Source organism: Rubricoccus marinus, assembly GCF_002257665.1.
GTDB classification, from domain to species: Bacteria; Bacteroidota; Rhodothermia; order Rhodothermales; family Rubricoccaceae; genus Rubricoccus; species Rubricoccus marinus.
Genome location: NZ_MQWB01000001.1, coordinates 198,177 through 249,150, shown reverse-complemented (window position 1 = coordinate 249,150; position 50,974 = coordinate 198,177). Strand labels below are relative to the sequence as shown.

Annotated in this window: 55 protein-coding genes (1 of these 55 running past the window's edge); 16 read left to right on the top strand and 39 right to left on the bottom strand. The window is 69.3% G+C overall.

Annotated features, from left to right (window positions below; genetic code table 11):
• Positions 1-526: 2TM domain-containing protein (locus tag BSZ36_RS01020; RefSeq protein ID WP_094545304.1), on the bottom strand; the 526-nt coding region annotated here is incomplete at its 3' end.
• A 76-nt stretch (positions 527-602) separates the two neighbouring features.
• Positions 603-1,511, bottom strand: a complete 909-nt coding sequence (locus tag BSZ36_RS19165; protein ID WP_179270952.1) for a diacylglycerol/lipid kinase family protein — start codon at positions 1,509-1,511, stop codon at positions 603-605.
• A 166-nt stretch (positions 1,512-1,677) separates the two neighbouring features.
• Here BSZ36_RS19165 and BSZ36_RS01010 point away from each other — a divergent pair, with 166 nt between their 5' ends.
• Both BSZ36_RS01010 and BSZ36_RS01005 read left to right on the top strand, forming a co-directional pair.
• Positions 1,678-2,862 carry an OmpA family protein gene (locus BSZ36_RS01010; protein ID WP_179270951.1) on the top strand — a complete coding sequence of 395 codons (1,185 nt, stop codon included), beginning with the start codon at positions 1,678-1,680 and terminating at the stop codon, positions 2,860-2,862.
• A gap of 17 nt (positions 2,863-2,879) precedes the next feature.
• On the top strand, positions 2,880-3,656 hold the full coding sequence (locus BSZ36_RS01005; protein ID WP_094545302.1) for a hypothetical protein: 777 nt from the start codon (positions 2,880-2,882) through the stop codon (positions 3,654-3,656).
• Positions 3,657-3,728: 72 nt separating this feature from the next.
• Here the strand turns inward: BSZ36_RS01005 and BSZ36_RS01000 are convergent, their stop codons facing one another.
• The 8 genes from BSZ36_RS01000 to BSZ36_RS00970 all read right to left on the bottom strand — a co-directional run bounded on the left by BSZ36_RS01000 (position 3,729) and on the right by BSZ36_RS00970 (position 10,552).
• Positions 3,729-4,085, bottom strand: a complete 357-nt coding sequence (locus tag BSZ36_RS01000; RefSeq protein ID WP_143536704.1) for a hypothetical protein — start codon at positions 4,083-4,085, stop codon at positions 3,729-3,731.
• Positions 4,086-4,310: 225 nt separating this feature from the next.
• Complete coding sequence (locus BSZ36_RS00995) at positions 4,311-5,639, bottom strand: serine/threonine-protein kinase (protein ID WP_094545300.1); 1,329 nt, start codon at positions 5,637-5,639, stop codon at positions 4,311-4,313.
• Between the two features lie 145 nt (positions 5,640-5,784).
• Positions 5,785-6,036 carry a hypothetical protein gene (locus BSZ36_RS00990; RefSeq protein WP_094545299.1) on the bottom strand — a complete coding sequence of 84 codons (252 nt, stop codon included), beginning with the start codon at positions 6,034-6,036 and terminating at the stop codon, positions 5,785-5,787.
• Positions 6,037-6,157: 121 nt separating this feature from the next.
• Positions 6,158-6,550: a hypothetical protein gene (locus BSZ36_RS00985; protein ID WP_143536703.1), complete on the bottom strand. Its 393-nt coding sequence runs from the start codon at positions 6,548-6,550 to the stop codon at positions 6,158-6,160.
• Between the two features lie 154 nt (positions 6,551-6,704).
• Positions 6,705-7,604: a hypothetical protein gene (locus tag BSZ36_RS18765; RefSeq protein WP_143536702.1), complete on the bottom strand. Its 900-nt coding sequence runs from the start codon at positions 7,602-7,604 to the stop codon at positions 6,705-6,707.
• A gap of 354 nt (positions 7,605-7,958) precedes the next feature.
• Entirely contained in the window at positions 7,959-8,918 is a 960-nt protein-coding gene (locus BSZ36_RS00980; RefSeq protein ID WP_218827508.1) for a PhoH family protein, read from the bottom strand.
• Between the two features lie 27 nt (positions 8,919-8,945).
• A complete protein-coding gene (locus tag BSZ36_RS00975) occupies positions 8,946-9,536 on the bottom strand; it encodes a murein hydrolase activator EnvC family protein (protein WP_094545297.1) in 591 nt (196 codons plus the stop codon).
• Positions 9,537-9,598: 62 nt separating this feature from the next.
• A complete protein-coding gene (locus BSZ36_RS00970; RefSeq protein ID WP_094545296.1) occupies positions 9,599-10,552 on the bottom strand; it encodes an MBL fold metallo-hydrolase in 954 nt (317 codons plus the stop codon).
• 103 nt (positions 10,553-10,655) lie between these two features.
• Here BSZ36_RS00970 and BSZ36_RS00965 point away from each other — a divergent pair, with 103 nt between their 5' ends.
• The 3 genes from BSZ36_RS00965 to BSZ36_RS00955 all read left to right on the top strand — a co-directional run bounded on the left by BSZ36_RS00965 (position 10,656) and on the right by BSZ36_RS00955 (position 13,390).
• On the top strand, positions 10,656-11,381 hold the full coding sequence (locus tag BSZ36_RS00965) for an alpha/beta fold hydrolase (RefSeq protein ID WP_094545295.1): 726 nt from the start codon (positions 10,656-10,658) through the stop codon (positions 11,379-11,381).
• 135 nt (positions 11,382-11,516) lie between these two features.
• On the top strand, positions 11,517-12,410 hold the full coding sequence (gene menB / locus BSZ36_RS00960) for a 1,4-dihydroxy-2-naphthoyl-CoA synthase (RefSeq protein ID WP_094545294.1): 894 nt from the start codon (positions 11,517-11,519) through the stop codon (positions 12,408-12,410).
• 350 nt (positions 12,411-12,760) lie between these two features.
• Positions 12,761-13,390 carry a DNA-3-methyladenine glycosylase family protein gene (locus tag BSZ36_RS00955; RefSeq protein ID WP_094545293.1) on the top strand — a complete coding sequence of 210 codons (630 nt, stop codon included), beginning with the start codon at positions 12,761-12,763 and terminating at the stop codon, positions 13,388-13,390.
• A gap of 438 nt (positions 13,391-13,828) precedes the next feature.
• On the opposite strand, the gene BSZ36_RS00945 is transcribed toward BSZ36_RS00955, so the two are convergent.
• Together BSZ36_RS00945 and mscL are read right to left on the bottom strand one after the other, a co-directional pair.
• Positions 13,829-14,230 carry a hypothetical protein gene (locus tag BSZ36_RS00945; protein ID WP_094545291.1) on the bottom strand — a complete coding sequence of 134 codons (402 nt, stop codon included), beginning with the start codon at positions 14,228-14,230 and terminating at the stop codon, positions 13,829-13,831.
• A 194-nt stretch (positions 14,231-14,424) separates the two neighbouring features.
• Complete coding sequence (mscL, locus tag BSZ36_RS00940; protein WP_218827506.1) at positions 14,425-14,985, bottom strand: large conductance mechanosensitive channel protein MscL; 561 nt, start codon at positions 14,983-14,985, stop codon at positions 14,425-14,427.
• A 114-nt stretch (positions 14,986-15,099) separates the two neighbouring features.
• On the opposite strand from mscL, the gene BSZ36_RS00935 reads away from it, so the two are divergent.
• Entirely contained in the window at positions 15,100-15,519 is a 420-nt protein-coding gene (locus BSZ36_RS00935; protein WP_094545290.1) for an SEL1-like repeat protein, read from the top strand.
• On the opposite strand, the gene nth is transcribed toward BSZ36_RS00935, so the two are convergent.
• Complete coding sequence (gene nth / locus BSZ36_RS00930; RefSeq protein ID WP_094545289.1) at positions 15,507-16,346, bottom strand: endonuclease III; 840 nt, start codon at positions 16,344-16,346, stop codon at positions 15,507-15,509. The two genes, BSZ36_RS00935 and nth, sit on opposite strands and share 13 nt — an antisense overlap.
• A 428-nt stretch (positions 16,347-16,774) precedes the next feature.
• Positions 16,775-19,495 carry a DEAD/DEAH box helicase family protein gene (locus BSZ36_RS00925; protein ID WP_094545288.1) on the bottom strand — a complete coding sequence of 907 codons (2,721 nt, stop codon included), beginning with the start codon at positions 19,493-19,495 and terminating at the stop codon, positions 16,775-16,777.
• Positions 19,496-19,528: 33 nt separating this feature from the next.
• On the opposite strand from BSZ36_RS00925, the gene BSZ36_RS00920 reads away from it, so the two are divergent.
• Together BSZ36_RS00920 and BSZ36_RS00915 are read left to right on the top strand one after the other, a co-directional pair.
• Positions 19,529-20,776 carry an Lnb N-terminal periplasmic domain-containing protein gene (locus BSZ36_RS00920; RefSeq protein WP_094545287.1) on the top strand — a complete coding sequence of 416 codons (1,248 nt, stop codon included), beginning with the start codon at positions 19,529-19,531 and terminating at the stop codon, positions 20,774-20,776.
• Positions 20,777-21,103: 327 nt separating this feature from the next.
• Complete coding sequence (locus BSZ36_RS00915; protein ID WP_094545286.1) at positions 21,104-22,759, top strand: DEAD/DEAH box helicase; 1,656 nt, start codon at positions 21,104-21,106, stop codon at positions 22,757-22,759.
• Positions 22,760-22,985: 226 nt separating this feature from the next.
• On the opposite strand, the gene BSZ36_RS00910 is transcribed toward BSZ36_RS00915, so the two are convergent.
• The 7 genes from BSZ36_RS00910 to BSZ36_RS00880 form a co-directional block, all read right to left on the bottom strand.
• Complete coding sequence (locus BSZ36_RS00910) at positions 22,986-23,624, bottom strand: DUF6498-containing protein (RefSeq protein ID WP_094545285.1); 639 nt, start codon at positions 23,622-23,624, stop codon at positions 22,986-22,988.
• Between the two features lie 63 nt (positions 23,625-23,687).
• Complete coding sequence (locus BSZ36_RS00905; RefSeq protein ID WP_094545284.1) at positions 23,688-24,599, bottom strand: hypothetical protein; 912 nt, start codon at positions 24,597-24,599, stop codon at positions 23,688-23,690.
• A 3-nt stretch (positions 24,600-24,602) separates the two neighbouring features.
• Positions 24,603-25,220 (bottom strand): hypothetical protein, encoded by a 618-nt coding sequence (locus BSZ36_RS00900; protein ID WP_143536701.1) that lies wholly within the window; start codon positions 25,218-25,220, stop codon positions 24,603-24,605.
• Positions 25,217-26,131, bottom strand: a complete 915-nt coding sequence (locus BSZ36_RS00895; RefSeq protein ID WP_094545282.1) for a hypothetical protein — start codon at positions 26,129-26,131, stop codon at positions 25,217-25,219. Before BSZ36_RS00895 ends, BSZ36_RS00900 begins: the two co-directional genes overlap by 4 nt.
• Before the next feature lie 59 nt (positions 26,132-26,190).
• On the bottom strand, positions 26,191-27,573 hold the full coding sequence (locus BSZ36_RS00890; protein ID WP_094545281.1) for a PFL family protein: 1,383 nt from the start codon (positions 27,571-27,573) through the stop codon (positions 26,191-26,193).
• 18 nt (positions 27,574-27,591) lie between these two features.
• Positions 27,592-28,053 (bottom strand): four helix bundle protein, encoded by a 462-nt coding sequence (locus tag BSZ36_RS00885; RefSeq protein ID WP_094545280.1) that lies wholly within the window; start codon positions 28,051-28,053, stop codon positions 27,592-27,594.
• Positions 28,050-28,523, bottom strand: coding sequence for an ACT domain-containing protein (locus BSZ36_RS00880; protein ID WP_143536700.1), 474 nt, complete (start codon positions 28,521-28,523; stop codon positions 28,050-28,052). Before BSZ36_RS00880 ends, BSZ36_RS00885 begins: the two co-directional genes overlap by 4 nt.
• Positions 28,524-28,657: 134 nt before the next feature.
• Between BSZ36_RS00880 and BSZ36_RS00875 the strand changes: the two genes are divergently transcribed.
• Positions 28,658-28,837, top strand: a complete 180-nt coding sequence (locus BSZ36_RS00875; protein WP_094551077.1) for a CPXCG motif-containing cysteine-rich protein — start codon at positions 28,658-28,660, stop codon at positions 28,835-28,837.
• A 101-nt stretch (positions 28,838-28,938) separates the two neighbouring features.
• Positions 28,939-29,595: a PhoU domain-containing protein gene (locus BSZ36_RS00870; RefSeq protein ID WP_094545278.1), complete on the top strand. Its 657-nt coding sequence runs from the start codon at positions 28,939-28,941 to the stop codon at positions 29,593-29,595.
• Positions 29,596-29,735: 140 nt separating this feature from the next.
• On the opposite strand, the gene BSZ36_RS00865 is transcribed toward BSZ36_RS00870, so the two are convergent.
• The 11 genes from BSZ36_RS00865 to BSZ36_RS00815 all read right to left on the bottom strand — a co-directional run bounded on the left by BSZ36_RS00865 (position 29,736) and on the right by BSZ36_RS00815 (position 36,942).
• Positions 29,736-30,362, bottom strand: coding sequence for a TlpA family protein disulfide reductase (locus BSZ36_RS00865; protein WP_179270950.1), 627 nt, complete (start codon positions 30,360-30,362; stop codon positions 29,736-29,738).
• A 61-nt stretch (positions 30,363-30,423) separates the two neighbouring features.
• Complete coding sequence (locus tag BSZ36_RS00860; protein WP_094545276.1) at positions 30,424-31,269, bottom strand: sterol desaturase family protein; 846 nt, start codon at positions 31,267-31,269, stop codon at positions 30,424-30,426.
• Positions 31,269-31,613, bottom strand: coding sequence for a rhodanese-like domain-containing protein (locus BSZ36_RS00855; protein WP_094545275.1), 345 nt, complete (start codon positions 31,611-31,613; stop codon positions 31,269-31,271). The genes BSZ36_RS00860 and BSZ36_RS00855 overlap by 1 nt, the downstream gene beginning before the upstream one ends.
• A gap of 27 nt (positions 31,614-31,640) precedes the next feature.
• Complete coding sequence (locus BSZ36_RS00850; protein WP_094545274.1) at positions 31,641-31,955, bottom strand: thioredoxin family protein; 315 nt, start codon at positions 31,953-31,955, stop codon at positions 31,641-31,643.
• Between the two features lie 126 nt (positions 31,956-32,081).
• Positions 32,082-32,420: a high-potential iron-sulfur protein gene (locus BSZ36_RS00845; RefSeq protein WP_094545273.1), complete on the bottom strand. Its 339-nt coding sequence runs from the start codon at positions 32,418-32,420 to the stop codon at positions 32,082-32,084.
• A gap of 60 nt (positions 32,421-32,480) precedes the next feature.
• Positions 32,481-33,656 (bottom strand): TSUP family transporter, encoded by a 1,176-nt coding sequence (locus BSZ36_RS19160; protein ID WP_179270949.1) that lies wholly within the window; start codon positions 33,654-33,656, stop codon positions 32,481-32,483.
• A 90-nt stretch (positions 33,657-33,746) separates the two neighbouring features.
• Positions 33,747-33,947: a YgaP-like transmembrane domain gene (locus BSZ36_RS00835; RefSeq protein ID WP_094545272.1), complete on the bottom strand. Its 201-nt coding sequence runs from the start codon at positions 33,945-33,947 to the stop codon at positions 33,747-33,749.
• A gap of 76 nt (positions 33,948-34,023) precedes the next feature.
• A complete protein-coding gene (locus BSZ36_RS00830) occupies positions 34,024-34,254 on the bottom strand; it encodes a YgaP-like transmembrane domain (RefSeq protein WP_094545271.1) in 231 nt (76 codons plus the stop codon).
• A gap of 43 nt (positions 34,255-34,297) precedes the next feature.
• The gene (locus tag BSZ36_RS00825; RefSeq protein WP_094545270.1) at positions 34,298-35,746 is read right to left on the bottom strand and encodes an MBL fold metallo-hydrolase; all 1,449 of its coding nucleotides are present in this window, start codon (positions 35,744-35,746) and stop codon (positions 34,298-34,300) included.
• Between the two features lie 51 nt (positions 35,747-35,797).
• A complete protein-coding gene (locus tag BSZ36_RS00820) occupies positions 35,798-36,370 on the bottom strand; it encodes a DUF6691 family protein (RefSeq protein WP_143536699.1) in 573 nt (190 codons plus the stop codon).
• Positions 36,367-36,942 carry a YeeE/YedE family protein gene (locus BSZ36_RS00815; RefSeq protein WP_094545269.1) on the bottom strand — a complete coding sequence of 192 codons (576 nt, stop codon included), beginning with the start codon at positions 36,940-36,942 and terminating at the stop codon, positions 36,367-36,369. The genes BSZ36_RS00820 and BSZ36_RS00815 overlap by 4 nt, the downstream gene beginning before the upstream one ends.
• 196 nt (positions 36,943-37,138) lie before the next feature.
• Here BSZ36_RS00815 and BSZ36_RS00810 point away from each other — a divergent pair, with 196 nt between their 5' ends.
• The gene (locus BSZ36_RS00810) at positions 37,139-37,432 is read left to right on the top strand and encodes an ArsR/SmtB family transcription factor (protein WP_218827504.1); all 294 of its coding nucleotides are present in this window, start codon (positions 37,139-37,141) and stop codon (positions 37,430-37,432) included.
• Between the two features lie 225 nt (positions 37,433-37,657).
• Positions 37,658-38,149, top strand: a complete 492-nt coding sequence (locus tag BSZ36_RS00805; protein WP_094545267.1) for a methylated-DNA--[protein]-cysteine S-methyltransferase — start codon at positions 37,658-37,660, stop codon at positions 38,147-38,149.
• Between the two features lie 127 nt (positions 38,150-38,276).
• Here the strand turns inward: BSZ36_RS00805 and BSZ36_RS00800 are convergent, their stop codons facing one another.
• Entirely contained in the window at positions 38,277-40,163 is a 1,887-nt protein-coding gene (locus BSZ36_RS00800; protein ID WP_094545266.1) for a GspE/PulE family protein, read from the bottom strand.
• 49 nt (positions 40,164-40,212) lie between these two features.
• Entirely contained in the window at positions 40,213-41,571 is a 1,359-nt protein-coding gene (locus BSZ36_RS00795; protein WP_094545265.1) for a type II secretion system F family protein, read from the bottom strand.
• A 309-nt stretch (positions 41,572-41,880) separates the two neighbouring features.
• On the opposite strand from BSZ36_RS00795, the gene BSZ36_RS00790 reads away from it, so the two are divergent.
• Together BSZ36_RS00790 and BSZ36_RS00785 are read left to right on the top strand one after the other, a co-directional pair.
• Entirely contained in the window at positions 41,881-42,108 is a 228-nt protein-coding gene (locus tag BSZ36_RS00790) for a hypothetical protein (protein WP_094545264.1), read from the top strand.
• Between the two features lie 12 nt (positions 42,109-42,120).
• Positions 42,121-42,570, top strand: a complete 450-nt coding sequence (locus BSZ36_RS00785; RefSeq protein ID WP_094545263.1) for an SEL1-like repeat protein — start codon at positions 42,121-42,123, stop codon at positions 42,568-42,570.
• On the opposite strand, the gene BSZ36_RS00780 is transcribed toward BSZ36_RS00785, so the two are convergent.
• The 3 genes from BSZ36_RS00780 to BSZ36_RS00765 form a co-directional block, all read right to left on the bottom strand.
• Positions 42,563-43,465, bottom strand: a complete 903-nt coding sequence (locus BSZ36_RS00780; protein ID WP_094545262.1) for an undecaprenyl-diphosphate phosphatase — start codon at positions 43,463-43,465, stop codon at positions 42,563-42,565. The genes BSZ36_RS00785 and BSZ36_RS00780 overlap by 8 nt on opposite strands.
• 106 nt (positions 43,466-43,571) lie before the next feature.
• Complete coding sequence (locus tag BSZ36_RS00775; RefSeq protein ID WP_094545261.1) at positions 43,572-45,248, bottom strand: NFACT RNA binding domain-containing protein; 1,677 nt, start codon at positions 45,246-45,248, stop codon at positions 43,572-43,574.
• A gap of 516 nt (positions 45,249-45,764) precedes the next feature.
• Positions 45,765-47,126, bottom strand: a complete 1,362-nt coding sequence (locus tag BSZ36_RS00765; RefSeq protein WP_094545259.1) for a hypothetical protein — start codon at positions 47,124-47,126, stop codon at positions 45,765-45,767.
• Between the two features lie 389 nt (positions 47,127-47,515).
• On the opposite strand from BSZ36_RS00765, the gene BSZ36_RS00760 reads away from it, so the two are divergent.
• Complete coding sequence (locus tag BSZ36_RS00760) at positions 47,516-48,451, top strand: DsbA family protein (RefSeq protein ID WP_094545258.1); 936 nt, start codon at positions 47,516-47,518, stop codon at positions 48,449-48,451.
• Between the two features lie 88 nt (positions 48,452-48,539).
• Here BSZ36_RS00760 and BSZ36_RS00755 read toward each other — a convergent pair whose 3' ends face one another.
• On the bottom strand, positions 48,540-48,989 hold the full coding sequence (locus BSZ36_RS00755; RefSeq protein WP_179270948.1) for a hypothetical protein: 450 nt from the start codon (positions 48,987-48,989) through the stop codon (positions 48,540-48,542).
• A gap of 151 nt (positions 48,990-49,140) precedes the next feature.
• Between BSZ36_RS00755 and BSZ36_RS00750 the strand changes: the two genes are divergently transcribed.
• A complete protein-coding gene (locus tag BSZ36_RS00750; RefSeq protein WP_094545257.1) occupies positions 49,141-50,796 on the top strand; it encodes a T9SS type A sorting domain-containing protein in 1,656 nt (551 codons plus the stop codon).
• 46 nt (positions 50,797-50,842) lie between these two features.
• Here the strand turns inward: BSZ36_RS00750 and BSZ36_RS00745 are convergent, their stop codons facing one another.
• Positions 50,843-50,974, bottom strand: partial view of a PAS domain-containing protein gene (locus BSZ36_RS00745; RefSeq protein ID WP_143536697.1) — the 3' end only. 2,127 nt of this gene lie beyond the right edge of the window; the window shows 132 of its 2,259 coding nt (coding positions 2,128-2,259); its start codon lies beyond the right edge, outside the window — the gene reads right to left on this strand; the stop codon is at positions 50,843-50,845.

Here is a 50,974-nt window from a genome sequence, read left to right as displayed (position 1 = left end):
CGTCCTCGGGCGACTCGTCGTCCAAGAGGTCCGCCAGCGGGGGCGTGCCCGCCAGAGGCGCCTCTGGCGCGGGCGGCCGTGGCGCGGCGGAGGCCTCTGGCGTGACGGCGCTCTCGGGAGGATCGCGGCGGATCTCGTCCCAGTCGCGGCTGGTCACGATGGCCTCGAGGTGCTCGATGCGGCGCTGGAGCCGCGCCGTGTCCTGCGGCGCGCCGGCCGGGATCGCGCGCTCGTCCAGGCTTTCGTCCAACAGCTCGCGGAGGCGGGCCTCGCTGGTCTCGGCGGCCATCAGTTCCTGCACGCGGCGCTCCTGCCAGCCGCCAGAGGCTCGGTTTCCGAACACGCCGAACGCCTGGCTCACGATGCCGATGCCCCAGCCCAGCAGCGGCCAGACCGCCCAGAAGTTGCCGGGCGAGGTCAGCAGGTTCAACGCGACGAGGAAGGCGTTGACCAGCACGTAGGACGCGAGGTTGCGGTAGAACGCGGCTTCGCGCTTGGCTTGCTTGCGGGCGGCGGATTCGGTCATGGCCTCTCGGACGGGGTCGGGCGCCAGAGGTTACGCCGCGGGCGTGGGTCCCGCCATCGCCAGAGGCCTCTGGCGCCTACGCCGGGCGGGCCGTGTAGTCCGGCCCCACGACGACGCGGAGCGCGCCGGGCACGACCTCGAACGTGACCGGCTCGCGCGTGTGCGCCTCGCCGTCCACGTTGAACAGCATGCCGGGCTCGGAGGCGACGGTGACGCGGCGCACGCGGCGGTGGATGATCTTGTCGTCTTCGGTGTAGTCCGCCGTCGCGTAGGCCTTGGCCGTCAGCCGCGCGATGTCCAGCGCGCCGCCCTCGCGCACCACGACGATGTCCAGCAAACCGTCCTCGGGGTTGGCGTGCGGCGCCACGGGCGTGCCTCCGCCGATGGTCCGCCCGTTGGCGACGAGCACGTTGAAGGCGCGCACGTCCTCGGGCTCCTCGTCGTCCCAGGCGACGGTCGTGCGGTAGTGCTCCATCTCGGGCAGTGCCTTGAGCGTGCCGATGGTGTACGCCAGAGGTCCCCACGCGGCTTTGAGCTCGGGCGTTACCTCCTCGTCGATCTGGCCCGTAAAGCCGCCGGAGCACGCGTTGACGGCGTAGCACTCGCCCTCGCTCGTGCAGCCGACGTGGATGAGGTCCATCGTGCGCCGCTCGCCAGTGGCCAGCAGGTCGAGTTGGTTGGCCGTGAGCAGGTCCAGCGGCATCGCGAGCGTCCGCGCGAAGTCGTTGCCGGTGCCCATCGGGAGCACGCCAAAGGCCGGCCGGTCCGCGCCAGAGGACCCGACGCGCATGAGCCCGTTGGCGACGGCGTGGACGGTCCCGTCGCCGCCAGCGGCCACGACGACGTCCGCGCCGGCTCGGGCGGCCGTCTCGGCGGCTTCCGCCAGGTCCTCGGCTTCAATAAGTGTGGCGTCCGGGTGGAGCCGGATGGCCTGCCGCGCGATGTCGGCGTCACCGCCAGCGTGAGCGTTGAGGAGGACGTGCATGGGGCGTAGACGGTGCGCGTCTCCGGACGTTCCGTCTCGCTTTGCCTCTGGCGAGGGACACGGGATTGCGACATTCTGCGCGACCAAAGCGCACCACCGCGAGTACGCTGCGCCGGTTGAACCCACCCGCGCCCCGGCACCCCTCCCGCCGCCCCTTCCCCACCGTATGCCGCGCCCCGCCCTCTGGCTTCTGAGCCTGCTCGCCTTTCTCGTGCTGTGTGTGATCTGCGTGTCCCGGCACGCGTCCGCCATTGAGGCCGACGTGGAGGCGCGCACGCGCGCAGTGCTCAGCGCGTCCGAGTACCGGGGCGCCGCCGAACTCGCTTTTTCCGGGCGGGATGTCACCGTCCGCGCCGAGGACCCCGCGCTCGCGGAGCGGGTCGCCGAGCGCGTGCGGGGCATCGAAGGCGTCCGCACCGCGACCGTTGCCGGGCCTCTGGCGCCGCTGCCCGACGTGGCCCTGGACGGGCCGTTCGCGCTGACGCCTCTGGCGAGCGGCGCCCTTGCGCTGCGCGGTGCCGTGCCGGACAGCGCCACGCGGGACCGCCTGATGGGCGCCGCGCAGATGGCCTTCCCGGACCGCCGCATCCGCGATGGGCTCACACTGGACAGCACCGCGCCCGGCGACTGGGCCGGCGACGTGGCCTCCGCGCTCTCGCGCCTCAAAACCGTCCAGAACCCCGGCCTCTCGGTCGATGCCTCGGGCGCTCTCGTCCTCACGGGCACGGTCGATGGAGAGGGCTCGCGCCGCAACGTCGAAAGCCGCGTCACCAGCGTCGTCTCGCCTCGCGCGGTCGACAACCGCCTCGCCCTCGCCGGTACGGCTCCCGCGCCAGAGGCCCAGCCCGACGTGGCCTCTGGCGAGACGCCTGGAGCGGAAACGGACGCGACGCCCGAGCCCGCCGCCGAACGGCCCGCGCCAGAAGCCGCGCCCTCGGGGCAGGTAGAGGTCCAGAACGCGCTCTCTCAGGACGCCGACGCGCAGGCGCTGGAGCGCGTGCTCCGTCAGAGGCTCGGGCGCGGGGCCGTCACCTTCGAGGCCGGGACGGACCGCCTCACGCCGGGCTCGGCCGAGGTCCTCCGCCGCGCCGCCGACGCGCTCAAGGCGCAGCCCGAGATCGCCATCGAGCTCCAGGCCCACACCGACAGCGAGGGGCCGACGCGCCCCAACCAGCGCCTCAGCGAGGCGCGCGCCCGCGCCGCCAAGCGCGTCCTCGTGGACGCCGGCGTCACGCCCGATCAACTCCTGGCGGCGGGCTACGGCGAGTCCACGCCCATCGCCAGCAACAGCACGGAGGCGGGCCGCGCCCAGAACCGCCGCGTCGTCTTCAAGCTTCTCCGCCGCCGCTAACGGCCGCCCTCTACCCCATGACGTACCTGATCGCTGAGATCGTGCTCTGCCTGATCGCCGCCGCGCTGCTCGGGCTCCTCACGGGCTGGCTCCTCTGGGGCCGCTCCGCACCGGCCGACGCGGACTGCTCGGAGGCGGAACGCGAGGTGGAGCGCTCGCACGCCGTGATCCAGTCGCTGGAGGCCGAACTCGCCACGCGCCCCGCCGCGCCAGAGGCCGGGGACCTCCCGCTGATGCAGCGCGAGCCCGTGCTCGACCCCATTCCGCCGCCCGCGCGTGCCGCGACAGGCCCCGACCCCGCGCCTCTGGCGCCAGAGGTCTTCGAGACCGACGAGCCGGTCTCCGACCTCGACCCAGTGCCGTACGCGTTCGAGGGCGAGGAGCCCGACGCGCCGTTGCCCGACGACAGCCCTCTCGACGACGCCCAAGCCGGGGGCACTCCGAACGATGACGCCGGCGCTGCTCTGCCGGACGACTCCGGCGACGGCCCCGCCGAGGCGACGTTCTCCGACGACCTCCCGTTGCCCGCGCCGCTCCCACTGCCGCCAGAGGAGGAGCGCGCCGCCTCCCCGGCCTACGACGACCTCAAGCGCATCTCTGGCATCGGCCCGGCCATCGAGAGCCAGCTCGCCGAGATCGGCATCACGACGTACCGCCAGATCGCGCTCTTTACCGACGAGGACATCGACCGCGTCGGCGCACACATCGACTTTTTCGCCGACCGCATCCGGCGTGAGGGCTGGGTGGTGCAGGCCGCCGCGCTCCACCGCCAGACGTACGGCACCGCGCCGTAAGCGCTGGCCCTCCGCCAGAGGCCTCTGGCGAAGGCAGGGAGTCGGGGCGTGCTGTCGGACTGCAAGCGCGGGTTATACCGCCGCCGACAGAGCGCGCCGCCATAGCAAGCCGCACGCAATCGCAGTGACGAGCAAACCGAGAAGCAGCACGTAGTAGCCAGAGAACAGCGTCTCCGCCCGCATCAACAGCGCTACGCTGACGGTCGCGGTGAGCGCCGCTAGGGCTACGCAGAACCAGAGCAGCCGCCCCTTCGACTGCGACCTCCAAACGAAGAAGGGCGCCGCGACGAGCGCGGCAGAACTCACGCCAGAGGCGAGGAGGACGAGCTTCAGCAACGAGAACTCCCCGGTTCGAATGAACAGGCCGTAGAGGAAGAGGAAAGCGAACGAGTACTTCCGGGGCTGGCCTCCAACGGGGTCCAGAGTCACGGGTAGGAACAGCGACCCTACCAACAGAGCGCTGCCGCACACCAACAGCGCGAGTCTGGGATCGAACCTCTTAATAGCCGAGGGGTGAGGCGGTATAACAGTTTGCGGCTCACCCGCGAAGGGCAACGACCGCTGGCGGTGGTTCAGAGCGCAGGAGACGCCAACGGTCGGACAGCGCGAGGACGCTTACGCCCTTCGTCGGCGTGCAGCCGTGGGTTATGCTGCTCAAACGGCAGCGTCAAATACGGGTCGGATTGCGGGGTCAAGCTTCTCCCTCGGCACTCGGTCTGCTATCTGCGAATAGTAGCCCATCTCCTCTCTCAACATGTCCGCAACGGCTAGGGCCAAGTCGGGAGTACGCACTGAAGTTAGCATCTCGTCGAACATGTCCAGCGCCGCGAAGCGGTGGAGGATCACGGCGGCAGCCAGGAGGGGCTTCAACGCAGCAGCTTTAGTCTGTGGGTCTTTAGCGGAGTTGAAGATGATCCTTGCTTTTCGTCCGACAAGCTCCGCGTGGGCGTAGTTGTAACCACTCACTACATCTGCCAGCGCGTTGGTGTAGGCGTCCAGAACCTCACGAAGCCTGTCAGGGCGTCTGATTGAAACCGCCGAAAGGATAGGGTCAGGCAAAAGCTCAAACTGACTGATCAAGTCATCGGAGTTCGCTCGAAAGCGAAGGACCGCCGCCAGAAGGTCGTCTAGGTTCTCTTCTCGGTACTGACCCTGAGCTGCAAGCGCCGTAGCCTCATCCAGAGCGGCCTGGAAGGCCGCAAGCGGGTTCGTATCCGGATTTCTGGAGTCCTGGTAGTTGTTGATTGCGTCCATCAGCGCCCCGACGGACTGATAGCGCCGATCTGGAAGGTTCTGGATAGAACGATCTACTATGTACGACAAGCCTACTGGGAGACGGCCCGGATCGACGAGTGCGGGGTACTCGCCACTGATAATGTGGTAAAGCGTTTTCCCAAGTTGGAATACATCAGTTCTCTCATCAGAAGAGCGACTCCCGCCCGCTTGCCACTGCTCAGGGGCCATGTAAAGCTGAGTGCCTAATACATCCAGAGTGTGCGTCAGGGTAGTAGTCTCGCGCGGGTCAATTCGGACGAGTCCCATGTCAGATACAACTACGCGTCCGTCTCCCATTCGCATGGCGTTGGCAGGCTTGATGTCGCGGTGCGTCATGCCTGAGTTGTGGAGAGCCTGTATACCTTTGCACACGTCCTGAAATGCTAACAGGGCCTCGTCTTCACTCAACCCGTTGGTCACTTCATCCATCAGGGAGCCAACGGCGAGCGGCATAGTGAAGTAGGGAGGAGCGTGCTCGGTATCCGCATCGATCACGGGCATAACATGCCTGTGGCTAATGCTTTGCATGGCTCTCACTTCACGAGCGAAGCGGCGAAGTAGCTGATCCTCGGTAGCCAGACAGCATTTTAGAGCCAAGTCCACACCAGTTGTGGCGTCGGTAACACGGAATACTGCTCCCATGCCGCCTCTGCCCAACTCCGCTTCGACGTGGTAGCGTTCGCTGATAATGTCTCCAGGATTGAACATCAGGCTCTAGGGTGCGCGAGCAGCATAACAGTTTGCGGTTCAGCCGCGCGGGGCTGACGCCGTGAGGGTGGGACGAGGCAATGTAGACGCCGATGCCCGCACGAATCGAGGACGCTGGCGCCCCGCGTCGGCCTGCAGCCGCGGGTTACACGGCCGGCGGTACGACGGCGACAACCTCCCATCCCTCATCATCCTGAAACTGGCGCCAGCGGCAGCGGACGACTTCGCCAGAGCGGTAAGGCCACTCCTCGTCCTCCGGCCTTTCTGAGACGATCCGAAAGTGATCAGGACCGACTTTGGTCGCCTCGACAGGGCGCCAGCAGTCCGTGCCTTCGTTTAGGAGCGGGAGGTAGATCGTCTCCAAGTTGACGAGGCCGTGTAACAGAAGGCGGCTCACCCGCGAAGGGCAACGACCGCCGGAGGTGGTGCAAAGCGGAGGATACGCCTCTGGCGCCAGCGGCCAAACGAAGCAAACACGGCAGAGCCCCTCGCCGGAGTGCAGCCGCGGGTTATGCCGCTCACAGCATTGAGACGAATGCGAGTGTTAGGCTGACTATCCCGCCGAAGAAAATCGCCAACGCTGTTGCTTCTGCCCAGAACTCTTTGTTTGTCTTGTGGAAATCGCCGTTCGACAAGTAGTCGGAACTCGATGCTGATCGGTAGCCAACTGAGTGAGCCCACATTGCAAACACGCTGACTCCGGCACTAATCAAGAATGCCACCAGAGCGATGGTCAGCCTTGTCTCCGTAAGTGAGGTCGTCTCAGTATCACCGCGATAGAAAGTGGTGATCACGACGATGGCGCCAGTGCTGAGCGTCGTTACCTGCTTGAGCACACCGATCCTCGCTTCAGTCATTTTGCTGAAGATGTCGAATTGGCGTTGATCTGGATCCTTGGTTCTTTCAGGCATCGAGAATTGAAAGCGGCATAACAGCTTGCGGCTCAGCCGCGCGGGGCTGACGCAGGGAGGGTGGGACGAGGCAAAGTAGACTCCGATGCCCACACGAATCGAGGACGCTGGAGCCCCGCGTCGGCCTGCAGCCGCGGGTTATGCGGCACGGAGATCAATCGAGCATGTAGGTACGTCCGTGTTCGTACAACGCCCCCTTGAACTCGAAGCCGAAGAATTCCTTCGTTACAGAATTGATATCGGAGTGGCTGTCGCAGCGAACAGCCCAAAAGTTATAGCCTCGTGAAGCCACGAAAGACAGAAGGGTCTTTATGAGAGGCATATAAATGGCAACGGCAGGCGGATCAGGTAGCAAGGTGGACAGGATCGATATATGCGATGCTCCTGTCTCAGCACTACCGAGGTGGATGGGGGTCCACTCGCCAGCAGTTAGTCGGACTGGCTCCATGTTCCCGCTTGCGTTGCTAGACCGGGGGGTGTACTCGTACCCATTGCGGCGAGAGTCAACGGCGATAGCGAAACCGCGCACAGTACCAACACGATCTGCGATCACCGACTCCATAGCCTCTGTCATGAGATTCCGTATGTGATCATAGGCATATTGCCCCCTTGCTGCTGATGCGCTGTGCTCATTGTCACTCGCGGCATGAAAATGCTTTTGGAACGAGTTGAAGCAATCCCGTTCCCCAATCCAGGCAGTCTCGCACTCTTGAATGGCTCCACCGCATATGAGGTAGAGCGTGTCTACAATAATGCCCTCTTCATACAGGGGGCGGTGTGTTACTATGAAGTCTGACGAGCGATGTTTTTTATGGCCCGCCAGCAAGTGCCTGATTACAGTTTCAGCTTGTTCATGCCTGGAGGCTGCAGAAATTAGATTATGAGTAGCTGCTAGATCGGAGCTGGCATAGGAGACAGACAGGCTAGGTTTGAGAATGACAGTCTTTACTGTTCCCCAGTAAGGGTGAGGGCGTAGAACCGAGGGGGCTGAGAGGCCGGTATCACCGACAACAGTCGCGCGGCCCTTGATTTTCCTCGCGACTATGAGCGTCATAAGGCTAGCGGAATAGTCGCGCTATAGAACCCCCTTCTCGGTGCCAACGCTCCGTCATAGGCTGTAGTGCCGCATAACTAGTACTTCAGCGGCACTGAGTGCCGGATGAAGTCCGGAATCGGGACAAAAGGCGGAAGCTGGGCGGCATGAAGTGGCGGTTTCCGCACTTCATGCGTCAGATCATCCGGGAAGCGTCCAACCTACGCATGCGCAAACTCCTACAGGTTTCCGCCCGCATCGCCTCTGGCGGCACTCCTGCGCACGTGTCCGGCCTCAACGCGTCCACGCGTCGCGGCCCGCTATGCCGCACTCGCGGAGGCCTCTGGCGCGAGAGGTCTCCGCGTCGCCAGAGGCTCAGTCGCCCGCGGCGCGGTCGTAGGCCGCGATGATGTCCTTGACCAGCTTGTGGCGCACCACGTCCTCGCGGTCGAAGTCGATAAACGCGATGCCGTCCACGCCTTCGAGGATCGCGCGGGCCTGCACGAGACCGCTCATGGCGCGGCTGGGGAGGTCCGTCTGCGTCACGTCGCCCGTGACAATCGCGCGGCTGCCGGCGCCGATGCGCGTCAAGAACATCTTCATCTGCGTGGCCGTGGAGTTCTGCGCCTCGTCCAGAATCACGAACGCGGAGTTGAGCGTGCGCCCGCGCATGTACGCCAGAGGCACGATCTCGACGACGTTCTGGTCCATGTAGCCGCGGAGCTTCTCGCGCGGCACCATCTCTTCGAGGGCGTCGTAGAGCGGGCGGAGGTAGGGGTCCACCTTGTCGCGCAAGTCGCCGGGCAGGAAGCCAAGGCTCTCGCCGGCCTCCACCGCCGGGCGGCAGAGCACGATCTTTTTGACCTGGCGGCTCTTGAGCGCGCTCACGGCCAGCGCCACGCTCGTGTACGTCTTGCCCGTTCCCGCCGGGCCGACGGCGAACACGATGTCGTTGCTGCGCGCGGCCTCCACGAGCTGGCCCTGCCCGGGCGTTTTCGCCTTGACGGTTCCGCCCGTGGCCGTGAACAGGATCGCGTCCGCGTTCTTGGGCGGGCGCTCGCCGGCGCTGACGTTGGAGAGGTCCAGGACCGTCGCCACGTCGTTCTCGGTCAGCGTGCCGTTGCGGTTGAGGACCACGGTGAGCTCGCGCACGACGCGCTCGATCTGGTCGAGGTCGGCGGCGGGCCCGCGGAGGTGGAGGCGGGAGCCTCTGGCGACGATGCGCGTGCTGGGGAACGCGCTCTCGATGCGGCGGAGGTACAGGTCGTTGAAGCCGAAGAGCAGCAGCGGCTCGGCGTTCTCGATCTCAAAGGTGCGGTCTACGGTCTCGGCCAACGATCTGGGGGAGGGAGAAGAGGGAGTCTAGCGGCCCTGCGGTGACACCGGGGTGTCCTCTGGCGCCAGAGGCCGCGTGCGCGGGCGGAGCCACAGCATGGGGTCCACGGCGGTGCTGTCCTGGAACACGGCGAAGAACAGCGAGGCGCCGCGGCGCTCGTCCAGCGTGCCGCTGGCGCCGAGCGGCGCGCCCGTCGCCACGCTGTCGCCAGAGGCGACGTCCACGCGCGAGAGGTTGCCGTAGACCGTTGTCCAGCCGTGGTGTTTCAGCATCACGAACGTGCCAAAGGCGGCCATCTGGCCCACGCGCGAGACGCGGCCCGCGAACGTCGCCGTCACGCGGTCCTCTGGCGCCGTCGCGATGTCGATGCCGACGGCGTCGGTGAGCGTGCCCGTGTCGGGGTCGGTGCGGCGCCCGAAAAAGCCGGTCACGACGCCCGTCGCGGGCCACGGCAGGCGCCCGGCGTTCTCGGCGAACGTGGGCGCGAGGTCGAAGGCCTCTGGCGCCGGAGGCGGAGGGCGGACGGGCGCGGGCGGCGGAGGAGGCGCGGCGGGCGGCGTGCCGCCGCAGGCGGCGAGCGCGACGAGCGGCACGAGGAGGAAAAGGCGGCGGGGCATCGGAGACAGGCTACCGCCTCTCAACGCCGGGCGCTTCCTGAACGTGCCTCTGGCGCCAGAGGCTAGCGCTGCATCTCCTCGGCGATGATCTGGACCACCCGCGCCAGCCGCTGCCCGGTGTGGTCCGGGAAGCCGGGGATGGCGTCGATCTCGGCCAGGGATTCCACGCTCTCGCCAGAGGCGAGGCCGCGCTCCACGTACTCGCGGGTGGCGCCTAGGAAGTCGCGCATCACGAGAAGGTCGGCGCGCGTGCCGGTCACGCCGTACTCCTCGTTGCCGTGGCCGAAGATGAAGGTCGTTTCGTCGGAGAACGTGGCGTGGGCCTGCTCCATCACGCTCATCCAGTTGGCGGTATCCGCCCCGGCGCCGAGGTCGATGTACGGCGGGAGCCGGTTGAACACCAGGTCGCCGGTGTGGACCACGTCGGCGTTGACGAAGTGCACCATGCTGTCGCCGCAGGTGTGCGCCTGTCCGAAGTAGTGCAGCATCACGGTCTCGTCGCCCACGTTGGTGCTCCACTCGCGGCTGTAGGTCTCGCGGGCGTAGGCCTGCGAGGCGAGCGACCCGCTCCGGACGGCCGCCGCGCGCTGCAAGCCGGGCACGGCCTCGTGCGCCACGTGGCGCGCCGCCAGAGGCGCGAGGACGCCGTTGCCACTTGTGTGGTCGCCGTGGTGGTGCGTGTTGACGAGCAAGTCGATCACGCTCGCGCGGCCCGGCGTGCGCTCGTCCAGACCGTCATATGCGGTCTTCGCCGACTCGGCGAACTGCGTGTCCACCATCACGAGCGCGTCGTCGGTCGCGAGGTAGCCGATCGTCCCGCCACGCTCGGTGAAGTATCCCACGCCGCGGCGGAGGTCGGTAAACGTGGCGGCGCGGGCCGGATAGTCGGCTTCCAGGCCTCTGGCGCCAGAGGCAGCCGGGACGGGAGAGGCGGCGCGCGCCAGAGGCGCGGCAAAGGGAATGGCGAGGCCGGCGGCGGTGGCGCGGCGGACGAACTGGCGGCGGGAGAGGGCCATGGTCAGAAGGGGGCAGCAAGAGAGAGCCTAACGCGGCCTCTGGCGCCAGGGGTCCGCCGCGGCTCCAGAGGCGCGACCTTTCCGATCCACACCCTTTCGGCCCATGCCCCCCACCGTTCTCGCCCTCCACGGCTTTATGGGCCGCGGCGCCGACTGGGACCCCATCGCGGCGGACCTCGGACCGGCCGCGCACATTCTCGCGCCGGACCTCGCGGGCCACGGCACGCAAGAGGCCGCCTCTGGCGCCACGCTGGACCGCGAGGCAGACCGGCTGGCCGCGATGCTGGACGCGCCGGCCATCCTCGCGGGCTACTCGATGGGCGGGCGCCTCGCGCTGCACCTCGCGCTGAAGCACCCGGACCTCGTCCGCGCGCTCGTGCTCGTCTCCGCCTCGCCCGGCCTCCGCTCGCCAGAGGCCCGCGAAGCCCGTCGCGACGTGGACGCCGAGCGCGCCGCCGAGATCGCGCGCGACTACCCCGCGTTTCTCAACCGCTGGTACCGCCTTCCCCTCTGGGGCGAGTTGGGCGAGGACCTCCGCCAGAGGCTCGTGCTGGACAGGCTGGGCCACAACGCGCCTCTGGCGCTGGCGCGGAGCCTCCGCCACATGGGCACGGGCGAGATGGCGCCGCTCTGGGACGGTCTTTCACGGATCCGCGTCCCGGCTTGGGCCGTCGCAGGCGCTGACGACGCGAAATACGTCGCGCTGGCCGACGAGATGGCGCGCGAGGGGCCCTTCCGGGTCCGCCTCGTGCCCGGCGCCGGCCACGCGCTCCTGGCGCAGGCGCCCCACGCCATCGCCGACGTGCTCCGCGACGCGCTGTTTCCGTGATGCGGGATCCGTGATCCGTGAGGGGTAGTCGATTCCGCCCTCACGCATCTCGAATCACGCATTACTGACCTCTGGCGTTCTGTGAGGTCTCCGACTCGCCAGAGGCTCCGCTTCTTCCACTCCTTTTTTGTCCTCATGGCCGACAAGCACCACTTCACCCACCGCCCGTCCATCTCCGGCCCGTTCACCTGGGAAAGCGCGGGGGACTTCGAGGACATCGTCTACGAAAAGGGCACGCCCGAGACCGACACGGCTGGCATCGCGCGGATCACAATCAACCGGCCCGAGGTGCGCAACGCGTTCCGGCCCACGACGGTGACGGAGATGATCCGCGCGATTGACGACGCGCGGGACGACCCGAGTGTGGGCTGCGTGGTGCTCACCGGCGCCGGCGATAAGGCGTTCTGCTCCGGTGGCGACCAGCGCATCCGCGGCGAGCACGGCTACGTGGAGATGGAGGGCGACGCCCCCACAGGCATGCAGCGCCTCAACGTGCTGGACTTCCAGACCCGCATCCGCACGATCCCGAAGCCGGTCATCGCGGCCGTCAACGGCTGGGCGGTCGGCGGCGGGCACGTGCTCCATGTCGTCTGCGACCTCACCATCGCGAGCGACAACGCGCGCTTTATGCAGACCGGCCCCAAGGTCGGCTCCTTCGACGCGGGCTACGGGACGACGCACCTCGCGCGGATCGTGGGCCAGAAAAAGGCTCGTGAGATCTGGTTCCTGGCGCGCGACTACTCGGCGCAAGAGGCCATCGATATGGGCCTCGTCAACACGGTCGTGCCTCTGGCGGAGCTGGAGCGCGAGTACGTGCAGTGGAGCCGGGAGATCTTGCAGAACTCCAACATCGCGATCCGCATGCTCAAGGCCGCCGCCAACGCCGACGAGGACGGAGGCGCGGGGCTGCAGCAGCTCGCGGGCTACGCCACGATGCTTTTCTACATGACCGAAGAAGGTCAGGAAGGCAAAAAGGCCTACGCCGAGAAGCGCAAGCCCAACTTCGACGCCGACGGCTACCGGCCATAGCGGGCCAGTAGGGAGTGGCCAGTGGCGAGTGGGTGGCTCGCCTCTGGCGCCAGAGGCTTGGGCATCGCGGTAGCACGGGGCTACCCCCTGCTTTGCTCTCCGCTGGTCGCAAAGCTGTCCCCCTGAATCAGGGGGGCAGTTCAGATCCAGCCTCTGGCGAGACCCGAGCCAACGCGGTCCCAGATACGTGCTCGGTGTCAACGGTCCCTCTCTCCGAGGGGGACAGAAAAACCGCCGTCGCAGGCGTGTTTTTCAGGGGGTGCTCCCAGGATGCCGCTCTGCCACCCAAGGCCTCTGGCGCCAGAGGCCGGGCGACGACGCGTATCGTCGGGTCCGCTTCTCTACCGCTCATGCTCGCTCCCCTCCCCTACGACCTCGCCGAAGCCGAGGCGCACCTGAGCGCCGCTGACCCGCGCATGGGCGCGCTGATCCAGGAGATCGGGCCTGGGGCGCCGGGCTTCGGCGTGCGCGAGATGGAGACGGTCCCGGCGCTCGTGCGCGCCATCACGGGCCAGCAGGTCTCGACAGCCGCTGCGCGCACCATCCACGGACGCGTGGTGGCGCTCCTGGGCGAGGTCACGCCCCAGGCTCTGCTCGCGCAGGATGCGGAGGCGCTGCGGGGCGCGGGCCTCTCGCGCGCGAAAACGGCGGCGGTGCAGGACCTGGCGGCAAAGGCCCTGGAGGGCACGGTCCTCTCGCGCGAGGCGTTTGCCGCGCTCCCGGACAAGGAGGTGATCGCGCGGCTCGTCGCCGTGCGGGGCATCGGCGTGTGGACGGCGCGGATGTTCCTCCTGTTCACGCTCGGCCGGCCCGACGTGTGGGCACCTGGCGACCTCGGACTGCGCGAAGGCTTGCGCGTGATGACCGGCGCCGAGGAGCGCCCCACACCCAAGCAGTTCGAGGCCGCGGGCGAGCCCTTCCGCCCCTGGCGCAGCGTGGCGAGTTGGTACCTCTGGCGCGCGACGGAGCTGGGGCGCTAGGCGCCAGAGGCCTCTGGCGTGGCGTGCTGTCGGCCTGCAGCGCTTGGTTCTACCGCACGGGACTACCAGCCTTGCAGGCTGAGACTTCCGCACTGCTTACCAGCCGAAGATGAAGGCCGCAAACAGTAGTGCAGCAGTCGCGGTGAACACCGCTTTCGCGACCTTGGCTCTCTTGCTTTGGCTTTGCTCCAAGAACCCAGGACTCTCCAGGTTGGATCTTTCCACTAGGATCACCACACCACATACGACCGCCACGACGGGAGCGACTAGAACTAGCGCCTTGACTAGCATGACGGGCGTGCGGTAGAACAGATGGCCGCTTAGCCGCCGGGGCTGACGGCACAGCGAGTGGACGAGCGAAAGTAGGCACCGACGGTCGGACGAGCCAAGAACGCCCGTGCCCCCGGTCGGCCTACAGCGGCGGGTTCTACCGCACGGCTAGCACTCACCGGCGCACCGGAATCGTGCGCCGGTCACCAGTCCGTCTTGATCGGCTCCAAAATCGAGGTAGTACCTCCGTGGGATGGACTCCCGACCGGGGTAGTCCTCGCCGAGTGGGATTGTAAAGCCGGTCTGAGTTAGATCGGCCTCGCCAAGAAGGGCTTCGACCTGGGGCCGCGTCCAGCCGCGAAAGTCGTGGGTCCGAAGAAGGTCGTCCACCATGAAGTGACGAGAGTGCTCGTAGTCCATGTGCCACCTTCCCCTGTCGAACGGCATGGCGTTTCCGCGAGCGTACGGGGACGCGGCCCCCTCCGCTGCGAACTCGTAGTAGAGCCAGCTTGCCAGGAATGGCGAGAACCCAACAGCAGCGAGCGCCGCAGCGAGTTGCAGCTTGCCCATTCGTTCGGGAGTGCGGTAGAACAAGTAATGGGCGGCGCGAGGCGTGATAAAAGCGGAGCCACCGCGCGGGATTACACGCCCAGGCTACGAGGCACCCTCTTGCGTGTCAACGTCGTTCGCAATATGCCCTTGGGTGTATACCGCCCCCGGGCCGGTATCCACAGGCCCCTCCGCCTCTGGCGCCAGAGGCCACATCATGCGCCAGAGGCTGGGAGAGCTGTGTCCTCTGGCGGGCGGCCGGGCGTGAGCGCGGCGTCGGGCTGGAGCGGGCCGCCGTCGGTGCCCAGGAACGAGGTGCAGTGCGAGCACCGGCTGGCCTTGAACGGGACGGCCTCGCGGCAGTAGGCGCACTTCTTCGTCTCCGGCGTGCTCTCGTCCTCGGTCTCGCCGAACTCGTCCTGCACCGCGCGGCTGGCGCGCATCACGAGCCGAACGATGACGAACACCGCGAGGGCGACGATGAGGAACGTGAGCACGTTGGTGAGGAACGCCCCGTAGTTCAGCGTCACCGCCCCGGCCTCTTGCGCGGCCTGGATGGTGTCGTACGGCCCCGGCGCGCCCTCGCCTTCCTGGAGCAGCCAGTAGTAGTCCGAGAAGTCCGTCGTCCCGAGCAGGATGCCAAGCGGCGGCATCAACAGGTCGTCCACGAGGGACTGCGCGACGGTGGTGAACGCGGCGCCGACGGTGAAGCCGATGGCGAGGTCGATGAGGTTGCCACGGAGGGCGAACGACTTGAAGTCGGAGAGCAGAGACACGGGCGGAAACGGCGGTGGGCGCGGAAGATCGCGCCGGAGGCTTCTGGCGCCAGAGGCTATAGCTCCGCTCGGGCGGTGCCGATATCCCCCGCGTCCCTCCTGCCCCACCCCGCTATGCGCCTCGCGTTCTGCCTCTTCTTGCTCGTGGCCAGCGGCTGCGAGACCCAACGCGACTGGACGCAGGAGGACTGGATCTCCCACTGGGAGCAGCAAGCCGAGCGCGGGGACCGGGACGCGAAGTTCCGGCTCGCGTTCGAGCGCTTCGTCGATGGAGACACCGCCGGGGTCGCCGACGAGTTCGAGGCCCTCGCCCGCGAGGACAACCTGGACGCCATCGGGATGCTCGCCTACATGTACCGCGACGGCGACGGCGTGGAGCAGGACTACGAGCGCTCCGCCTACTGGCTCGAACGCGCGGCCCGCCTCGGCAGCGAGCGGCACGCGCGCGACCTCGCGGCCTATCGCGCGCGCTCTGCGCCAGGGGCCTCTGGCGTGAACGAGGCCCGCACGGCGCCAGAGGCTCAGACGCGGTAGTCGCGGACTTTCTTAGTCGTGCGGCCGGTCTTGGCGTCGAAGAGGTTCATTGAGCCCGTCGACGGCTCGCAGAGCTGCTCCACGCCGTAGCGGTCGGTCTTCGTGGCGGGCTCGTCGAAGTAACGGCCGGTGGTCTTGGACCAGTAGCGGCCCTTTTTCGCGTCCAGGCCCGGGACGTCATCCGGGAGTGCCTGGAGCTTCGCGTAGTAGTCGCAGAGGTCCGTCAGGGGGCAGCGGTCGCACTTCGGCGCGCGCGCCTCGCAGGTGTACCGGCCGTGGAGGATGAACAGGTGGTGCGCCTCGCCCCACTCCTCGCGCGGGAGCACGCGGCGGAGCCCCTTCTCCACCGCCAGAGGCGTCGGCTGGTCCTTGACGAGGCCAATCCGGTTGGCAACGCGGAAGACGTGCGTGTCCACCGCGATGGCGGCCTCCCCAAAGGCCACCTGCACCACGACGTTGGCCGTTTTGCGCCCCACGCCCGCGAGCTTGACGAGCTCGGCGTGCTCGCGCGGGACCTCGCCGCCGTACTCGTCGCGCAGCATGCGGGCGGTCTTGGCGAGCGCCTTCGCCTTGTTGTTGGGGTACGAGACCGACGCGATAAACGGGAAGATGTCCTCCGCCTCGGCCTCCGCCATGGCCCGGGCCGTGGGGTACGCCTCGAACAGCGCGGGCGTGACCATGTTCACGCGCTTATCCGTGCACTGCGCCGAGAGGATGACGGCGATCAGGAGCTGGAACTCGCTCCCGAAGTCGAGCTCGGTCTCGGGCTGCGGGATGTACTGGGAGAGGCGGTCGAGGACGAGGCGGGCTTTCTCTTTCCGGGTCACGGGCGGTACGGGGTACGGGGTACGGGGTACGGGGTACGGGAAGATCGCGGTTGTGCGAGCCTCTGGCGGTCGGCGTCTGGGTACTGGGTACTGGGTACTGGGTACTGGGTACTGGGTACTGGGTAAAGCTGTCCCGCGCCCGCCTCTGGCGCCAGAGGATTCTTGGAACCCACGGGCGAGGTCCCCTCTCCCCTCGGGAGAGGGACAGGGTGAGGGGCATTTGTACCGCGCCAGAGGCGAGGCCCGGAGGCATCCTGAAAGGGGGGCGTATGCGATACGCCCCTACTACGGGAGGCCGAGGCGCCAGAGACGGGGCGGACCAGCGCGTGCCGAACAGGGCCTCTGGCGGAACAAAACGGCCGGCGCCCCTCCTCATCCCTCATCCCTCATCCCTCATCCCTCATCCCTCATCCCTCATCCCTCATCCCTCATCCCCACCGGCGCACGCGTTCGATCTCGCCCAGACCCCATGCACCGCGCGCCCGCGCCGCCGCCAGAGGCCGCCGCCCGGCCGGGGTGCGCGTAAACACGAGTGAGGCCGGGCCGACGCGCTCCGTCCACGCGGCCAGAAACGTCTCAGCGAGCGCTTTCTTCCGCCCGAGCACGTCCGGGACCGGCACGAACGCGCCGCCGCAATCCAGCAGGTAGCGCGGCGAGCCGGCCTCGCCGATGGTGTCCGCGAGCGCCGCGGCGAAGACCTCGCCAGAGGCCACGTCGGCGCCGTCCAGCCGCACGTCGAGCGCGTCGCCCACGCGCTCCACCACAACCTCCGCGCCTCTGGCGTCCACGAGGCCCGTCGTTTGGAGCGCGCTCAGGACGGCCTCGCCGACGGCTTCCAGGCGAAGGCCATTCTCGCCCACGGCCTCGCGGTGCCTCTGGCGCCCGACGCGCTCCACGACGGCGAGAACGGCGGCCACGCCGCCCAGCCCGAGGCTGCCGGCCCAGAGCGCCATCGCGAGAACGGGCGCGATGCCGAGACCGCCGGCGCCCGCCGCGGCGAGGGCTCCGGCGCCAGCGGCCCAGCCCGTCGGGTAGCGATGCGTCCAGGGCCTCTGGCGGATCTGGATGCGCGGCGAGACGGGAGGCCTCTGGCGCGGAACGCGGAGCGCGGGCCGGAGGCGCCGCCCGTCGGCCTCGTCTCCCACGGCGTCGCGCCAGAGGCGCCGCACGCGGCCGAGCGAGACGGCGGCCTCGTAAGTGCGCGCGTTGGTTTGCCGCACATCGCCAGAGGCGAACGGCGGCGATGGGAGGCCCAGGCGCGCGAGGCCCGTTTCGAGGCGTGGCGGGTCGGCATCGCGCGGGCCGGCAAAGGCGGCGAAGCGGCGCCGGAGCGTCGCGAGATCCGGGCCGCCGTCCTCGGCGCCGGGCTCCACGCACGCGAGGTGCCAGACGGTGCTGACCTTGTCCGGCTGGGCGGGATCGGTGCGGAGCACGCGCCCGCGCATCTGGCCCGTCTGCACAAACGTGGCCGCGTAGGACGCAGCCACGAGCACGTTGGCTTGGGGCGAGTCCCACCCCTCGCCCAGCAGCGCGACGGTCCCGACGAGCACACGGACCTCACCGCGGGCGAACAGCCGCGTCATCGGCCCGACGAGGCCCGTTCCAGCGCCGTCGAGCGTGACGCGGAGCGTCTCGCGGTCCGTCGCCTGAGGCTCGGCGCTCAGGCGGTCACCTAGGTGGCCTCTCGCGCCAGAGGCTTCCAGTTCGCGCCGCAGCGCGGGAAGCACGAAGGCCGGGATGGCGGCGAACTGCCCGGTCAGCGCCGCGACGGTCGCCGCGGGTGCGTCCAGTTCGCGAAGGCGCGAGAACAGCGGCGCGACGCCCAGGCGCGGCTGCGCGGCGTAGCCTGACGCCCACGCCTCCTCGTGGATGCGGTCGGCCAGGACAACGGCGCGCAGCTCGTTCTCACGGTGCGCTGCCTCGAACGCCACGATCTCCGCCACGGCCTCCATCTTCGACGCGCTCCGCCCCAGCGCCTTCTGCACGGCCGGCGGCCGGTGCAGGAGCACGCGCGAGCCCACCCTCGCGCCCATGCGGCGGAGCTCGGCGCCCAACTCGCGCACCGACTTCGGGCCCAGCGCCGCGTCGAACACCGCGGCCTGTGGCCCGAGGACGCCCTCCAGAATGCGGCTCAGCACGCTCATGCGCAGCGGCGGGATGTCCTCTGGCGCGAGGTCCAGGACCGCCGCTGGCGCGGCTACATCGCGCCCGGTCTCGCGCAAGAGGCCCAGCGCGGCCACGAACCATTCCGGCCCGTCGTCCGCGATGGCGTCGGCGTGGGCCTCTGGCGCCGCGATCCACGGATGCTCCGCGAGCGCGTCGATAAACGGGCCTCTGGCGAACGCGTCCGCGAACTCCGCGGCCTCCTCGTGGAACACGTCGAGCGCAGCTTGCTCCGCCGCCAGAGGCGTCGAGAGGTGCACGGCGTCGAGGTGCGGGCAGAGGTGGCCGGCGCGGACGAGTTCGGGCGTCGTGATCTCGGCGTCGGGCGCGCCGCAGAAGGAGCGGTAGCGGCCCCACTCCGCCGCGGGCACGTCGTACGGTGGCGTCGCCGTCAGCGCGACGACGTGGACGCCCGGCAGCGCCTCGCGGACCTCGTCCAGCGTGCGCCACCACGCGTTGCGCAGGTGGTGCGCCTCGTCCACGACGAGCGTGCCGATCCCCGCCGCGCGCAGCGCCGCTGCCAGAGGCTCGGGGCTGGACGTGTGCGCGACGTGGAGCGCCTGGTACGTCGTGACCGTCAGGGCCTCTGGCGCCAGAAGGTCCGTCGAGAGGCGAACCTCGCCAGAGGCCGATCCCTCCCGTAGGGACACACCGCTGGTGTGTCCGCGCGGTGCCGCGCCAAAGGCCCCCACGCCAGAGGCCGCGGCCTCCTCGGCCACTGCCCGCTCGCCACTCCCCCCTCCCCCGTAGTGCTCGCGGAAGCGGTCCAGCCACTGCTCGCGCAGCGCGAGCGTCGGCGCGAGGACTAGCGCCGGGCGCCCCATCCGGACCACGGCCTCCAGCCCGACCAGCGTTTTGCCCGAGCCCGGCGGCGCGACGACGTGCACGCGCTCGTCTTCCAAGTGCGCGTCCAACTCCGCCAGCACCCGCGCTTGGTACGGGCGCCAGCGGCCAGAGAAGCGGGCAGAAGCGAACGGATCGGTCACGGCGAGCCGAAGCTAGGCCGGGTAGCTTCCCCTATGCGATTCGCCCGCCTCCTGCTCCTCCTCGTGCTGGCCGCCTCTGGCGCCGCCGCCCAGCCCGGCCGCAACCTCGACGCGCTGCTCGCGCCAGAGGCCGACCCCACCCCGGCGCTCTCCGATAGCGCCCGCGTCTCGCTGCTCACGATGCTGCCCGGCGAGGAGGTCTACAGCGCCTGGGGCCACAGCGCGTTCCGCATCCAGGACCCGGCCACAGGCCTCGACAAGACGTACAACTACGGCACGTTCGACTTCAACCAGCCCGGCTTCGTCGTCCGCTTCCTGCGCGGCCACCTGGACTACATCCTCGACACGGCTCCGTTCGAGAACGAGGTGTACAAGTACCAGCTTTTCGAGCGCCCGATGATCGAGCAGGTGCTGGACGTCTCGCCGCAGACCGTCCGCGACCTCTACGCCGCGCTGGAGGAGAACGCGAAGCCCGAGAACCGCGCCTACCGCTACGACTTCGTGCGTGACAACTGCTCGACGCGGCTCGTGGACATGCTGGACCTCGCGCTCGCGGCCTCTGGCGAGGCCTCCTCTGGCGTCGCGCTCGCGCCGCCGGCGCCCGGCCCGGATGGCGAGCCGCGCACGTTCCGCGACATGCTGAACGCCTACACCGAGGCGAGCCCGTGGCTTCACCTCGGCACCAACCTCGGCATCGGCGTCCCGGCCGACGAGGTCCCCACGCCGCGAGAGGCCACGTTCCTCCCGCTCGACCTCATGCGCGCCTTCGACGACGCGACCGTGGACGGGCGCCCGCTCGTGGCCGCGCGCGATACGGTCTTCTGGGTCCCGCCGCCGCCAGAGGCCTCGTTCCCCTGGCCTCTGGCGCTCGCCTGGGCGCTGCTCGCGATCGCGCTCGGCGCGACGCTCTGGATGCGCCGCCACCTCCGCTCGGACCGCCTCCGCCGCTGGGGCGCCCGCGCCGATGGCGTGCTGTTCGCCCTCGCGGGGCTGGCCGGCGTGGTCCTGCTGCTGATGTGGTTCGCGAGCGACCACAGCGTGACCGAGGCCAACCTCGAACTCCTCTGGCTCTGGCCCACGCACCTCCTCGCCGCGTTCGGCCTCGCGCGGCTGGGGCTTTCTGGCCTCTGGCGCGGCTACGCCGCCCTCGCCGCCGTCGCCACGCTCGCGGTCGTGCTGCTGTGGTGGCTCTGGCCGGAGCCGATGCACGCGGCGGGCATCCCCCTCGCGTTGCTGCTGGCGTTCCGCGCGGGCGTCCGCGCCTTCCGCCCGGACCTGTAGCCGCAGGCGCCAGCGGCCCTGCCTTCATGGGGCCGTTTCGGTCGCTCGCCCGGCTACAGGGCACACTCCCCCGGATCTTCGACGGCTCGTCACCGCGCCCTCGCGCGAGGCCGGGCGCGCGTTCGTTTCTTGGTCTCGTTCGGGATTTGATGTGGGCATGAGCCCGCCGGAAACGCTCAGCCCAGGTTTCGTCCAGTAACGCGGACGCGGTTTGACAGAGGCACAGGAGCGTGGACCCGCCGCTAAACCGGCCTGATCTCGCTTTCTGTATCTCGCCAGAGGCCCCATGGCCGCTGGCGTCACCCTCTATGCCCACAGGGCACCGCTATGACGTTTTCTGATCTCGACCTCCGCCCTGAACTCGCGGAGACCGTCGCCGCCCTCGGGTACGAGTCCCCCTCCCCCATCCAGGAGGATTTGATTCCCATCCTGCTGACGGGCCGCGACGCCATCGGCCAGGCCCGCACCGGAACGGGCAAGACGGCCGCCTTCTCGCTCCCGCTGCTCCAGAAGCTGGCGGAAAGCGACGTGCGCGGCACGGTCCGCGCCCTGGTCCTCTGCCCCACTCGCGAGTTGGCCGTTCAGGTCTCCACCGCGATGTTCAACTACGGCAAGAACCTGAACATGCGCACGCTGCCGATCTATGGCGGCCAGGCGTACCACAAGCAGACGCGCCGCTTGGAGCAAGGCGTCGACATCGTCGTTGCCACACCCGGACGCCTGGTGGACCTCTTGGACCGCCGCGCGATCGACCTCTCGGGCGTCGAGTTCGTCGTGCTGGACGAGGCCGACGAGATGCTCTCGATGGGCTTCGCGGACGACCTTGAAACGATCCTCGGCTCGACGCCTTCGTCGCGCCAGACGGCTCTCCTCTCTGCGACGCTCCCGGGCCGCATCCGCCAGATCGCGGGCACCTACCTCAACAACCCGGAGACCATCACCACGACCGGCGGCGACAAGACCGCGCAGGACGTGGAGCAGCGCGGCTACGTCGTTCACTGGCGCGACAAGCTCCAGGCGATGATCCGCCTCCTGGAAACGGAGGACGTGACGAGCGCCCTCGCGTTTGTCAAGACGCGCGCCAACACGACGCAGCTCGCGACCGAGCTGACCCGTGCCGGCTGGGCCGCCGAGCCCATCTCGGGCGAGCTCTCACAGGCGCAGCGCACAGACGTGCTGCACCGCTTCCGCAACGGCCAGGTCAAGATCCTCGTCGGCACGGACGTGGCCGCCAGAGGCCTGGACGTGGACCACGTCTCGCACGTGTTCAACGTGGACCTGCCCATCGACATTGAGGCGTACGTCCACCGCGTGGGCCGCACGGGCCGCGCCGGACGCTCCGGCACGGCGCTTTCGTTCGTCACCCCGGGCGAGCGCGGCCTCATCGAGCGGATCCAGCGCTTTATCAAGCGCGAGATCCCCGCGACGCCGCTGCCGAGCATCGCCGAGGTGGAGGAGAAGCGCGCCGAGCGCCTCGCCGCCCGCGTCCAGGAGCAGATCGAGAACGCGACCGACGCCGACCGCGCGCTCGTGACGCGCCTCGTCGCCGAGGGCCACGACCCGATGACGGTCGCCGCCGCCGCCTTCGCCATCGCGCGTGAGGACCGGGGCGAGACGCCACTCGTCGAGATCGGCGGCCAGCGTCACCGCAGCCCGCGCCGCGACAACTTCTCGAACGGCAACAACCGCCCCTCGCACCACGGGAACGGCCACGGGGGCAACACCCGCGGAGCCGGCCACGGCGGCAACGAGCCCGGCATGGTCCGCGTCGCGCTGGCTGCCGGCCGCATGAACGGCGTCGAGCCGCGCCACGTGGTCAGCACCGTCGCCCGCACGGCGGACATCCCCGGCCGCGCGCTTGGCAAGATCCTGATCACCGACCGGACGACGTTCGTGGACGTGCCGCAGGAACTCGCCGGGCAGGTTCTCGGCCAAGGCGAGTACCGCTTCGGCAAGCGCATGGCGCGCGTCGAGAAGGCCTAGCCCCTCTCGCCAGAGGCCTCTGGCGCTCTGACAGATTCCGCCCGCTCTGGCCTCGCGCCGGGGCGGGCGTTTTCGTGCGCTTCGGGTGTGCCGCGCGTCGTGTGCCGCAGGCCTCTTCGCGTGCCGCAGGCCTCTTCGCGTGCCGCAGGCCTCTTCGCGTGCTGCAGGCCTCTTCGCGTGCTGCAGGCCTCTGGCGCCAGAGGCCGGGGGCGCCTCCCCTCGTGGGCTACGCGTCGGCCTCCGTTTTCGCGAGGCGCATCTGGTGGCCCTTGAGGTGGATGCCGAGGTCCAAGGCGGTCTTGAGCACGATGAACAGCGCGAGCGCCCAGACCGCGCCGCCAGCGGCCACGAGCAAGAAGCCGCCGCCCAGGATGGCGACGTGAAGCACGACGACGCGGCCGTAGGGCTTCGTCATCTCGGCCGGCCCGGACGTGCTCCGGCTCTCGCCGCCCACGAGGTAGTTCATCACGAACGAGGCGCCGTGGCTGACGACGAGCGGCACGAGCCCCTCGATCGGCACGCCGCTGAGCGCTGCCATCCCCGCGCCTTCCAACTCGCGCCCGCCGCCAAAAAGCGCGTAGACAAAGACGCCGTGGACGAACCAGAAGAAGCCGTAGTGGACGCAGAAGAACGCGGCCAGGAACGTCCGCCCTGTGACGGTCGCCCAGTGGTGGATCTCACCGGCGGTGATAATCCGCAGCACCCCGAACACGCCGATCACGGCGTTCTCCGCCCAGTAGAGCCACATGATGCCGAACAGGTCCCACCCGAACCAGATCACGCCCGCCAGAGGCACGAGATTGGCGAGGACGAGTCCCACGGCGGAAGACGTGGACGGGGCGCGGAAAAACGTCGGGGTGGGCATGGCGCGAGACTACCATCCAGGCAGCTTCTGGCGGCTCCCGAGATCACGGGGCCTCTGGCGCTCCTACGGCGTCCACACGAGCGAGTCCGTGACCGCTCGGAAGCGGGGGCCCCACTCCTCCCAGGCCTCGGCGCCGACCATGGCCTGGATGATGAGGTAGCCGTTTTCCACCGTGGGCACGAGCACGAGCACAACCATGACGGGCTCCCCTGAGTCCGCGTCGACGGCTTGCGCGATGGCTTCGACGCCCGGCATCCCGCCGACCTCCAGCTCTCGCGTCTCGACCGGGCCGATGTCGCGCACGGTTGGCGTCTGCCGGAGCCGCTGGACCGCGGCGCCTGCGATGTCGTCGCCAAGTGGGGCGGCGCCCAGCGCGGCAATGTAGAACGGCGCGCCCGCCGGCTGCGCCTCACCGTAGCCCTGCGCGAGGAGCAGCGACGCGCCGATCCTCTTGCGGACCGGGAGCGCCTCTGGCGCGTCCAGCCGGAACGGCAGCCCCTCGAAGAGATCCTCGGGCGCCGCTCCGATCGTCAGCGAGAGCACTGCGCGCTCGATCTCCTGCTGTGCCTCGCCAGAGGCCCCCTGGGGGAGCGCCGCCGTCACCATGACCACGCCGAGTGAGTCCCCCGTGGCCAGGATCCACTTGTCGAACGTCTCGCCGTAGGCCTGCTGCTGCCCGGTGACGAGAACAGAGGTGACGCCTCCAATGCCCACCTCGCGGCGCGCGGCTGCGGTGATGTTCTGCGTCGCGAGGGCCTCTGGCGTGAACGCGGCCATGATCTCCTCTAGCGGCGCCTCGGGGATCTCGACGACCATGATGGACGCGCCCAGGCTGCCGCTCTCGAAGCCGGCGAAGCGCTCGGACGGCGCGAACCCCTCGGGCGGCGTGAGGCTCGCGCGCGTGCCGGGCACGGCGACGGGTTGCGCTACAGCCGCCGCTCCGAGGAACGAGAGTAAAAAGGCGATCGGTCGCATGAATCAGGCGGAGGTCGGGCTCTCAAGATCGCCAGAGGCCTCTGGCGCGAGGGCGCGTTCGAGAAGCGTCACGAAGCGGTCAGGCGCGTCGTCCACGGTGTAGACGCTGCGCGTGCGCAACGGGCCGAGATCGAGGGCGCCTCTGGCGTGGACGACGCGCGCGGCGTTGCGCGAGGTCACCGGTGAGCGGAGGCTCCGAACCTCTGTGATGGAGCGCCGCGGGATGCGCACCCGTTGGCGGTGGACTCGATTGACGGTCAGCCACTCGGCATCTACCGTCACGGTCTCGATCACCTCCGGCGAGACGCGCCGCCGCATCAGCCACACGCCGAGTGCCATCACCGCCAGAGGCGCGCCCACGTTCAGCACGTCTTCTCCCGATGCCAGCGGCACCATCCCGCGCCGCCACGCGTCGAGCCGGAAGTAGACGAACGCCGCGAGGGAGAGAACCGCGAGGCCGCTCGCGTACAGGCCCAGGTGGTTCCAGAACGGGTTCCAATCCTCCACCTCGATCACGAGCGGCACCTCTTGCGCGACCCGAAACGAACGCCGTGGCGCCGTCAGCCACGCCGCCCGAGGCCTCTGGCGGTTGGCCGACGGGGGCGACGGTGTAAGGCTCATGCCTCTGGCGCCAGAGACTGTCCGCTTGCGGGGGCGGCCGGAGGTGGTCCGCTCTGCTCAGGGAGCGGAGGGGGCGGAGGCCGGAACCGTAGCTCCGGCGGGAGCACGTCGGTGAGGACGGTCTGGCGCCGGCCGGAGAATCCGTCCACAACGTTGACGATGGCGACCGGCGCTCGGAGCGCCTGCTGCAGATGGGCTGCGAGGAGGTGGACCTCCTGGAGGAACACCGTATCCGTCTCTATCTCAGGAATCAGCAGCATCGACACTCGCGCGCTGTCTTGGGTACGGGAAACCTGCGCGGCCTCTCCATCTGGGAAGTAGCCGAACTGACGGAGCGCGGTGCCGACGTAGCGCGCATCGGCCTCGGTCGCGTCGCCAGAGGCATAAACGGTCCCGCCGCCTACGCGCTCGTGCGGTGTCCCCTCGAATACGGGCATCGCCAAGGAAACGATCGCTCCGAGTGCCACAAGCACAGCGAATCCCCAAACAACCATCCCTGCACCTGCCCACCCAGAGCCCTTGCGTCCGCCAGCCGCGAAGTGGACATCCATGCGCTCGCTCTGGGTCTTCTCGGCGACGGCCACCGTGATCACTGCCCAGAGCCCGCTCAACAGGCCGCGATAGGCCCAGTGGCCTGTCACAGCCTCGGGAAGTTGGAGGATCAGCGCGAGCAGGAGCGCCGTCGCCACAATCCCGCCGGCCACAGCATACGTCGCCTCGCGAGCGTGGCCGAAGCGCCTCGCGTTGTAGGCCAGCGCGAACCCTCCCGCCAGAGGCCCTCCGAGGAATGCGATCCAGCCCAGCGCTGTGATCGTGAACACGCGCGGCCCGGTCGGTTCTGGCGCGGCCGGTTCCGAGGCCTCTGGCGCGGTCGGAGCGGCTGGCGTCTCGGCGGGGTCTTGCTGCGGCACGTCTATAGATGGCAGGGTCGAGAAGGGCGTGCCCGCGCGGATGCCTCTGGCGCCAGAGGCTAGTTGGTCAGGCTGCGGATGGGCGCGGGGATGCGGCCGCCGCGGCGCGCGAAGACGGCGCTGGAGAGCTGCGAGACGGGCATGATGGGCGCGCGGCCGAGGAGCCCGCCGTAGTCCGCCCACTCGCCCACGCCCTTGCCGTGGACCGGCAGGATGCGGACGGCGGTCGTCTTGTCGTTGACCATGCCGATGGCGAACTCGTCGAAGAGGATGCCCGCGATGGTCTCGGCGGGCGTGTCGCCGGGGATCGCCACCATGTCCAGGCCGACCGAGCAGATCGCGCTCATGGCTTCGAGCTTTTCGAGCGTGAGGTAGCCCTTCTCGGCCGCCGCGATCATCGCCTGGTCCTCGCTCACCGGCATAAACGCGCCGCTCAAGCCTCCGACGTGGCGCGCGGCCATCAGCCCGCCGCGCTTGACGGCTTCGTTCAGCATGGCGAGCGCGGCCGTCGTGCCCGGCGCGCCGGCGTACTCCAGACCCATCGCGACCAGGATGTCACCCACCGAATCGCGCTCGGCGGGCGTCGGCGCAAGCGAGATGTCGACCACGCCGAACGGGACGGTCTCGCCAGAGGCCTCGCTCAGCTTCTCGGCCACGCGGCGGCCGATGAGTTCGCCGGCGCGCGTGATCTTGAACGCGGTCCGCTTGATGGCGTCCGTGACCGCGCCGAAGTCGGCGGTATCGCCGAGCGCTTTCACGGCGCGCAGAACCACGCCCGGCCCGCTGATCCCGACGTTGATGACGTGGCCGGGCTCGCTCACGCCGTGGAAGGCACCCGCTACAAAGGGGTTGTCGCCCACGGCGTTGCAAAAGGCCACGAACTTGGCGCAGCCGATGGAATCGCGCTCGCCGGTAAGGCGGGCGGTCTTTTTGATCATGCGCGCCACGTCCAGGACCGCGTCGGCGTTGATGCCGGCCTGGGTGCTCCCGCACGCGACGGACGAGCACACGCGGTTGGTTGTCGCGAGCGCCTCGGGCAGCGCCTCGATGAGCGCGCGGTCGCCCGGCGTGAAGCCTTTTTCGACGAGCGCCGAGAACCCCGCGAGGTAGTCCACGCCGACCTCCTCCGCGGCCTTGTCCAGCGTTTTCGCGAGCCGCACGAAGTCCTGGGGCGAGAACCCGTCCGCCGCGATCGCCGCGGGCGTGATGGAGCACCGCTTGTTGGCGATGCTCACACCGTACAACTCCTCGATCTCGCGAGCCGCCGCCACGTGGTGCTTCGCGGTCTGCGTGATGCGGTCGTAGATGTTCTGCCGCGTGCTCTCGGGGTCGCGAGAGGCGCACCCGCGGAGGCTGATCCCCAGCGTGACGGTCCGGATGTCAAAGGCGTCGGCCTCCGTCATGCGGACGGTTTCGAGGATCTCAGGGAGGGAGAGGGGCACGGTGTGCGGGGACTGGGGTTAAGGGGACTGGGGACTGGCAGAAAGCGAACGGACCATCGCCTGGAGTTGGCGGCTGAGCGCTTGGGTCTGGTTCCGTAGATCCGCGTACGCCTCTTGCGCCAGAAAACCGAACCGGTGTGAGAGGAGGAGTTGCGTCTCCACCTCGTAGAGCGAGCCTCTGGCGACGATCACGAACCGGCGGTAGTCCGCCCGTGATCCTCTTCCCCAGCCCTCGGCGATGTTGGACGGGATGGAAACAGCGGCGCGCCGGAGTTGAGACGTGAGCCCGAAGCGCTCGTCCTCAGGGAAGGTGCGAGTTGCGGCGTATACCGCCTCCGCGAGCGCGACACCTCCACTCCACACGCGCAAATCCTCGTAGCTCCGTACAGCGCCGGAGGCACTGGGCTCGGCAACGACGCCAGAGGCGAGGTCCGCCCCCCAGTCCCCGTTCCCGAGTCCCCAGTCCCCGTCGTCACTCACGGCCTGTGCATCGCCTGGAACAGCTCCTCGTGCTGGGCGAGGACGCGGGCGCCGAGGGCCTCGCCGCGGGCCTGGAGCCTCTGGCGGACCGTGCCGAACTCGACGGTGCCGGCGGGGAGGTCGGCGAAGAGGACGATGGTGAAGTACCCCTGGAGCACCTTTTGCGACACGTCCAGGATGTTGACGCCCATGTCGGCCAGCTCAGTGCTGACGGCGGCGAGCACGCCCGGCGTGTCGCGGCCGTAGGCCGTGACCACGAAGCGCGTAACGTCGGGCGCGGGCCCGTCGTCGAAGCTCGCGGCGACGCTTCGCACCGAGGTGGCGCTGGCGCCAGAGGCCGCGCGCGGCGGGGAGTCCTTTCGCTCCGCCTGCAACACGGCGCGCGCGATGTGCTCCACGCGCTCGGGGGTGGCGGCGTCGCCGAGGGCGGCGGCGATGCGGTCGATAAGGGCGCGGACGTCTTGAGGCACGAGCGGAGCGGGAGAGGCGGCCAGAAGCTACGGGCGATGCGAGAGCCCCGCGCGCGCCTCTGGCGCCCTACGCGAACGCGAGCGCGAGGTGGGGGTTGGCGTCCCTCCCACCTCCCCTCCCGCCCGTGTACGAGATCGAACACGACTTCTCCTGCCCCTACTGCCTCGCGCCCATCTCGATGCTGCTGGACCCCAGCATCGCCTCTCAGACCTACGTCGAGGACTGCGAGGTGTGCTGCTCGCCCATCGAAATCCGGTACCAGATTGAGGACGACGCCGTCGTCGCGTTCAGCGCGGAGCGGCTTGTGGAGTAGCGCCGAACCCTTCGCGTGCGCTTCGCCAGAGGCGATTCTGGTCTTCTCGGAACGAGCCCGTAACAATTCGGTAACATTGGAAACACAGACCCAAACCTCCTATGTGGCTCATCGACGCCTTCCGCAGCACTCCCTCTCCCCTCGTCCAGCAGGGCACCGCCACGATTGGCGAGATGCTCTCGACAAGCGCGGAGATGTTCGACGCCTCCACGGCGTGCCTGCTCGACAACGAGCCGCTCACGCAGGACCTCAGCGCGATGGACGACATCGTGAATGACGGGGAAAAGACGGTCCGCCGGACCGTTCTGGAGCATCTCGCGGTGGCACCGCAGGATGACCTCTCGTGGAGCCTCCTGCTCCTTTCGGCTATTCAGGACGCCGAGCGCAGCGGCGATCTCTCGAAAAGCCTCGCCAAGGCTGCGGCCCTCGCCGACACCCCGCGCCAGGGGCCGCACGTCCAAACGCTTCGCGGCATCCGCGACGACGTCCGCGCGATGTTCGACGCCACGAAGCGCTCGTTCGCCAACGGCGACGCCTCTGGCGCCCACGCCGTGCTAAACACCAACCGCGACCTAAAGGCCCGCGTCGCGACGCTCCTGGAGGACATCTCGAAGGACACGTCGCTGACGCCGAACGCGGCGACGGTGCTCGCACTCAGCGCGCGGATGATCGGCCGGATGGGTAGCCACCTCGCCAACATCGCCTCGGCTGTCGCGCTTCCGTTCGACATGGTGCGCGGCGGCGGAAAGGCCGCCTAGGTTTCGGCGCCAGAGGCCTCTGGCGCCCCTTCGGCTGCTCTCGCGAGGAGGGCAGCGACGCGGTGACCTCGCGGTTCGGCGCTCGTCTAGGCGAGGTTGCGTCGCTGACGTTCTAACGGCATTGGCTCCGCTAGAGCGCCTCACTCCCGCGCGAGGCGCTTCAAGACCGGCCGCAGCGCGGGCTCCAGCAGCAGCCCCTCGTGCCGCATCCGCACGCGGCCGGCGCGGTCGATGACATACGTCGTCGGTAGCACGCGGCCCTCTGGCGCCGGCCCGTCGAGCGCCCCCACCATGACGAGCGGGTACGGCACCTCGTAGCGCGCGCCGAAACGGCGTACGGCGTCCTCGTCGTCTTCGGCCGCGAGGCCGACGAACTGCACGTCGCCTTCGAAGCTGTTCGCGAGGTCCACGAAGCCGGGCGTCTCCACCACGCATGGCGGGCACCACGTCGCCCACACGTTGAGCACGACGACCTGCCCGACGTAGGCGCCGAGGTCTACCGCCTCGCCGCTGATCGCCGTTCCCGCCAGAGGCGGCGCCGGGCCGAGGTCCGGCAGGCGGTAGTCCGGCAGGTAACGCCAGACGACCACGGCGAGCAACCCCACCCAGAGCAGCCTGTGGCCCCAGGTCCGCGCGCGCACGCCGCGCGGGCTCTCCCATGCTGCGCGGAGCCTCTGGCGAGGCGGTGGCTCGCCAGAGGCCCCCTCCTGCTGCCCAGTATCGCGGGCGCCAGAGCGGAGATCTCGTGGGTCCGTGCTCGGCGTCACGAGATCGCCGCGCGTTCGCTCGCGATGACGCCGATTGGGGTAGAGCGCAAGCAGAGCGTGTTCATAGCCCGGCCGCCTCGCCAGAGGCTTCGGGCGCCTCCTCCGCCTCCACGTAGTGCGGCGCCAGAGGCATGCGCAGGAGCGAGCCCATGGACTCCTCGCCCGGGAACTGGTTGAGGCCGAAGTCGATGGTCTCGGGCCTCTCGCGGAGGCGAAACGAGCCGAAAAGCCGGTCCCACCACGAGAAGAGCGCGCTGTAGTTGGAGTCCGTCTCGCGCTGCACCCGCGAGTGGTGCACCTTGTGGACGTGCGGCGTCACGATGACGGCGCGCAGCGCCCGGTCCAGCCGCGGGCCGACGCCGATGTTGGCGTGGTGGAACTGCACGACGGCGAACATCAGCGTCTCGTACAGCACAAGCTCCCACGCCGTCGCGCCGATAAGCACGAGTAGCGGGATGCGGAGCGCGGACGAGAGCACGATCTCGCCGGTGTGGAAGCGGCTCGCCGTCGTCACGTCCATGTGCGCGTCCGAGTGGTGCACGCGGTGAAAGCGCCAGAGGAACGGGACGACGTGATTGGCGCGGTGCCACGCGTACGTCCACACGTCGAGCAGCAGGACCGCGAGCATGGCGTGCAGCCACGGCGCCAGAGGCACGAGGTTGAGGAGCCCCCAGCCTCTGGCGGAGGCCGCATCGGCCGCGAGCACCCAGAGGCTCGCGAAGACGACGGCCACGAGGGCGCCGTTGGCGAGCCCGAGCGCGAGGTTGCGGAGCGCGTGCCGCCCCCGCTCCGTCCGCCTCTGGCGGAAGAAGTCGAAAAACGGGTGGGCGCTCTCCGCCAGCAGCAGCGCGGCGAGGACCGCCACCGCCGCCGCCGACTGCGTGAGCTGAAGAGCGCCTAGATCCATCACGCGACCTCGGCGCCGGCCTTCGCCAGAGGCTCGAACCCGCCGATGTTGGTCGCGCCCTCGTGGCCCATCTGCTGGAGCGCCTTCGCGGCCTGCCCGGAGCGGTTGCCGGAGCGGCAGTAGAGGTAGACAGGGCCGCTGGCGGGCAGGTTCATCGCCTCGATCTTCTGCTGGAAATCGGGCGCCATCACGTCCACGTTGACGGAGCCTTTGAGGTGGCCGCCGGCGTACTCGCCGGGCGTGCGGACATCGAGGAGCGGCGCGTCGGCGTCGTGATCGGCGACGTAATCGGAGGGGGACATGGCGTTGCTGGAGCCGCCCATGAGGCGGGAGAGGAAGGACATCGTGAGGGGCGCCTCTGGCGCCAGAGGCTAGGAAGGAAGGTGAGCGCTGAGCCAGCGGCGGATCTCGGGCTCGGGAAGCGCGCCCGTGAACTCCGCTTCGACCTCACCATCGACGAACAGCTTGACGGCGGGAATCCCGCGGATCTCGAAGCGCTGGCTCAGCGCCGGGTGCGCGTCGGTGTTGATCTTGACGAGGCGCCACGCGCCGCCGCTCTCGCGGGCCAGCTTCTCGATGGTCGGCCCGAGCACGCGGCACGGGCCGCACCACGGCGCCCAGAAGTCGACGAGGACGGGTTTCTCGTGGCTCTTGTCGAGTACGGCGGTCTGGAATTTGTCGGGCATCGGGTTAGGCGAGTGTCATCGCGAAGAGCGACGCGGCGAGTAGGGCGGAGGGCGCTCGGTGCCATCGGGTCGCGGCGCTTCGCTCGCGATGGCACCCGGCGGGGAGGCTGGTGTCCTCTGGCGCAATTACGCCGCCGGCATCGCGGCCCAGCCGGTGCAGTAGCCGTTCGCGACGACCGGCCCGGCGAAGAGCTTGCAGCCGCCGCACGCGCCCTCGCCCGCAGGCGCGATGTAGGACGCGCAGTTCGCGCAGTTCTGCGCCGCGTTGGGCGTCTGGTCCACGTACTGGAACGTCTGGCGGATCTGCAGGTCCGCGGGCGCGACCGAGGCGTAGCCCTCGCAGGCGGCGGCCGTGGTGGGCGCGCCTCCCCCACCGCAGGCGGTGAGGAGACCGGAGGCGCTCACGACGGCGCCAGCGGCGGCGAAGCGGGCGAGGAAATCGCGGCGGGAAACGGAGTTGGGCATGGGAGTGCGGGGATGCGGCGCCAGGGCGCCAGAGGCCGGTGCGGCCTGGATGGAAAGAGCCTATTCCGTGGGGAGACCAGCGGTTTCGAGCGAGGAGAATCCCCCGGCGTTGTAGACCTCGGAAAAACCGGCGTCTGCAAGCGACTGCGCCGCGCGGCCAGAGCGGGCGCCAGAGGCGCAGTACAGCACCACCGGGCGCGAGGGGTCCAGCGCCGACGCCGCGCGGCCCGCGAAGCCGGGGCCGTACGCGATCGTGCTCGCACCCCGGAGCGTGCCGCTGGCGGCGATCTCCAGGCCCGTCCGCACGTCCACGAGTTGCGCCTGGGGCGTGGCGTCGAGAAACGCCGCCGTTTCGGCGGGCGAGAGCGAGCCGAGGATCGGGTCGGCCTCTGGCGCGACGGCCTCTGGCGTTGCGAGTGTAGCGGCCTCTGGCGCGGGTGCCTGCGCGGTCTCCGCCAGAGGCGCCGCCTCGGCTTCGAAGACGCGCGGGCCTTCCTGCACGAGGATAAAGAGGCCCATGCAGACGAGGAAGACCGCGAAGCCGCGCCGCAGCTGCTTCTGCGGCACGCGCTGGCTCATCTTCGCGCCGACAAGCGAGCCGCCGATGCCGATGGCCGCGAACAGCCCCACGAGCCCCCAGTCCACGCCGCCGCCAGAGGCCTGGAGCACGTCGAGGTACTTCAAAAAACCCGTCGCGCTGTTGAGCACGATGATGGAGAGGCTCGTGCCGACCGCGAGGCGCATGTCCAGCCCGACGAGGAGCACGAGCGCCGGGATGATCAGGAAGCCGCCGCCGACGCCGACCAAGCCCGTCATCACGCCGACGCCCGCGCCCAGCAGCGCCACCACCCACGCCGCGCGCCTCTGGCGCCCCGCCTCCATTCCGGCGCGGCCCTTCAGCATCGCGCCAGCAGCCCCGATCATCACGATCCCGAACAGCACGAGCTGCGCCGCGCCCGGCACGTACGCCGCGAGCGCCGCCCCCGCGTAGGTCCCGATAATGCCCGGCACGCCGAAGCCCAGCACACTTTTCCAGTCCACGAGCCCCTGGCGCGCGTACGTCAGCGCGCCGACCGACGCGATGGCGCCGACGATCGCGAGGCTCTCCGCGATGGCGACCTTCTCCGGCTGATCCGCGAGGTAGACGAGAACCGGGACGGCGAGGATGGAGCCGCCGGAGCCGAGGAGGCCGAGAACGAGGCCGATGGCGACGGCGCCGAGGAGTGCGTAGAGCATGGAAAGAATCGGGACGGGCAGCGTGTGCCCGTCAGGGGTTGAGCCTCCCTCCGATGCTCGCGCCAGAGGCCTCTGGCGGCAGCGCGGCCCCTAGCGGGCGTCGGAAGGCGGCGGGAGCACGCAGCGGTTGCTGAGGCCCGAAAGGAGTGGCGCGAGCGCCGCGAGGGCGGCGATTCGGCCCGGCCACGTATCGAGGGCCGTAAGGCCCCACGTGAACAAACTGGAGCCCGCGGCAACGCGAGCAAGGCGGCCCCGGTCGGAGCCCATAAAGCGGAGAAACGTGTCGGTCATCGTTGGAAAGGCGGGGGGCCCTTCTATACAGCAAACCGACGCAGAACAGGCCACAGGCCGCCAGAGGCCTCGGGCGTTAGAGAGATGCCCGCGCCTCGGCGCCGCTCAGCGGAGCGCCCAGCAGCGGCCCGAGCGCGCACACGTCGAACGCGCCCGCGCCCAGCGGAACGAGGGCAAGCGCGGCGGTGAGCGTGCCGCCCGGCTTGGGTCGGCGCGAGAGGCCAAGCGCGAGGAGCCCCAGCCCAGCGGCGACGCGCGTGGCGCGGCCGGCGGGCGAGACCATGAACTGAACGAAAGCGTCTTTCATCGGGGTCGGGGATGGCGCCAGAGGCCTCTGGCGCGTGGTAGGATCAGGCGGTCTGCGCCTCTGGCATGCCGGTCTCGACGGCGCCAGAGGCGATCTCGCGGTAGTGAGGGAAGCCGTCGCCCACGTAGCGCACGTCGCGCCCTTCGCGGGCGAGGAACGCGGCGGCGACGGCGGCGCGGACGCCGCTCTGGCAGTGGACGTAGAGCGGCGAGCCCTCGGGGACATCGCCCAAGCGCCCGGCCAGGCGCGTGTGCGCGATGTTCGTCGCGCCCGGCACGTGGCCTGCGCCGAACTCGGCCAGCCGGCGCACGTCGAGCACGGCGGCCTCTGGCGCGCGGCTCACCACGTCCTCGAACGTCACCTCGGGGATCGTCTCGCCGCCAGAGGCGTCGAGCGCGGCCTGGAGCGTTTCGTAGGTCGCGTAGCCCTGCACGTTGTCGTAGCCGATGCGGACCAGATCGCGCACGGCCTCCTCGATGCGGGCCTCTGGCGCGACGAGCACGAGCGGCGTCGCGGGGTCGGTCACGAAGGAGCCGACAACGGTGTTGAACGACTTGCCGAGCGGGCTGTATAGCGCGCCGGGCAGGTGCGCGGCCATAAACGCCGAGCGGTCGGCGCGCGTGTCGATCACGACGGCCTCTGGCGCGAGGTCCGCGAGTTCTTGCGGCGAGAGCGCGCGCGGCGTGGGCAGCGCCGCCAGAGGCGGGACGCCGTCGCGGTTCTGCTGCTTCATGCGGCCGAAGTAGAGCGGCGGCTCGGGCTGCGCGTCCAGAATCGCGTCCACAAAGGCCTCTTGTCCGCGTCGGGCCGCGTCGATAGAGCCGTTGTAGGCCCGCTCGTAGCCGACGGTCGACTGCGGAATCGCGCCGAGCGCCTTGCCGCACGCGCTTCCCGCGCCGTGGCCGGGCCAGACCTGGAGCCCGTCGTCCAGATCGAGAAAGCGCTGGACCGAGTCGTAGAGCGCGCGCGCCGCCGGGTCCTGCGCGCCGGCCTGCCCGGCGGCGCTCTCCAAAAGGTCCGGCCGACCGAGGTCGCCCACGAACACGAAGTCGCCAGAGGCGATCCCCATCGGCGTGGACGCGCCGCCGCCGTGGTCGGTGACGAGGTAGCTCAGGTGCTCCGGCGTGTGGCCGGGCGAATGCACGGCGGTGATCTCGATGTTGCCGACGCGGAACGTGTCGCCGTCGCGGAGAAAGGTCACGTCCTCGCGGTCCTTGGCCCAGAACGAGCCCCAGCCCGCCTCCTCGCCCTCGGCGGAGAGGAACAGCCGCGCGCCGGTTGCCTCGGCGAGGCCTCTGGCGCCCGAGAGGAAGTCGGCGTGGATGTGCGTCTCGGCGACGTGCGTGATCGTCAGGCCCTCCTCGGCCGCGATCGCGAGGTAGCGGTCGATGTCGCGCTCGGGGTCGATCAGGAGCGCCTCTTTGGTGCGCTGGCAGCCGATGAGGTAGGCGTACTGCGCGAGCTTGGAATCGGTGATCTGTCGGAACAGCATGTCGGTCGGGGTCGGAGCGCCGCCAGAGGCCGCGCGGTCGGATTCAGTGTACTAGTGGGGGAGTCGGTCGCGGAGCAGCGCGTAGCTCCACGTCCCGGCAAGGGCCGCCACGAGGGCGACGAGCATCACGCTGATGCCTCCGCCGAGGAGGGCGACGAGCGGGCCGGGGCACGCGCCGAGCAGCGCCCAGCCCAGTCCGAACACGGTCCCGCCCATCCAGTAGCGGGCGCCGGGCACGCGGGAATCGCCCCACGCCTTTGGCGCGATGCGGATGGGCTCGCCAGAGGCCGTCGTGAGACCAAGCTTCTGGATCGCCCACACGCCGAGCGCGGCGGTCGCCACGGCCGAGCCGATCACGCCGTACATGTGGAAGCTCTCGAAGCGGAACATCTCGACGATGCGAAACCACGAGACGACCTGGCTCTGCACGAGGACGAGCCCGAAAGCGGCGCCGAGCAGGCCGTAGAGGAGAAAGGCGCCGAACGACACGCCAGAGGCGGGATCGCCGGGGCGGTGGTCCACCTGCTGCGTGTCCGTGCAGGCTTCTGGCGCGAGGGTGGCGACGCCGCCAGAGGCGGAGTCGGGGGCGTCGGCGTGACGCCAGCGGGGATCGGGGGGCGTCATGGTGCGAGGAGAAACGGGAGGAGAACGTGGACGACGAGGAGGCCACCGGCGAAGAAGCCGCCGACGGCGACGAGGGACGGCACTTGGAGCGTGGCGAGGCCTGTGATGGCGTGGCCGCTCGTGCAGCCACCCGCCCACCGCGCGCCGAAGCCCACGAGGAAGCCGCCGCCGATCACGAGCAGCGCGCCGGCGGGCGTCGCGAGCGCGCTCCACGAGATGAGCTGCGACGGCACGAAGCCCGTCAGATCGGTGATGCCCATGCCCGCAAGCGCCGCGGCGGTCTCGGGCGCCAGCGCCAGAGGCGCGCTCGGGTCGGAGAGCAGCCGGAGGCCGACAAAGCCGCCGACGCCGATGCCGAGCGCGAAGATGAGATTCCACGCGCCGGTTGTACGCCAGTCGTAGCGCAGGAACGATGGCTTGGCCCCTTGCGGCAGCGGGATCGCCGCGCAGGCGTGGCGGAGGTTGGCGGAGACACCGAAGGTTCGGCCTCCTACGAGAAGCAAAATGGGCACGAGGAGGCCGATCAGAGGACCGGCGACGTACCACGGGAGTGGGGAGACGGCAGCGAGCATGGTGGTGGGGTTGCTTGGCCCAACATACAACCCCACGGTTGCATCGTTCCATCTGAACAGCAAAGGAGCGAAGAAGACACGCCTCCTCGGTTGTACCACCGTCCCACGCGCCAGAGGCCACACGCGCCAGAGGCCTCTGGCGCCGCGCGCGCCGCTGGGCGCGCCGTGCAGTATTCTCCCGCTCATGGACGCCCCCGTGCCCGCCTCCCTCCTCGAAAGCGCCGCCGAGCGCTTCCGCCTCATGGGCGACCCTGTGCGGCTGCGCCTCCTCAACGTCCTCCTGGAGCGCGGCGAGGCCAGCGTGCAGGACCTCGCGGACGTGACGGCGCAGAGCCACCAGAACACGTCCAAGCACCTCCGCAAGCTGGCCGAGGGCGGCCTTGTCGGCGCCCGCCGCAACGGCTCGCACGCGGTCTACCGCGTCACGGACGCCAGCGTGCCGGGCCTCTGCCTCCTCGTCTGCGGCTCCCTCCGTGCCACGCAGGACTAGGCCTCTGGCGGGGACCGCTGGGGACTGGGGACTGGAAGCAAGCCGGCCTCTGGCGAACGCGCAAGCTCCTGGCGCCAGAGGCGCACCTGTTTCGCCTCCCCAACCGGTGTCATCGCGAGCGGAGCGCGGCGATCTCGTGACGCCGGTCGCGGACTCACCAGGTCGAGCCGCTCCGTGCAATGCCGGCCTCTGGCGGCACCCCACCTGCCGCGCGAGATTGCCGCCGTGCTCTACGCCCTCCTCCCCACCCATCTCGGCGACCTCCTCGCGCTCTCGAACGGCGCCGCGCTGACCTCGCTCGCCTTTGACGCTGCGCCCCCGCCAGAGGCCCGGCGGGACGACCCGGCGTTTGGGAATCTCCGCGCTCACCTCGGCGCCTACTTCGCAGGCGAGCGCGTGGCCTTCGACCTGCCTCTGGCGCCAGAGGCCTGCCGTGTGGGGCGGGTCCCCGCCACGCCGTTCCAGCGCGCGGTCTGGGACCAGCTTCGGGCGATCCCGCACGGCGAGACGCGCTCCTACGGCGACCTCGCGAAAGCCCTCGGGCAGCCTCTGGCGGCGCAGGCGGTCGGCGCGGCGAACGGGCAGAACCCCCTGGCGATCGTCGTTCCCTGCCACCGCGTGATCGGCGCCGACGGGTCGCTGACGGGCTACGCGGGCGGGCTGCACCGCAAGCGCGCGCTTCTCGCGCTGGAATCGCGCCAGCAGTCGCTGTTCTAAGCATCTGGCGCCAGAGGCGGCGTGGAGATGGGGCCGCGGGAAGCAACGCCAGAGGCCCGGTTTGGACGAGGCCTCTGGCGGCAGATCTGCTCAGCCCGCGCCCCTGAGGCGCGCATCCCCTACCCTGCTAGTGCTCGCCGGCCGTGACGCGCATCATCTCGCTCATGCTCGTATCGCCACGCTTGACGAGTTCGCGGGCCGAGGCCTGAAGCGTGAGCATGCCCTCGCTGATCGCGAGTTCGCGGATGCCGTCCTCGTCGATCGTGTCACCGGCCTCGACGATGGCCTGACGGATGGCGGGCGAGAAGTACAGCGCCTCAGCAACGGCACGGCGGCCTTTGTAGCCGCGTCCCTTGCAGTTGGGGCAAGCGCCGCCCGCGTTAGGCTCATAAAACGTCGTCGACGCGATCTCCTCCTCGCTGAAGCCCAACTCGCGGGCCATGATGAGGTCCGGGTCCGGGTTCGCCTTTTTGCAGTCCGGGCAGAGGCCACGGATCAGGCGCTGCGCCACGATCAGGTTGATGGCGTACGCGATCAGGAAGGGCTCCAGGCCCATCTTGTACAGTCGCGAGACCGCCGAGGGCGCGTCGTTGGTGTGGAGCGTGGAGAACGTGAGGTGGCCCGTGTTCGCGAGCTTCACGCCCAGCTCGGCGGTGTCCTTGTCACGCATCTCACCCACCATGACCACGTCGGGGTCGTGCCGCAGAATCGCGCGGAGGGCGCCTTCCAGCGAGAGCTTGTGGCTCAGCTTGATCTGGCGCACGCCCGGGATGATGTACTCCACCGGGTCCTCGACCGTGAGCACGTTGATCTCGGGGACGACGACGTTGCTGAGCGCCGCGACGAGCGTCGTGGACTTACCCGAGCCCGTCGGACCGGTGAGGATCACCATGCCGTCCGGCTGGCGGATCGCCTTGTCGAACTGCGCGAGGGCGCCTTCGAGCAGGCCCAGCTTGCTGAGGTCCGTGACCACCTTCCGGTCATCCAGGACACGAATAACGATGGACTCGGCGCGGAGCTCGGGGTTGGCGTTCGCAATCGGCAGGATGCTCACGCGGTAGCGGATCAGGGTCCCGTCCACCTTGCGCTGGATAAACCCGTCCTGCGCCATGTCGCGCTCGAACCGGTCCACGTTAAGGGCGGAGTCCTTGATCACCGAGAGCAGCGCCTCGGGGTGGCCGCGGTCTTCGGTGTGCCAGTGCTGCAAACGGCCGTCCGTGCGGAAGTGCACCTCGGTTTGCCGGTTGGCATTCGGCCAGATGTGGATGTCGCTCGCGCCCGTGCGGACGGACTCGACAAAGATGGCCTCGGCGAGGTTGACGAGCGACGAGCGCGCGATCTCGGCTTCGAGCGCGTCCTCGTCGACGAGCTTTTTGTCGCCGCTCTCGAACGAGACACCAAAGTCGAAGTCAGCGCCGGAGTCCTCAGCGAGGCGCTCCAGGTACTCGTTTTTGCGCGGGAACGCCTCCTCGATGACCTTGTCGACCGCGCCCGCTGGCGCGTAGCACAGCTCGAAACGTTCGAGTTCCAGGGCGTTGACCGCCTTCTGGAGCTCGGGCCGCATCGGGTCCTCGGTGATAAAGACCAGCTTGAGGATGCCGCTCGGTTGATCCTGAGCGTAGGCGTACGGCGCCGCCCGGAGGTCGATCAGCTCTTCCCGGAGTTCATCCGGGAACGACTCCATGACCGTCTTGACGAACTCGGCCTCCGGCTCCCGCTCCGCTACGGGCGCGATGCGGAAGGCGTAGGTCGCCGCCGCTTGCGCAAAGACGAGATCGCGGTCTACGCCGCGGGTCCCGGCGAGGGCCCGCCAGAGGGGCGTCCGAGCCCCCAGGGACTGCCGAGCGCGCTCGGCGTCCGTGACCTGCTCCGCAGTGACCTGCCCGCGCCGGAGCAGCGCCTGCACGACGCGGTCTTGGACCTGCGGGGCACCGGGGACAGCCGAGGGGCTGCCGCCAGAGGCGCCGTCTCCGCCGAGCGAGCGGGGAGTTCGGGTGAGGGCTGCCGGAGGCATAGCGAACGACGTGGTAGGAGAAGAAAGGCGGAACGGGGGCGTGGCGGGCTCAGCCGCCCATGCCCATCATGTCGTTGGCGGACGGGCGGATCATCGCGGTCTCAGCCGAGAGGACGGTGAGGAACGCGACCATGAGGCCGATGAAGAGGCCCACGAACGTCTGAATGGTCTCGACGGCAGCCTTGAGCTTGAGCGTCGTCTCGCGCTCGTAGTAGTCCGCCATCTGCTGGGCAGCCTTGCGCACCGCGCCGGTCTCAGCACCGGTCTTAAAGCGCGAGAGCGCCATCGGCGTGAACACGCCAGAGGCGTCCATCGAGCGCACCAGGTCGGCACCCTGGCCCATCATCATGGGGATGGTGACGGTCTTGATGCGGTGCTCCATGTACGGGTTGCCGCAGGCTTCGGCGGCCACCTTGATAACCTCCAGGTTCTCGCCCGATCCGCTGTAGAGGATGGCGAAAACGCGGCTGAAGACCTCGATGTTGAGCTTGTGGAGCAGGCTCCCGATGACCGGGATCCGGATCATGTTTTTGGACATGAGCATCTGCCCCTTCGGCGTCCTGAAGTACGCAAACAGCCCGGCCGCGATGAGGAGCACCCCTGCGATGAGGACACCCATGTACTCGTCCAGGAACGCGCTCATGGCGAGCGAGAACGTGGTGAGCGGCGGGAGCTCCAGGTTCTCGAAGTCGGCGAACAGGCCGGCCGTCTGGGGCACGATGGACCAGACGTACCAGATGAACACGGCGATCGTCGCCAGGATGGTCATCATCGGCGAGATGAGGGCGCTCTTGACGCTTTTACGGAACTCGTCCTTGCGCTCCATAAATCGCGCGGTGGCCTCGTAGATCTCGGCCATGTTGCCGGACTGAGAGGCCACGCCGAGCATGTAGGCGGTGAACTTGCCCAGCTTGTCTTCGTGCTTCATGAAGGCCTGCTTGGCCTCCATGCCGCTCTTGAGGTCGGAGTTGATATCGCGCAGCACCTGCTTGAGCGGGACCGACGAGATGTCGGACATCAGCAGCGTCATCACCTCGTTGAAGGGCATCTTCTCCATCAGGAGGTTCGCCGCGAGGCGGACGAACATGATGACGTCGCCCGTGGGCGGCTTCCGATTGAGACTGATGAGCTCCTTGTTGACCGAGACAACTTCTAGGCCCATGCGGGCGAGGGCGTTGCGGATCTCGTCCTCGGCGTACGCCTTCTGCGAGCCCTTGACGACCTTGCCGGACGGGTGCTTCACCTTGTAGTGAAACATCGCCCGCTTCTCCAGCTCTTGGAGCTGGAAGGCGTGCTTATCAGACAGGCTCTTCACCTTCTGCTGCGCCGCCTTGCGGTTGGGCGCGTAGACGGTGCCCGAGACGGACTTGCCGCTGGCGGCGGTGCCGGAGAATCGGAATTCGGCCATGGTGTTGACGCGGTGCGGGATGTTTGCCGGTGCGGTATCGGCGGAAGACCGTTTCGGCCTAAACCCGACGGCCCGGTTTCTCGGAGAGATGCCCCTGCTGGGCCGCAAGAGGCCTCTGGCGACCAACGAGACCACCGGGAGCCGGGCCCAACCGGCCGCGAACGAACGCGCCTCGTCCGGCTCTCGCCTCTGGCGGGTGAGCCACCGCTCCGTTGCGTCGCGAGAGCGTGACAACGCGGGGGTCCGTTCGCCAGAGGCTTCGGCTCCCGCCGTCAGGGGCCGACACCTTAGGGCCCCTCTCCTGGCATCGTGCGGCTCGCATTTCTTCTGGTTCTCGCCCTCGTGGCCGTTGGCGTCGCGCGCGGCGATTTCGCCTCTGGCGAGGCGCGGAGCGCGGAGGCGCCGCTGGTACGGTTTGAAGCGGACTCCCTCGCGGCCGATACCACGCGCACGCCAGAGGCCCGCTCTCGAGCGGCTGGCGCATCGCGCGCCCTTCTCTCGCGCCTACGCGCTCGCGTGGCGCCAGAGGCCGACTAGCCCTTCCCCCTTATGCGTATCGCTGCACTCCTCGTGTTGCTCCTGGCCGTTTCGGGCTGTGGTCCTTCACCGTACGATGACCCGGAGGCCTCGCGTGAGCAAGCATACCGCGTCATGGAGTGGCGTGCAAAGCTCGGTGACGAGAAGCAGGCGTTCAAGCTCGTCTTTCACCGCCAATGGTTTGAGGGCGACAAGGCGGGTGCAGTTCGAGAACTCCGGCGGATGGGACGCGAGGGCAACGTCTACGCCTCGGAAGCCCTCGGGTGGATCTACCAGTCGGAGGATGCAGGCGCCGAACAGGACTTCAAGGAGGCTGCGCGGTGGCTACGCCTGGCGGTGGAGCAAGGAAGCGAGGGCGCCGGAGCGGACCTCGCGCACTACGAGGCGTGGCTGGCCTCTGGCGGCGCGGCTGAGGCAGACTCTGGGCGTGTTTCCGGAGGGCCTGCGCCAGAGGCTAGATAAAGATCAGGCCCAGGATTCCGACGAGGTAGCAGTAGCCCGCGAACCAGATGAGGTCGCCGCGCTGCACGAAGGCGATGACGACCTTGATGGCCCAGATCCCGGCCACGAACGCGACGAGCGTGCCCAGCGCCAGAGGCAGCACGCCGAGGGCGGTCCCCTGCTCCATGAGGTCCAGCGTCTTGAGCAGCGTGGCGCCTACGATCACGGGGAGCGACATCAGGAAGGAGAAGTCGGCGGCCTCCTTGCGGTCCACGTTGAGGTAGATCGCGGTGCAAATCGTGGAGCCGGAGCGCGAGATGCCGGGGATGAGCGCCATCGACTGCGCGATGCCCACGAGGACCGTCTTAAGCGGCCCGAAGTGGCCCGTCGGGTTGGGGCGCAGACGGGTCAGGAGCAGAACCGTCCCGGTCACGAGCAGCATCCCGCAGACCAAGCGCGGGTTCGAGAACGCGTTCTCCAGCGTGTCCTTGAACAAGACGTACACGATGCCGGTCGGCACCATCGTGAGGAGGATGTAGAGCGCGAGGCGCGTGCTGGGGATGGGGCCTCTGGCGCCGCCGGTTTCGTCGCCGAACTCCTCCGCCAGAGGCTCGTCCGGCATCCGCTCGATGGGGCCGCCCTGGATGGCGCGCGCGATGCTGCTCGGGTTCTTGAGCGCCTGCACCAAGTCCGTCAGGATGGTCCAGATCCTCTGGCGGTAGACCGTGACGATGGAGAGGACGGTCCCAAAGTGGACGAACACCTCGAAGGCGATGTCGGCCTCACCATTGGCGTACCGCGGCACGTCGATGCCGAGGAAGTGCTGCCCGAGGACGAGGTGGCCGGAGGACGAGATGGGCAGGAACTCGGCGATCCCTTGCAGGAGACCGAGGATGATGGCTTGCCACCAGAGCATGGCGAGAGGCGGGCGTGAGGGGTCACGAAGCTAGCCTCTGGCGCGTGGAGGGATGGGGGATGCGGGGCGGAGGGATGGGCGGCGACTGAGCCCCTGGCGCCAGAGGCTAGAGCGTCGCGGGCTCCACGAGCAGCACGTCCTCGCGGTCCACGCGCACCAAGCCGGGCGGGCCGCCTTTGATGGGCCGGACGTACTTGCGCTCGGTCACCTGCACGGGCACCTGGCTCTGCGTTTTCGCCGTCGAGAAGCGGGCGGCGAGGCGGGCGGCCTGGCCGACGGCCTCTGGCGGGACGACTGTGGTCCGCGCGCGGCGCTTGATGACGACGTGGCTGCCGGGTACGCCGCGGGCGTGGAGCCAGAGGTCGTGCGGGCTCGCGACGCGCGTGGTGAGGTGCGCGTTGCCTCGGGCGTGCTTGCCGACGAGCGCTTCGAAGCCGCCGGGGAGTGGGAAGCGGTGGAACGGCTCCGAGGTCTCGCCGCGCGCCTCGGGGCGGAGCACGCGCGCGAGCGTGGCGTCTTCGGCCTCCAGCAAGTCGCGCAGGTCCTGGAGCGTGGACGTAGCACGGAGGCGCGCAAGCAGATCCCCGAGTTCTTCGGCCTCGGCATGGGCGGCCTCCCAGCGGCCTTCAGCCTCCTCGCGCGAGCGGCGCGTGCGGCGCGCTTTGTCGTAGTAGCGCTCGGCGTTTTCGACGGCGCTCAGCGCGGGGTCCAGCGGGATGGTGACGGTCTCGCTCGGGTCGCCCATGATGTCCGGCAGCGCGAGCTCCTCGCGGCCCGGCCCCTCGCCAGAGGCCTGAGCCATGAGGAGATGGCCGTACGCCTCGTAGCCGTCGGCGCGCGAGGGCTGGGAGAGCTCGTCCAGCATCGCGTCTGCGGACCTCTGGCGCTTGGCGGCGAGCCGCGCCAGAGGCTTCTCGACGGGCGCGTAGAGCGCGCGGTAGTGGCGGCTACCCAGGCTGCGCCGCGCGAAGACGGAACACGCGCGGTCAAAGCTCTCGAAGCGCTCCAGCGTCCAGTCCTCGGGCGGGTGCTGGAGCGGCGCGGGCAACAGCGCTTCGGGCAGGCCGTCCTCTGGCGTCCCGCGCCACGCGATGTGCGGGGCGGGCGCCTTCAGGTCGTCCAGGACCGATTGCACGCCGCGCCAGAGGGCCGGGGGCGGGCTCGCCTCTGGCGACGCGTCGGGGTCCAGACCGGCGCGGCGGCAGGCGTCCACCGCCAGAGGCGCGGAGACCAGCGGGACGGCGGCGCCGACGGCCTGGGAGAGCCTCTTGCGATTCGAGCGCCAGCGACCCTCGAAGGCTTCGGGCGTCTCGGGGTGCGGCGCCGGCCGCGTGGCGGGGGCTTCGGGTTCGTCGCCCAGGAAGGCGGCGATGGGGACGCCGGTGCGGAGCAGGAACGCGTTGGGGCGCGGGCCGAAAAGGCGCACCCAGAGGTGCAGGCCGCCGCTGAAGTGGAGGACGAGAAAGCGGTCGCGCTCGGGCGTGCGCACGGCCTCGACGGTGCGGCCGACGAGTTCGGGGAGCACGTCGGTCGTGTTGCGCCTCTGGCGCCCGCCGCCGGGCTGGCGCCAGACCATCGGGAGGCCGCCATCGCAGAGCGCGCGGAAGGCGTCGGTACGGGTTCCAGGTTCCGGGTTCTGCGTTCCGGGTTCTGCGTCGCCAGAGGCGAGCTGGAGCGCGAGGGTTAGCTCGCGGGGACTCTGCGTCCACGCGCCGGTGACCGCTGCGCCGCGCCAGCGGGTGTCCCACTCGGTGGCAAGGGCGTGGAGTGTGACGAAGTCCATGGGCGGCGGGGGCGTCGCCCAAGATCGCCTCTGGCGCTAGAGGCTAGCGGCCCAGCGTGAGATTGGTCAGGCTAATCGTACCAGAACTGTGCGAGCACTCCCCCTCCAACCGCTCATCCTGCGACAAAGCAATCCGTGAAGCGAAGGCCCCCCTTTGTAGGACTGGAACGCGTGGTTCGAGACACACTAGCGAGACGGCAAGACCGCATGTCCAAGGCGTCCCCTCCATGGCGGACGTATCGGTCTGCTTAGCCCACCCACTCCTCATTGGCAGCGCTTCGATGTCGTCGCCAATAGCCTCAACAGGGTGCGCCTCTGGCGTCTGCGCGAACACAGGCACCGAGATAGCCAGCGAGAGAACAGCAAAGAGGAAACGCATAGCGTCGGCAGGATTGGAGCGCGAAGATGCGTACGCGGTTGCCTCTGGCGAAAGACCGAGCGGCGTGGCCTGTTTACAGAGGAAAGCCTCTGGCGAGAACGAGTCCCGCCAGAGGCCTCACGCCTTCGCGCCAGCGGCTACAGTACCTGCTGACCGACGCAGGCATAGACGCGCTCCGCGACGGCGTTCGCGAGCTGCGTCTGCAGGTCGAGGGCCATTTCGGCCTCCACGTCGGCGCGGTAGTCGTCGGTGAAGTAGCGGCGGTCGTCGCGGCTGACGGCGAGATCGCGCCAGTCGCCGTCGAACTCGTGGAAGGTGACGGTATCGCGCACGTCCTTCTCGACCTCGCCCTGGCAGACGACAGCCCGCGTGCTTGCGTCCACAACGGTGTACGAGACCGTCGCGCCCGCGCTCATGCGCACGCGGAGGTAGTCGTACGTGGCGGGCTGACCGGAACGGGTCGAGGCCTGTCGCACGTCACGCTCGCGCACCTCTTCAGCTTGGCGCCAGAGGCCGAGGGAGAACGCGGCGCCGAGGTCGGCATCGAGGTCGCGCGCGAGCCCGGCGAGGAGCGAGCGGTTGCCCCCGAGGCGGTCCAGGTCGCGCTCGCCGCGCACCAGCCGGCGCACATCGGCGGGGTCGGCGGCGTAGACGAAGAGCGGCGGGCGCGCCCAGTGGTCGTCGTTCAGCACGTCGTCCAGGTCGGCCGCGAAGCCGTAGGGTATCCGCGCGCGGTCCCGGCCGACGCCGCCGCGCTCGCCGTCGTCGGAGCCTCTGGCGTCTCGGTCGTCGTTTCTGGCGTCCCGTGCGAGTGGGAAAAAGGCCACGCGGACGCTGCCGGCGTCGAGGATGGCGGCCTGGAGGTCTTGGAGCCGGAAAACGGTATCGTCGTCGGGATCGGAGAAGCCGAGCGCGTACTCCGTGTTGGCGTAGGCCCGGCGCCAGAGGCCTCGGGCAAGGTCGTCCTCGGCCCAATCGGAGTAGACGAGGCGGGCGTCGCCGTCCAAGAGCCGAAGTTCAGAGGCAGACGGCCGGTAGGCGCGGGCGCGGTTGAGGCTCGCGAGGGCGCCGTTGAAGTCGCCAGCGGCGTGAGCGTCCGCGCTGGCCTCGCGCAGGCTCGCGATGGCGTCGTCGAGTGCGAGGTCTCGATCCTCCGCGAACGTCTCAGGCAGGCGCAGCGAAACGCCGACTTCGGACGCCCGGTTCACGCGTCGCTCGACGTCCAGGTAGAGATCCGCCGCCTGCGTCGGCACGCGCGCGCCAGAGGCCTGCGCGAGGAGGCCGGAGACCAGATCGCGCCCGACGACGCCGAAGCGGCCTCTGGCGTTGGGGAGGTCACCGTCGCGGCGGAGCGCGGTGTAGTAGCGTTCGAAGGCGGTGGGCAAATCGCCCGCGAGTTCGGCCTGCATGGCGTCATCGTAGGCGCCGCGGGCGGAGGTGCAGCCCCACACGGCTAGCGTGAGGGCGAGGAGGAAGAGAGGCGTAGCGAAACGTTTCATGGCAGTGTGGGAAGGCACCCACGTGAATGCGGAGATCGTGCCAAGGCGGGGCGAACCGAGCCGTAGGTGGCAAAACCGGGCCTCTGGCGCTGCCAGGCGTCTACCGGCCGGTGCGCGCCGTGTCCACCGCAGGCGGCAGGCTGGTGGGGACTGGAAGGTGAGCCGGCTCGGCTTCTGGCGCCAGAGGCGGAACAAATAGGGCGGCGCCCCTCCTCATCCCTCATCCCTCATCCCTCATCCCTCATCCCTCATCCCTCATCCCTCATCCCTCATCCCTCATCCCTCCCACTTAAGCCCACCGCGCCAGAGGCTGAAACCACACACCAGACTCGCAGCGCCCCTCGTTCGGGCCGCCGTAGTCTGTACGCCTTCGCCACCCCGACACGTTGATGCCCACCCTCCGCGCGCTTTCCCTCGCCTTTCTCGCGACGTTCGTCGTCGCCTGCGGCCCCGCCAACAGCCAAACCGCCTCTGGCGGCGAGGACCGCAAGGCGCAGATCATCGCCAACCTCAAGCACGAGTTCCCGCAGGTCGCCGACCTCGACGTGCGCATCGACACGCTCAAGGCCGCAGCCGACGGCATGGACGAGGGCACGTTCCTGATCGCCGGCCAGCCGCCGCAGCCGTTCCTGGTCACGCGCGACAACTCCGCGATGTACCTCATCGCGTCCGACCCGATCGACGTGAGCCGCTCCGTCGAGGAACTCGCTGAAGCGCGCGCCAACGCGGACTCGGAAGCCGAAGCGGAGGCCCGCGTCCGCTCGGCCGCCCTCGCGTCCTCCGTCGCCGGGCTCCCCGCCAGAGGCCCCGCCGACGCGCCCGTGACCATCGTCGAGTTCTCGGACTTCCAGTGCCCCTACTGCAGCCGCGCCGCCGGTACGGTCAAGCAGGTGCTCGCGGCCTACCCCGAGGACGTGAAGCTCGTCTACGCGCACTTCCCGCTGGGCAACCACCCGTGGGCGCGCCCGGCCGCCATCGCGTCCTCGTGCGCCGCCGAGCAGAACAACGACGCCTTCTGGACGCTGCACGACCTCTACTTCGACGAGCAGAGCGCCATCAACACCGGCAACGTCATCGCGAAGTCTCGCGCCGCGCTCGCGGGCTCCGGCATCGACATGGCCGCGTGGAGCACCTGCGCGACTGACGAAAGCTCTAGCACCTATCAGGCCGCGGCCTCTGGCGTGGACACGCAGATGGCTCTCGGCGAGGAGTACGGGGTGCGCGGCACGCCGGGCTTCTTCGTCAACGGCCGCTTCGTCAACGGCAACCAGCCGATGGACGTGTTCGTCTCGGCCATCGAGGCCGCGAAGCAGGACCCGCGCTAGCCTCTGGCGAGCCGTCTGTTTACGCACCGCGCCCCGCCTGGAGACTCCGGGCGGGGCGCGGTCTGTTGGGGCCTCTGGCGCAAGAGGCTCAGGCGCCGTCGCCGGTGGGCGTGCCGCCGTGGTCCGGCACCACCTGCCCCGCGTGCGGCCGCACGTCCTCCCCGAACCGCAGCGCGTCCGGGACGTCGTTCCGCTGCGGCTCCGGGTTCACGAGCCCGCCCGTGAGCGGCATCTCGGCGGCGGAGATGAACGGGGCGAGGACGCTGAAGAAGAACTCCTGCTGGAACTCGTAGAAGTCGGGGTCGAAGCCGCCCGCGTCGCCGTCGTGGCCGGCCACGTCGAGGTAGAACACGCGGGGCCAGCCGGGGAAGCGCTGCTCTGCCTCGCGGAGGAAGTCCACCGCCTCGGTCGCCGCCGCCTCGAACGTGTCCTCTGGCGCCACGACCTGGTAGATCGCGACGGTGTTGTCGAAGCCCATGTGGATGCCCGGGCTGTCGGGCTTGTTGTACTCGGGGACGAACATGGGAGGAGTAGACACGTGCGCAGCGGGGAGACCGCCCAGAACCTAGCGCGGGGCCTCTGGCGGAGTCCATCGCGCCGCCTTCACCCGCACGCCAGAGGCGCGCCCGCGTGCCTTGCCGCCAGAGGCCGGGGGGGGCTAGACTTGCACAAGCATCTCTCTGCATCTCATGCTCCGGGCCGCCCTCTTCCTCGCGCTGTTCGCGCTCCCCGCGATGGCCTCTGGCGCGCAGACGTGCGCGCTAGGCACCGCCGAGGCGCGGCTGCGCGGCGTGGACGTGGAGGCGGCGCTGTTCACCAACGGCAACCTCTTCTACGGCAACCAGACGACCGACGGCAGCGGCTACGTGACACCGCTCGGAGAGAACGCGCTGAACGGGCAGCCGCGCTCGCCCGTTTTCGCGTCCACCCTGTGGCTCGGCGGGAAGGTCGGCGGCGACATCCGCGCGTCCGCTGCGCGCTACACCAACTTCGTGTTTCGGCCAGGCCAGACGGGCGCCGACCACGTCCCACCGGACTCCACCGCGTGCGCGGAGGCGGACAGAATCTGGGTGGTCTCCCGCGATGACATCGCGGCGTACTACGCCGGTGCGACGCCAGAGGCCGACTTGGCGGAGTGGCCGGTGCACCTCGGCGCGCCCGTCTTGGACGGCGACGGCATCGCGGGCAACTACGACCTCGAAGCGGGCGACCAGCCCGCGATCCGAGGCGACGTGATGGCCTTCTGGGCGATGACCGACATGGCTTCGGGCACCCCCTTTGGCGAAACGGCTGCCGGAGTGGATGTAGCGGCTGAAGCGTTCGCGATCCGTACCTCCCCGTTCCGGGACGAGACGTTCTACCGCTTCACGATCACGAACCGCAACGGCACGCCGCTCGACAGTGCGTACGTCGGCCTCCACCACGACTTTGATATTGGCGAGAGGACCAATGATCGTATCGGGACGGACACGACGGCGCAGATGCTGTACGTCTACAACGGCACCGATACCGACCCCTTTTTCAATGGCGCTCCCCCGGCCCACGGGGTCGTGGTCGCCAGAGGCCCTGTGGGGTTAGCGAACGGGCGCGATGACGATGGAGACGGTACGGTGGACGAGCCTGGGGAGCCGCTCGGCCTGACTGGCTCGGCCCTCTACGCGCTTACCTGCCCACACTGCACATCGGGCGACCCAGACGGAGTCTTCCAGTTCTACAACTACCTGCAGGGGAGATGGGGGGACGGAAGCGTTATGCGCGCGAACGGCAACGGATATCGGCAACCCGCCCAATACCCCAGGACTCGGTTTCTGTACGCAGGTGATCCCGTAAGCGGCGAGGGATGGAGCGAGGTCAACGCAGACGGGGCGGGCACCCCAATCCCCGCTGGAGACCGCCGCGGCATCCCCGGCAGCGGCCCATTCCGGCTACTCCCCGATAGCTCTACATCAGTCACCTTCGCCCTCGTCTACGCGCAGGGCACCGACCGCTTCGACTCCATTACCCACCTCCGCTCTGACGCCCGCCGCGTTCTCGCCGCGCAGGCATCTGGCGCGTTTGAACCCAGCCGCGTGGAGGGCTTCGAGCCTCGCCAGAGGCCTCTGGCGGTGAGCCGCCCGCGCCCCAACCCGTTTCGCGAAGCGACCACGATCCTGATCCAGGCGCCCGCCAACACGGCCGTCCAGGTGAGCGTCTATGATGCGCTCGGCCGCCGGCTCTCGGTCTCGGACGCGGAGACGCCAGAGGCGCGGGTCGAGATCGGGCGCGGCCTCGCGCCGGGCGTGTACGTCGTCCGCGTAGAGGGCGCGGGGTTCGCCGAGACGTTCACGGCCGTCAAAACGCGGTAGCGCGGCCTCTGGCGCTCGGCTTCGACCCGTGGCGCCAGAGGCGGGATCAGAGCCTCGTGATCAGCTCCGCCGCGCGCAACGAGCCGTCGCCCGAAGGCGCCGTGGCCAGGTGGACGATCGGCGCCGGCAGGACAGGCACGCCGATGCCGACGCTGCCGTCGGCGCCCAGCGCGAGTTC

Bases quoted from the DNA above. Each gene is read 5' to 3' on its own strand.
- BSZ36_RS19165 (WP_179270952.1), bottom strand. From the start codon at position 1,511: ATGCACGTCCTCCTCAACGCTCACGCTGGCGGTGACGCCGACATCGCG.
- BSZ36_RS01010 (WP_179270951.1), top strand. From the start codon at position 1,678: ATGCCGCGCCCCGCCCTCTGGCTTCTGAGCCTGCTCGCCTTTCTCGTG.
- BSZ36_RS01005 (WP_094545302.1), top strand. From the start codon at position 2,880: ATGACGTACCTGATCGCTGAGATCGTGCTCTGCCTGATCGCCGCCGCG.
- BSZ36_RS00995 (WP_094545300.1), bottom strand. From the start codon at position 5,639: ATGTTCAATCCTGGAGACATTATCAGCGAACGCTACCACGTCGAAGCG.
- BSZ36_RS00985 (WP_143536703.1), bottom strand. From the start codon at position 6,550: ATGCCTGAAAGAACCAAGGATCCAGATCAACGCCAATTCGACATCTTC.
- BSZ36_RS18765 (WP_143536702.1), bottom strand. From the start codon at position 7,604: ATGACGCTCATAGTCGCGAGGAAAATCAAGGGCCGCGCGACTGTTGTC.
- BSZ36_RS00975 (WP_094545297.1), bottom strand. From the start codon at position 9,536: ATGCCCCGCCGCCTTTTCCTCCTCGTGCCGCTCGTCGCGCTCGCCGCC.
- BSZ36_RS00970 (WP_094545296.1), bottom strand. From the start codon at position 10,552: ATGGCCCTCTCCCGCCGCCAGTTCGTCCGCCGCGCCACCGCCGCCGGC.
- BSZ36_RS00965 (WP_094545295.1), top strand. From the start codon at position 10,656: ATGCCCCCCACCGTTCTCGCCCTCCACGGCTTTATGGGCCGCGGCGCC.
- menB (WP_094545294.1), top strand. From the start codon at position 11,517: ATGGCCGACAAGCACCACTTCACCCACCGCCCGTCCATCTCCGGCCCG.
- BSZ36_RS00955 (WP_094545293.1), top strand. From the start codon at position 12,761: ATGCTCGCTCCCCTCCCCTACGACCTCGCCGAAGCCGAGGCGCACCTG.
- BSZ36_RS00945 (WP_094545291.1), bottom strand. From the start codon at position 14,230: ATGGGCAAGCTGCAACTCGCTGCGGCGCTCGCTGCTGTTGGGTTCTCG.
- BSZ36_RS00935 (WP_094545290.1), top strand. From the start codon at position 15,100: ATGCGCCTCGCGTTCTGCCTCTTCTTGCTCGTGGCCAGCGGCTGCGAG.
- BSZ36_RS00920 (WP_094545287.1), top strand. From the start codon at position 19,529: ATGCGATTCGCCCGCCTCCTGCTCCTCCTCGTGCTGGCCGCCTCTGGC.
- BSZ36_RS00915 (WP_094545286.1), top strand. From the start codon at position 21,104: ATGACGTTTTCTGATCTCGACCTCCGCCCTGAACTCGCGGAGACCGTC.
- BSZ36_RS00910 (WP_094545285.1), bottom strand. From the start codon at position 23,624: ATGCCCACCCCGACGTTTTTCCGCGCCCCGTCCACGTCTTCCGCCGTG.
- BSZ36_RS00905 (WP_094545284.1), bottom strand. From the start codon at position 24,599: ATGCGACCGATCGCCTTTTTACTCTCGTTCCTCGGAGCGGCGGCTGTA.
- BSZ36_RS00900 (WP_143536701.1), bottom strand. From the start codon at position 25,220: ATGAGCCTTACACCGTCGCCCCCGTCGGCCAACCGCCAGAGGCCTCGG.
- BSZ36_RS00870 (WP_094545278.1), top strand. From the start codon at position 28,939: ATGTGGCTCATCGACGCCTTCCGCAGCACTCCCTCTCCCCTCGTCCAG.
- BSZ36_RS00860 (WP_094545276.1), bottom strand. From the start codon at position 31,269: ATGGATCTAGGCGCTCTTCAGCTCACGCAGTCGGCGGCGGCGGTGGCG.
- BSZ36_RS00855 (WP_094545275.1), bottom strand. From the start codon at position 31,613: ATGTCCTTCCTCTCCCGCCTCATGGGCGGCTCCAGCAACGCCATGTCC.
- BSZ36_RS00850 (WP_094545274.1), bottom strand. From the start codon at position 31,955: ATGCCCGACAAATTCCAGACCGCCGTACTCGACAAGAGCCACGAGAAA.
- BSZ36_RS00845 (WP_094545273.1), bottom strand. From the start codon at position 32,420: ATGCCCAACTCCGTTTCCCGCCGCGATTTCCTCGCCCGCTTCGCCGCC.
- BSZ36_RS19160 (WP_179270949.1), bottom strand. From the start codon at position 33,656: ATGCTCTACGCACTCCTCGGCGCCGTCGCCATCGGCCTCGTTCTCGGC.
- BSZ36_RS00835 (WP_094545272.1), bottom strand. From the start codon at position 33,947: ATGACCGACACGTTTCTCCGCTTTATGGGCTCCGACCGGGGCCGCCTT.
- BSZ36_RS00830 (WP_094545271.1), bottom strand. From the start codon at position 34,254: ATGAAAGACGCTTTCGTTCAGTTCATGGTCTCGCCCGCCGGCCGCGCC.
- BSZ36_RS00825 (WP_094545270.1), bottom strand. From the start codon at position 35,746: ATGCTGTTCCGACAGATCACCGATTCCAAGCTCGCGCAGTACGCCTAC.
- BSZ36_RS00820 (WP_143536699.1), bottom strand. From the start codon at position 36,370: ATGACGCCCCCCGATCCCCGCTGGCGTCACGCCGACGCCCCCGACTCC.
- BSZ36_RS00815 (WP_094545269.1), bottom strand. From the start codon at position 36,942: ATGCTCGCTGCCGTCTCCCCACTCCCGTGGTACGTCGCCGGTCCTCTG.
- BSZ36_RS00800 (WP_094545266.1), bottom strand. From the start codon at position 40,163: ATGCCTCCGGCAGCCCTCACCCGAACTCCCCGCTCGCTCGGCGGAGAC.
- BSZ36_RS00795 (WP_094545265.1), bottom strand. From the start codon at position 41,571: ATGGCCGAATTCCGATTCTCCGGCACCGCCGCCAGCGGCAAGTCCGTC.
- BSZ36_RS00785 (WP_094545263.1), top strand. From the start codon at position 42,121: ATGCGTATCGCTGCACTCCTCGTGTTGCTCCTGGCCGTTTCGGGCTGT.
- BSZ36_RS00780 (WP_094545262.1), bottom strand. From the start codon at position 43,465: ATGCTCTGGTGGCAAGCCATCATCCTCGGTCTCCTGCAAGGGATCGCC.
- BSZ36_RS00775 (WP_094545261.1), bottom strand. From the start codon at position 45,248: ATGGACTTCGTCACACTCCACGCCCTTGCCACCGAGTGGGACACCCGC.
- BSZ36_RS00765 (WP_094545259.1), bottom strand. From the start codon at position 47,126: ATGAAACGTTTCGCTACGCCTCTCTTCCTCCTCGCCCTCACGCTAGCC.
- BSZ36_RS00760 (WP_094545258.1), top strand. From the start codon at position 47,516: ATGCCCACCCTCCGCGCGCTTTCCCTCGCCTTTCTCGCGACGTTCGTC.
- BSZ36_RS00750 (WP_094545257.1), top strand. From the start codon at position 49,141: ATGCTCCGGGCCGCCCTCTTCCTCGCGCTGTTCGCGCTCCCCGCGATG.